Genomic DNA, 57,671 nt, shown 5'->3' with positions numbered 1-57,671 from the left:
TAGAAAGGCAGGGAATACAATATCTGCCAGTCCCATCCCATCAGCATCGGCCGAAACATGTTCAAGCCAATTCGGGATATCTTTCAGGGACCAAAGGTCATTAACAAAGATCATCAACAACATGATGAGCGCCCGAAGCACATCAATGGAATGGAGCCTTAGGGGGGAGTTTTTCATTTCTTGCTACTATAGCAATAAAAATAAACCAACAGAAGGTATAACCACCGTTTGCCAACCGCCTCCATTCAACCTATGGCTATAAATTCAAACCCCTATTCAAAAAGATTGCCGCAGAAGCCGTACCACCTGCCTGATACCAAAAAGCTCATATAGAAAAGGCATAGCCAGGTGCGGCGATTCTGCGGCAATAAACCCGGAGTTGACCTACATTTTACTGATCAGCATATCTTCCCGCAGTTTTACTTCAGTAGTGAAATGACTGATCGTATGGGTATGGCGACCTTTCGGCCCCTTTGTGGATATTTCCCATTTTAACTCCAGGAACTCCCTGGGAACAGCGATCTTTTTGGAGAATTGAATGGTTGTAAAGCTGTTGCTGTACAGTACATTGCCGGACAGCTTATCCCTAACCACCAATTCCTTTCGCTCCAGTTCAGGATTGGCGATCTCCACCTTGAAATAATAATACTCCCTATCGCTTCCAGCGAAACTTATAAAGGGTTCGGAAGCTACAGGTAATTCATTGATCACTGTATAGGGAAACAGGCCTAACATTAGCAGGCAGTCTTTTTGGGAATTTGAAGCATGGGCAATGGAACCTGATAATAAGATTACTGCCAACATGGACAGGGAGAGGAATTGCTTTTTCATACAATAACATTTTAAGGTTGATAAAATTGTTATGTATGGCAATTGTCGTTGAGGGGAATTCCCGGAAATGAAAACCGGTTTTCAGTAGCACTACCTAAATATATTCCAAAAATCTGAAAAAGTAACCCATGCCAGGAGGAATCATGGAAAACCGGCATGAAAAAGCCCCGGTTTCCCGGGGCTTGCTGATCATTTGATATTATACTTCTGCTTGTAACGCTCGTTCAACTGTTTGTGCTTGTCGGTCAGGTCAAGCACCCTTCCCTGGATGAAAGCATGGGTGATAATACTGGTACGCATGTCCAGGATATCACCTTCACTAACCACAAGGTTAGCATCCTTACCTACTTCGATGGAGCCCGTCCTGTCTGCGATACCCAGGATCTTCGCAGCATTCAGGGTGATGGCTTGCAGCGCCTGTTCCTTGGTAAGGCCGTAAGCAACTGCTGTACCGGCATTAAAAGGAAGGTTGCGGCCACGGGTCTGGCCATCTTCATCATTGATGGCGAACAACACACCGGCCTTTTGCAAAGCAGCTGCTGTTTTATAAGGCTGGTCAACATCATCATCGGTCATGGTAGGCAGGCTATGCATTTGGGATAAAATGACCGGGATATTATTTGCCTTCAGCAGGTCCGCTATCTGGAAGCTTTCACTACCACCAACAATAACCACATCCATTCCAAACTCCTTGGCGAAGTCCACCGCCACCAACATCTCCTTGACAATATCGCAATGCACAAAGAGCTTCTGGGTCTTATTGAAAAGCCCCTTTACCGCTTCATACTTCAGGTTAACGGCAGCATGAACAGGTTCCTTGGCATAAGCCTGCGCTTCACGGAAAAAGGCCTTCACCTTTTCCACCTGCTCCAATCCCCTTTTCACTGGATCGCCGGCTGGCTGGGCAATTCCCAGGAATTCTGCAAAGGGGTTAGGACGATTGATAAGGCTGGGCATACGGAACTGGATGGCATTATCCATCTTGTAGGCAGCATCTTCCCAATTCCAGGCATCCAGCTGAACAACTGTGGAAGAACCGGATACCAGGCCTCCCTGGGGAATGATATTCGCCAACAGGATTCCATTGCTCTTCAGGGTATTGATCACTTTGGAGTCCGTATTATAGGCAACGATGGAACGGATCGATGGGTTGATTTCCCCGATTTCCGTATGGTCAACGGTTGCTCTAACACTGTTCACTTCAACCAACCCAAGCAGTGAATTGGAAAGGATCAGGCCTGGATAAACATGCTTACCCTTCACATCGAAAACCTTCACGTCATCCATGGGTATTGCCAGGTCTTTGGCGATCTGTTCGATCTTGCCATTGCTAACTTTAATGGTCATTCCTTCCAGCACTTCACCATTGCCAACATGCACGGTGGCGTTCTTCAGGAACAATAAACCTTTGTACTCTTTTGCGGGATATACATTCTCCTGGGCAAAACCCGGAGCTGCCAACATCAAACCGCAAAGTATCTTGAATAATTGCTTTTTCATTTTTTCGCCGCTTTAGTTGTTACTGTTAATAGTCTCTGCCTCGATCACCAGCAAGCCATGCTTGTGGTTATGTTCGGAACAGGTATGCATGATCTCCATACTTGCTGTTGCCGGAACAGTAGGCATACCAGCTTTCTTTTCGCCTGCCATTTTCTGGATCAGCCTGCTGCGTTCAGCAGTGATCCCGGCACGCAATACCTTATCCTTTTCGCGGTCGAAATAGACAATACCATCAACCATGGTCTTCTCGGCCCTGGCATAGATGCTCAGCGGATGATCACTCCACAGTACCAGGTCAGCATCCTTACCCACTTTAATGCTTCCTACACGGTCATCAACATGCAGCATCCTGGCAGGATTGAGGGTAACCATCTTCAAGGCATCTTCTTCACCCATTCCTCCATACTTCACGCTCTTAGCCGCTTCCTGGTTCAGCCTTCGGGCCATTTCAGCATCATCAGAATTGATAGCCACATTCAATCCAACCTTATTCATGATGGTGGCATTGTAAGGAATAGCGTCTACCACTTCCATCTTGTAATTCCACCAATCACTGAAGGTAGATGCGTTGGCGCCATGTGCCTTCATCTTATCAGCAACCTTGTATCCTTCCAGGATATGGGTGAAAGTATTGAAAGTAAAACCAAACTTCTCCCCTACGCGCATGGCAGCCACGATCTCGCTCTGTACATAAGAGTGGCAGGTAATGAAGCGCTTCTTATTCAGGATCTCTACCAGGGCATCCAGCTCCAGGTCCCTCCTTACTGTAGCCCAGGGATTAACAGTTGCTGCACCCTTCTTCGTTTTTGTATCCCCGGTAACACTGGCAGCCTTGATGGTATTTTCATAATCACGGGCACGGGTAAACGCATCCACCAACACTTCTTCCACACCCATTCTTGAATCGGGAAAGCGATTGTTGGAAGTAGCTGCAGTTCGCTTAACATTCTCACCCAGGGCGAACTTGATAAACGGATCCCAATTGGCGAATTTCAGGTCTTCGGCATTGGCACCCCAGCGCAGCTTGATCAACTGGGTCTGTCCACCAATAGTATTGGCAGAGCCGTGAAGGATATGCGAAGAGGTAACGCCACCACTCAACTGGCGATAGATATTGATATCATCGGGATTCAGGTTATCTGCGATCCTTACCTCTGAAGTAACGGACTGGCCACCCTCGTTAATAGAGGCTGCGGCAATATGGGAATGCTCATCGATCACACCAGCTGTCAGGTGCTTACCTGTACCATCGATCACTTTAGCGCCGGCATCAGTAAGTCCCTTACCTACAGCAGCGATCTTTCCATTCTTTACCAGCACATCGGCACCTTCCAGTTTGCCTTCTGCTTCATTTGTCCAAACAGTAGCATTCCTGATGAGGTAGGTCTCCTGCTTCGGCAATTCTTCCCATCCATATCCATTGAATGGGTAAGTCACCTTTCCAATGGCAGGCACAGGCTTCTTCCTTACAGAATCTGCTTTGGTGTCTGCTGCCCTGGATAGGGTTGCTGTGAAATAACCTTTAGCACCTGATGCATCCTCAGCCATACCCTGCCAGATATCGCCATTGTTCACCCCGCTCAATCGGATGGTATTCTTTGACTGTTTTGACTCCGGGAAACTGATCCTGACCATCTTGCCATCATAGGTAAACTTCGTGGCAATGGTATCCTTATCAAGGATATTGGCACTATTGTTTCCTTTAACATCGAGGTTATAGTTCATCTTACCCTTGGGCAAATTCACCACCAGGTTATACTGGCCACCCACTGCATCCCAGGCTGATTCATTCACTGCATATTTTTCGCCCTGCACCCAGTTCTGGTAGATAACGGTCTTTTCATTGAAGATAGGTCCTGAGGCAACCAGGAAATTGGCCAATTTGCCGGCTTCCAGGCTTCCTACATTATTGTACACACCAAGAACAGTTGCCGGGGTCCTGGTCAATGCATCGAGTGCCCTGGCCTCGCTCAGTCCATACTCAATGGCCTTGCGGAGATTGGCCATGAACTGCTTGGTTTCCTTAAGGTCTGCGGTGGTCAGGCAGAAGGGGATATTGGCCTTCTCAAAGAAAGCGGCATTGGCTGGCGCCATCTCCCAATGCTTCATATCTGACAAGGAAACAAAACGGGCATCATTGGGATCCTCTACATCCATAGCCTGGGGATAGCTCAGGGGCAGGATGAAGGTAGCCCTGGTACCAGCCATTTCATTGATGCGCTGATACTCATTACCGCCGGCCTTGATCACATATTGCACCCCAAACTCATCACCGATCTTATCAGCGCGAAGGGCATTCCACTTATCATTGGCTTCGAAGATCTGGGGAAGTGCCTGCGTTTCATTCCAGGCCTTAAGCGTAAGGTTAACGCCTTCCTTATCGGCATTGGTCTTGTACCATTGCGCGTCCAGGTAGGTCTGCCGCAACAAGGCAATACTACCCATCAAACTGCTGGGATAGCTCTGGGTGGAAGTGCCCTTATTGAATGAAAAATGTGCAGCGGCCTTTTCCTTTATGACCAGCTTATTTTCCTTAGCATTGGCAAGGGTTACCAAGGTACCGGTGCCCCTGGCTATTCCATCCCTTACATGGGTAAGCACTGCACCGAAACCAGCTTCGCGCATCCCTTTGGCCTTTGCTTCATCTGCCGCGAACATTTTCACCGCATCCACATCGGCATGCAGGGCCTGGTTCCAGCCATAAGCACCTTTCTGGTTACTGGTCAACTGGGCAGGTGCCAGGAAGTTGAATCCGCCGCGAGGCCGCTCAACAGCAGGCATGCCGTAATCGGCATAGATATCAATAAAGGAAGGATAGATATACTTTCCTTTGCAATCGATCACCATTGCTTCTTTTGGTACAGCTACATTGGTGCCAACAGCAAGGATCTTTCCGTCCTTTACCACCATGGTAGCGTTGGTCAACGTTGTCTGGCTGTTGCTTACAATATTGGCATTGGTGAAGGCAAAAGTGGCCTGCTTTGGATCAGCAATGTCATTAACTGGGAATGTCGGTTGTGCCTGAACGAAAGAAGCAAAGAGTAAACCGGCAATAATAGCCGGTATCCGGCGCCGGGGAGGCGACAGGAATAGCTTTCTCATATGCGTGTAGGTTTTGTTTAAGTGAAATCCGAATTTATGCAAATGAGCTAACTTAGGCCACCAAATATGACTAACGGCAACTATTTTTTATGAACATAGCAGGGTATATCGACCATACTATTTTGAAGCCTACCACCACCATCGCAGATATTGAGAAATTATGTAATGAGTCGGTGGAATATGGATTTGCTGCTGTTTGCGTTCCTCCTCCCTTTGTAAAAAGGGCCGCTGCCATCCTTGCGCCGACCCATGTCAAAGTGGCTACGGTCGTAGGTTTTCCTTTTGGCTATTCAGCAACAGAGGCAAAAGTGGCGGAGACCATCCTTGCCATTGTTGATGGCGCACATGAGATCGACATGGTCATCAATCTTATCGCATTAAGGCAGCAGGACTGGTCCTACCTGGAGAAGGAAGTTCGGCTACTGGTGGAGGTATGCCACAATAAGGGTAAACTCCTAAAGGTGATCATTGAAAGCGGGATCCTTACAGAAGGAGAGATCATTGCTTGCTGCCAGAAACTCGGCCCCTTAGGTATTGATTTCATGAAAACCTCTACAGGCTATGCAGAAAAAGGCGCCAGTGTAGAAGCGGTAGAACTGATGCGCAAACATCTGCCGGCAGGTGTAAGGATAAAGGCTTCCGGCGGCATTCGCGATTATGCCTTTGCCAGCGCCCTGGTTGCTGCCGGGGCCGAAAGGTTAGGCTGCAGCGCCAGCGTGGCCATTGTTAAGGGAGAACCCGGGCACAACACAACAGGCTATTAATTCTGGCGAGGAATTTGCTAAAGCTAAAGTATGAAACAGATCTTATCCCTTGTATTATTATTGCTCGTCAAGGCTGGATTTGGACAATCCGACAGCCTGGTGGTGTATAAGGACCCAAGGATCGATCAATTGGTCCGCAAACAGGCAGAGATAAATGAATTCACCACCCGTGAAGCCAGGCGGAATGTTTCCGGATTCCGTATCCAGGTGATCAATACCACTGACCGCAATGCAGCCATTTCTGCAAAGACAAGGGTGTATAAACTTTTCCCGGAACTGAAAGCCTACCTGATGTACCAGTCACCTTATTTCAGGTTAAGGGTAGGCAATTTCAAGACCAGGAAAGAAGCGGAAGAATACCAGCGGCAATTAGCAAGGGAGTTTAAGAACAACGTTTACATTGTCAATGATGTGATAGAGGTTGATCCTACCGACTCCCTCATGCAGGAACAATAACCAGGCTGCAACAGGCATTCCAGGACTTTCCCATTCCTATCTTATATCCTGCTGCCCGATTGGAGGCAGATGCCTTATTTTTGGAGCATGAGTATTCACGGAACAATAAGGCAGTTGGCAGCACAATATGCAGAAGAGTACGTGTCAGTCAGAAGACATTTGCACGCCCATCCTGAACTGAGCTACGAGGAATATGAAACCAGTTCCTTCATCCAATCCAAATTAAGGGAATGCGGCATCCCCTTCCAGGTGATGGCCACTACCGGGGTGGTCGGCCTCATTGAAGGACGTAACCCGGGTTCCAGGGTGATCGCCTTGCGTGCCGACATGGACGCATTACCTATTGAAGAAGCCAACGATGTCCCCTACCGTTCCCTGAAAAAAGGTATCATGCACGCCTGTGGTCATGATGTCCATACTACCTGCCTGCTGGGTGCAGCCAGGATCCTCAATGAATTAAGGGACCAATGGGAAGGAACCGTTAAACTGGTCTTCCAGCCGGGAGAAGAAAGGAACCCCGGTGGTGCAAGCCTGATGATAAAAGATGGTGTACTTGAAAATCCCCGTCCGGAAGCCATTGTCGGCCTTCACGTTCATCCGCAGATGCCGGTTGGACAGGTAAGCTTCCGTTCGGGAAAGGTAATGGCCAGTGCAGATGAGATCTACATTTCTGTCAAAAGCAAGGGCGGACATGCGGCCGGCCCCCACCTGACCGTAGATACCATACTGGTAGCATCGCATATTGTGGTGGCCTTGCAGCAGGTAATCAGCCGTAACCGCGACCCATTGCAACCATCGGTGCTGTCCATTACCTCCTTCCAGGGTGGCCATACCACCAATGTGATCCCCGCCGAAGTGAAACTAATGGGAACATTCAGGGCAATGGATGAGCAATGGCGTTTCGAAGCGCATAAACATATCCGTGAGATCGTGGAAGGCGTCGGGAAAAGCATGGGGGCGAGTGTTGACCTCCATATCGACATTGGTTACCCAACCGTGTACAATAACGAACGACTGCATGAAAAGGCCAGTGCCATTGCCAGGGAATACATGGGCGAGGAGAAGGTTGGCGAAACAGAGATCAGGATGGGTGCGGAAGATTTCGGCTATTATTCCCAGCAAATTCCCGGTTGTTTTTTCCGCCTGGGTGTAATGAACAAGGAAAAGGGGATCACTTCAGGAGTACATACCCCAAATTTTGATATTGACGAAACTGCCATCCCCATCGGTATAGGCCTGATGGCCGCCATGGGCGCAGGACTCAGCTATTGAAATATTTACCGGGTTATTGCAGTTTAACGGGCGGCCTTAGCCCGATTATCTTCTCATATGGTCAGTCGTATTGCCCTTCCGGGCGGGCAGCCCCCTATCCCAACAGTCCGGGGCAGCACTTATAAACGCTATAAGGGCCACTAGTCTGGCTCATTTTCGTATTTTGCACCCCTGTTTCTAACCAAACCGACCATCCATTTGGATTCCACAATGGCAATCATGCCGTGGAACGGGGATCAAACCCCTGAACATTAAAAAAACATTATGGCGAAAGAAGCAAGACGATCGCAAGCCCTTGAATACCATGCAAAAGGCAGGCCGGGAAAAATAGAAGTCATTCCAACCAAGGAAGCGAAGACCCAAAGGGACCTGTCATTGGCCTATAGCCCCGGAGTGGCTGAACCCTGCAAGGAAATCGCAGCACATAAGGAAAATGTATATAAGTACACGGCCAAGGGCAACCTGGTGGCCGTGATCAGTAATGGAACGGCAGTGCTTGGCCTGGGCGATATTGGCCCAGAAGCGAGCAAGCCGGTAATGGAAGGAAAAGGCGTATTGTTTAAAATATTCGCTGATATTGACGTATTTGATATTGAGGTAAACGAGAAAGACCCTGTAAAGTTTGTAGAGATCGTAAAGGCACTTGAGCCCACATTCGGCGGGATCAACCTGGAAGACATAAAGGCCCCCGAATGCTTTTACATAGAACAGGAGCTCAAAAAGCAGCTGAAGATCCCTGTTATGCATGATGACCAGCATGGTACTGCTATCATCAGCGCAGCTGCCCTGATCAATGCACTGGAGCTCCAGAAAAAGAAGATCGAAAAGGTACGGTTCGTGGTTAATGGCGCCGGTGCCGCGGCTATGGCCTGCGTGAAGCTTTATGTTTCCCTGGGAGCCAGGCATGAAAACTTCATCATGTTCGACAAGGACGGGGTGCTGCATGCAGGACGTACCGATCTGGGCGAGGACAAGAAACCATTTGCCGTAAAATCACCAGACTGGACATTGGGCAAGGCAATGGAAAATGCCGATGTATTCCTGGGGCTAAGCGTAGGCAATGTAGTAACCACGGAAATGGTGCAGGGCATGGCCAAGAACCCGATCGTTTTCGCGATGGCCAACCCCGACCCGGAGATCACTTATGAAAAAGCCGTGGCTGCCCGAAAGGATATCATCATGGCTACAGGCAGAAGTGATTATCCCAACCAGGTGAACAATGTATTGGGTTTCCCCTTTATTTTCCGTGGTGCCCTTGATGTAAGGGCCACACAGATCAATGAGGAAATGAAACTGGCCGCAGTAAGGGCATTGGCAGAACTGGCCAAGAGCCCGGTCCCCGATATCGTTAACCTGGCCTATAACGAAAAGAGCATGAGCTTTGGTCCGACCTATATCATTCCAAAGCCCCTTGATCCCCGTTTGTTGTCAACCGTTGCCCCTGCAGTGGCGAAAGCCGCGATCGACAGCGGTGTTGCCCAGTCAACCATTACTAACTGGGATGCCTATTCGGTTGAACTGAACAAAAGGCTGGGACTTGACAACCAGTTAATGCGCGTAATCGGCAACAAGGCGAGGAAAGACCCCAAGCGACTGGTATTTGCAGAAGCCGATAACCTCAAGATCCTGAAAGCTGCCCAGATCGTGTTTGAAGAAGGCGTTGCCTACCCCATCCTGCTGGGAGATGAGAAGAAGATCCGGACCATTGCCGACTCCAACAGCATCGACCTCGATGGCATTCCCATCATTGACCCGAGGAGCGATGAGCAGGAAGAGAAACGCAAACTGTATGGCCAGGTATTGTTCCAGAAGCGGCAGCGCAAGGGACTGAACAAGTATGAGGCTTACAAGATCATGAAGGACAGGAACTACTTCGGGTGCATGATGGTGGAGACCGGCGATGCCGATGCCATGATCTCCGGCCTGACCCGCAACTACGATGAAACCATCCGACCAGCCATCCAGGTGATCGGCACTGAAGAAGGTGTGAAGAAGATCGCAGGGATGTACTTGTTGCTCACCAAGAAAGGCCCACTGTTCCTTGCCGATACAACAGTCAACTTCAATCCTACTGCCGAGGAACTCGCAGACATTACCCTGATGGTGGCGAAAGAGGTGAGGAACTTCAACATCACCCCAAGGATCGCCATGCTGAGCTATTCCAACTTCGGCAGCAGCGCTTCGCCGGAAGCCAAGCTGGTAGCGGAAGCCAGGAGAATTGTCAAGGAAAGGAACCCGTCCCTGGTAGTGGATGGCGAAATGCAGGCAAGTATCGCTTTCAATAAAGAGATCCTGAAAGAAAACTATCCCTTTAGTGAACTGGTAGACGAGGATGTAAACACACTGATCTTCCCCAACCTTGCAGCAGGTAACGTAGCATATAATCTCCTGAAAGAAGTAGGTGGCGCGGATGCGATCGGGCCTATCCTTTTGGGCATGAAAAAGCCCGTACATGTACTACAATTGGGCAGTTCTGTAAGGAGCATCTTCAATATGGCCCTTGTTGCGGTCATCGATGCGCAGATCAAGTGCAGTAAAACGGCAACAGCGGAGATCGTTACCAAGTCGAAGTGGTGGAAGAAATTCCAGAATGTCTCCCGGGACATTTGACCATGAACGGGAATAAACCAATTTAAACCAAGCAAGCAAAGCGCATGACTTTTTTTACAGATTTTGGTCGATACCTATTGATGCTGAGGGGAATGTTTTCCAAACCGGAAAACGGCAAAGTGTACTGGAAGGAGTTCATGCATCAATGCTCCGAACTTGGCATCGGGTCGCTGGGGATCGTGGTGATCATCTCCATTTTCATGGGGGCAGTTTCCACCCTGCAAACCGCCTACCAGCTGGTGAGTCCGATCATTCCAAAATCCACCATTGCCCAGATCGTGCGCGATACGGTATTGCTGGAATTCGCCCCCACCCTTGTTTGTATCGTACTGGCCGGAGTGGTAGGCAGTAAGATAGCCAGTGAGTTGGGGAACATGAGGGTGAGCGAACAGATCGATGCATTAGAGATCATGGGCATCAACACCAAGACCTACCTCATATTACCCAAGATCGGTGCGGCCCTCCTGGTGATTCCCATGCTGGTTGTGATCTCCGCGGCTTTGGGTATTTGGGGAGGAAGACTGGCAGGCACTGCTTCTGGGATCTTGTCGGGCACCGATTTCGACAGGGGCTTACTCCAGGCATTCCTTCCTTTCAATGTAACCTTTGCCCTCATCAAGGCTTATGTATTCTCCTTCATTATTTCCAGTATCCCGGCCTTTTACGGTTATTACGTGGAAGGAGGTGCATTGGAAATCGGCAGGGCGAGTACGAAATCGGTGGTGGTGAGTTGCGTTCTCATACTTTTTGCAGACTACATACTGGCTGCCCTTTTGTTGTAAGGACAGGACAGGCAGGGTAACCTTATCCAATAATACAGATCCATTCAAAGCATGATCGAAGTAAAAAATATCCGGAAGAGTTTTGGTGACAAGGTGGTGATCAATGACGTGAGTGCCGTTATGGAGGCAGGCAAATGCAACCTCATTATCGGTTCCAGCGGCAGCGGCAAGACGGTGTTCATGAAGTGCCTGGTCGGCCTGTTCCAGCCGGATAATGGCCATATCCTTTACCAAGGTGAAGACTTCACTTCCATGGACGATGCCAAGCGAAAGGAGATCAGGAAAGAGATCGGGATGCTTTTCCAGGGATCGGCCCTCTTTGATAGCCTGACCGTTGAACAGAATGTGCAGTTTCCGCTGGACATGTTCACCGACTGGAGCCTGGAGGAGAAAAAGAAAAGGGTCAATGAAGTGCTGGACCGGGTGAACCTGAAAGACGCCAACAAAAAGTTCCCAGCCGAGATCAGTGGCGGGATGAAAAAAAGGGTGGGTATTGCAAGGGCCATTGTCCTGAACCCAAAATACCTCTTTTGCGATGAACCCAACTCGGGTCTCGACCCCCAAACCTCCCTGGTGATCGACAAACTGATCAAGGAACTAACCACCGAATTCAATATCACCACGGTGATCAACACCCATGACATGAACAGTGTGATGGAGATCGGGGACCATATCATTTATATGTACCAGGGTAATAAGGAGTGGGAAGGCAATAACCAGGAGATCATCTTCAGTAAGAACCAGCGCCTGAATGACTTCATCTTCGCCTCGGAGTTCCTGCGTGATGCCAAGGACATGCGGATGCTCGAACACAAGGGCAAGATCGACAATAACCGGAATATGGATGAGCTCCTGAAATAATCGGATGCTAAAGCCCCCTGGATTTTTTAACCCTGAGGCTCTAAATTCATCATTCCTCAATTCCTCATTATACCTTAGCTTTGCCCAACTTTAATTGAGCCATATGAGCGTTTTAGTCAATAAAAACTCCAAGATCATTGTACAGGGCTTTACCGGTACAGAAGGAACATTCCATGCAACCCAAATGATTGAATACGGCACCCAGGTAGTAGGTGGTGTAACGCCAGGAAAAGGTGGCTCTACACATCTCGACCGTCCGGTTTTCAATACCGTTGCAGAAGCGGTAAAGGCTACCGGAGCCAATGTGTCCATCATTTTCGTTCCCCCGGCATTTGCTGCTGACGCCATCATGGAGGCAGCTGATGCAGGTATTGAACTGGTTGTTTGTATCACTGAAGGTATTCCTGTTCAGGATATGGTGAAGGCCAGGCATTTCCTGCAGGGTAAGAATACCCGCCTGGTAGGTCCAAACTGTCCTGGTGTGATCACCGCCGGTGAATGTAAAGTAGGCATCATGCCCGGCTTTGTGTTCAAGGCAGGTCGTATCGGTATCGTTTCCAAGAGCGGCACCCTGACCTACGAAGCAGCTGACCAGGTTGCCAAGGCTGGTTTGGGCATTTCAACTGCTATCGGAATTGGCGGCGACCCCATTATCGGAACCCCAACGAAAGATGCTGTTGAGCTGCTGATGAACGACCCTGAGACTGACGCGATCGTTATGATCGGTGAGATCGGAGGAAGCATGGAAGCAGATGCAGCCCGCTGGATCAAGGAGAACGGCACCAAGCCGGTGGTTGGTTTCATTGCCGGCCAGACAGCTCCTCCCGGCCGCCGCATGGGCCATGCCGGAGCCATCATTGGTGGTGCAGATGATACCGCTGCCGCTAAAATGAAGATCATGGCAGAATGTGGCATCCACGTGGTTCAAAGCCCCGCTGACATCGGCAAGAGGATAGCGGAAGTGGTGAAAAAATAAAAGATCATATTGAAAAAATCTGTAAAGCGGCTGGAAATCCAGCCGCTTTCTTATTTTCGCGCCAAGTTAAACTTATCTACTGAAAGCAATTTTTGTCCAGCTATCCTAAGCCAACTAATTCGTAACTATTTTTTTAACGGACAAAACTATTGCATGAAGAAGATCTTTACCACCCTTCTTTTATTCACCTCCACAGGCTCAGTTGTATTTAGCCAAACCAATCTATTAACCGAAAATTTTGGAAATACAGCAGTATCAACCAATGTTATTGCTTCCAATTACACGGGTTACCAAAACTATGCTTTGGGCCGGTTTGTAGGCAGCTCTAATAATGTATTTGTTAGCTCAACCACACCAGCACCTGGAAACGGAGGAAACAATATCCTAATGCAAAGGGGGAATAGTTTCACCATTAATAATATCAACCTCATTGATGCATTAAATTTTCAAGTAACTTTTAGCTTATTTGCATTTAATACTGGTAATGGAAACGCAAGTGCCGCAAGCACAAACTTCAATGTTGAGTATAGCTTAAATGGAGGTAATTTTATATTGCTTAACTCTACTGCGTCATTTGCTTATGGGGCATGGTCAACAATTACAACCCCTCCCTTAACGGGTGTCTTGACAGGGGTAAACAATCCAACACTTGCAATAAGGTTAGTTGCTGTAGGTGGAACTGGCCAAGGTAATGTTGCCAACTGGAGAATTGACAATTTTTCAGTAACAGCCTTAAACATCCTCCCCCTCACCACCCGCAACTTCACCGCCGCCCCCCGCAATGGAAAAGTGCAACTGGATTGGACAGGAGTAGCCACCCATATCAGTGCTTATTTTGAGGTGGAGCGCAGTGATAAAGTGAATGGAAATTATTCAACTATCGCCAAAATACCGGTAAGCAGTGTTGGCGAAGCAGCCTATCGATTCATGGACAACAGTCCCCTGGAAGTTGACAACTACTACCGCATCAGGATCGTGGATGAGAACCAAAAGGTGACCTATACAAGGATACTGCAGGTACGCCTTACCGGTAGCCACCTGGCTCTCAACAACCTGTTTCCCACCCTTGTACAGGGCAACCTTAACCTGGTAGTGAGCAATGGCAACAAAGGTGATGCCCAGATAGAAGTGATCGATATGGCAGGCAGGATCGTGTTAAAGCAATCCCTGTCGTTGAATACCGGCAGCCAGACCATCCAACTCAACGTAAGCAGGCTGACCCGCGGTTCCTATACCGTATTGCTCAGGAAAGGTGACCAGACCGTTCAATCAAGGTTTATCAAACAGTAAACACCTTACAACTCTTTTGAAAAGCGGCATTATGCCGCTTTTTTTGTTTACCACCCTTCTCCCCAAAACCTCACCATCCCCAAAAAAAAGTTAAGTTCTGTTGCTGCAACCATATTCCTGCAGATATGGTCATAAACTGCATCACTTAATGTATGTATTTGACAGGCAGTTGCATCTATTGTCTGTAGCCTTTTTGATAACTTGTAATAAATTATGTCCTATGACCCGACTAGGTCTGTTTTTTTGGTGTTTCCTGACAACCTTATTCTCAACCATTAGCCTTGCCCAAAAAATGCCTGTAACCGATTACAACCAATGGTGGCAAAGGATCGATACCCTGATCCTGGCCAAAGGACAGTCCAAGACTGCCCTAACGGAAGTAAACAAACTATACAGTAAAGCAAAGGCCGAAAAAGCCACTGCACAGAGCATCAAGGCCCTTGTCTACCGGATGAGCCTATCCGAAAACCTGCAAGAGTACAGCGATACGATCAACCTTCGCGACCTCCAGGCTGAGATCAATAAAAGTTCCGGGGTCCAGAAGGCCCTTCTCCAGAACCTGAAGGGCAGTGCACTGGAACAGCACTTTAACCAGAACAGGTGGAAGATCTATGGCCAGCCCCCTACCACCACCCAATACAAAAAAGAAAATATCCGGACCTGGGGTATCGAAGATTACCACCGCGAGATCAGCGCCAGCTACCTGGCCTCTATTAGCAATAGAACCCTTTTAGAAGGCACAAGCCTGGCGGTTTATGAACCGATCATTACCAAGGGCAATAGCCGGAAACTAAGGCCTACCCTTTACGACCTCCTGGCCTGGAGGGCGCTGGACTATTTCAGTAACGAGGAAAGGGGCCTTAACAAGCCGGCCGATGCCTATAAATTGGATAACCCAAAGCTCTTCCTTGATGCAGAAGGCTTTGCCAAACTCAAGTTGGAAAGCAGGGACAGCACTGCGCACCATTTCCAGGCCCTTAAGGTCTACCAACAGTTGCTGGCATCCCATATGACCGACAAGGACAAAGCGGCAATGGTAAACGCCGATATTGCCCGTTTGCAGTTTGTGCACCGTCACAGCGTGATGGAAGAAAAGGATAGCCTTTATGTAAAAGCCCTTCAGCACCTGGCAGCCAGCCACAAGGACCTGCCAGAGGCAGACCAGGCAAAATTCTTAATAGCCCAATACTGGAAGGGATTAGGGGATAGCTACCAACCCCATGGACCTGCATCTCCCCGCCAGACGAAGTCTGCCAATGCCTATAAGGAAGCAATGGCCATCTGCCAGGCAGTGTTGGTAAAAGGCATCAGGTCAGAAGGTTCAGAAAATTGCAGTCAACTCCTGCAGGAAATTTCAAGCCCCTTTATCCAGATGCAGGTGGAAAAGGTGAATGTTCCCGGCAAGCCCTTCCGCAGCCTGGTTTCCTGGAAGAATACCGGTAAAGTTTACCTGCGACTGTTCAGGATCAGTGAGAACCAGAAAGCCAAATTTGAATTCAATGGCAATGAGGAATGGTGGGAAAGCATTGCACGCTTGAAAGAAGATAGAATGTGGTCACAGGAACTACCTGCTACTTCTGACTACCACCAACACAGTGCAGAGATCAGGATCGATGCCCTTCCCGTTGGCGAGTATGCGATCCTGGCCAGCCATGACCAGGCCTTCTCTTCAAAGACCAGTAAGCTTGCCTTTATCAGGTTCCACGTTTCGAACATTGCCTATGTGAATAATGGCGACTACTATTTTGTAATGAACCGCGAAACAGGGCAGCCCCTTCAAAATGCCTCTATCCAAACCTGGTTCAATGATTACGACTACCAGACCAGGAAATATATCAAGACAAAGGACCAGCAGCTATCCAGCAATAAGGATGGTTATTTCCAGTTGAAAGCGAAGACAGGCAGGTCAGGCGTCCAATTGGAGATCAATCATGGCAATGATCACTTGTTCCTCGACGACCAGGAATATATCAGCAGGTCCATCACCAATGGTGATGCTTCAAAGGACCCCGAGGCTTATGAAAAGGCACAAGCCAGGGTATTCTTCTTCACCGACAGGAGCATTTACCGTCCGGGACAGCCCCTTTATTTTAAGGGCATCTTGGTTACAAGGGATAAGGAAAGCCGGAGGAGCAAGATCCTGCCCAACCGGAAAACAACAGTTGCACTATTGGACGCCAATGGAGACATGGTCGATTCCCTTGACCTTACGACCAATGATTTCGGTTCCATTTCAGGAACCTTTACCCTCCCTGCCGGTGGCCTGACCGGGGAATTCCAACTTATTGAAAAGAACTATACCGGCGAAGTAACCTTTAGTGTAGAAGAATATAAAAGGCCGAGGTTTGACGTTGAGATTGCCCAGCCAAAGGGCACCTATCGTGTAGACGACACGATCACTGTTAAGGGAACTGCCAGGGCCTATGCAGGGAATGCCATTGATAGGGCCATGGTGAAATACAGGGTAGTTCGGACAACCCGAATCCCCTATTTCTGGAGCATGTGGAAAGGTCTCCCCACCCGCTCTGCATCCATGGAGATCACCAATGGCCAGGCAACAACAGACAAGGATGGCAATTTTTCCATATCCTTCAAAGCCATCCCTGATCTTTCAATCGAAAAGGAAGGCAACCCCGTATTTGATTATGAAGTAAGCGCCGAGGTGACCGACCTCAATGGCGAAACCCGTACAGGCGAGACCATGGTCCATGCAGGTTACTCAGCCCTGGTCATCAGCATCCAGGAAAATCCAGGACTTGTCCCTATCCAGGAATGGAAGTCTATCTTACTGAAGGCCACCAATACCAACGGGGAACCGGTCAGCACAAAAGCGAGTATCCGTATCAGTCCCATCCAATCTCCCGACAAACTGATCAGGAAAAGGTACTGGTCAAAGCCGGACATGTATGTAATGGGCAAGGAAGAGTTTGCCGCTAATTTCCCTTACGACGAATACCAGGATGAAAGCGATATCCTGGGTTGGCCTGTTGCTTCCCCAATACAGGAACAACCAATTGTTACCAGGGATAGTGCAAGCACTGTAGTCCCCATCAACCCGGCCAATAGCAAATCTCTGCAGCCGGGCTGGTACCAGGTTATGGTCACTGCAACCGATCCTTATGGTGTAACGGTTACGGATAAACAAAACGTATTCCTTTTCAATCCCGGCCAAAAGCAATTACCAGTACAGGAATACCTGTTTTCAAACTCAACCAGCCAGCCCCTTGAACCAGGGCAGGTAGCCAACCTGCAAGCGGGAAGCAGCGCGGGGGACAGCTACCTGTTTTCAGTTAGGACAGTAGGCCAATCAGAGGAAGAGGAAAATGAAGAACAATTATCCTATTCCTTAACCAGGCTGGATAATAGTATCCACTCCTACCAGTTACCTATAACCGAAAAAGACAAGGGAGGATTCACCATCACGCATTGGATGGTCAAGCATAACCGCTTCTTCGAAAAAAGCGAATTCATTCAAGTACCCTGGCTGGAAAAGGAGCTTGAAGTAAAGACCAGTAGTTTCCGCGATAAGACCCTACCCGGCTCAGAGGAAAAATGGTCGGTGCAGGTCAGCGGGAGGAAAGGGGAAAAGAAAGCAGCAGAACTGTTGACCAGCATGTATGATGCATCACTTGACCAGTTCCAGCCCCATCAATGGGAAAGACCCGGACTATGGCCGACAAACAGGAGATACACTTACTGGAACAGCAACAGGAATTTTGGCGCGTCAGCTTCCCTGGAGCGGCAAAGCTATGAGCCATTCCCCTATAAATACAGGATCAGCTATGATCAGTTGCTATGGGGCTCCGGGGAATCAAACACTCCTATAATGAAAGGTATGGGGTACGCAGTACGAGGCAAGGCAACTGTTGCACAGATGCATATGGCGCCGGAAAATACCAAGCAGGAAAGAGTTGCCGACATGGCACCTAACCAAAAAGAGACTGCAGATGCTGTAGCAATAGAGGCCCATTCTACTCTTGATGAAGCTGCAGAGAACACTACCTCATCAGGAGCAGACCAACAGGTACAGGTAAGAAAGAATTTTGCAGAAACTGCCTTCTTCTTCCCCCAATTACAGGCAGATGCCAATGGCACTTATTCGTTCACTTTCACCATGCCGGAGGCTGTCACCCGCTGGAAATGGCAAATGCTGGCCCATACCAGGGACCTGGCCATGGGATATGCCCAACGGGAAATAGTTACCCGGAAAGACCTGATGGTCCAACCCAACCTGCCCAGGTTCCTGAGGGAGGGCGACAGGATGGAGATCGTTACCAAGGTGGTGAATGTTACCGACAAGGAAATGACCGGGCAGGTAGAACTCCAGCTCATTGATGCCACCACTAACCAACCGGTTGACGGCTGGTTCAGGAACTTCTTCCCCAACCAGTATTTTACCGTGGCCGCCAATAGCAGTGAAGCGGTGAAATTCCCCATTGAAGTACCTTACCAATTCGACAAGGCCCTGACCTGGAGGATCATTGCGAGGGCGGGCAATGTAAGCGATGGGGAAAGTGCCACACTACCGGTGCTGAGTAACCGACAATTGGTTACGGAGACCCAGCCCTTCTTCCTGACAGGTAATGAAAGCAGGACCATCGATTGGAAAAAGCTTAGGGAAAGCGGGGAAAGTGAGACCCTGAGCCACAAGAACCTGACCGTGGAGTTCAGCTCCAATCCGGCCTGGTATGCCGTTCAGGCGCTGCCTTACCTGACGGATTACCCTTACGATTGTTCAGAACAGACTTTCAACAGGCTATATGCCAACCTTCTGGCAGCACTGATCGTGGACAAAGCACCAAGGATCAGGGGCATCATGCAACAGTGGCAGGGCAAAGACACGGCAGCCCTGATGAGCAACCTTCAAAAAAACCAGGAACTCAAACAGGTGTTGCTGGAAGAAACCCCATGGGTATTGGAAGCCAGGAATGAAGCGGAGCAGAAGCGACGCATTGCCACCTTGTTCAACCTGGTTCAATTATCCAGGGACAAGAAGTCATTGGTGGACCACCTGATTCAACTGCAAACGCCCAATGGTGGCTTCAGTTGGTTCAGTGGCGGACCGGACAACCGATTCATTACGCAATACATCATCACCGGGATTGGCCACCTCAGGAAACTGGGTGCAGGTAAAGACGTTCCTGAACTAGATGAAATTGTCAGGAAAGCATTGCCTTACCTGGACGCCAGGATGCAGGAAGATTACGAAAAGGATAAGAAGGGAAAGGCAAGCGTCCATTACCCCAATTCCTATGCAGCCCAGTACCTGTACATGAGGAGCTTCTTTATGGACAAGGGCATTCCGGGCCAATACCTTACAGCGGTCAACCATTACCGTAAGGAGTTACAGCAAAACTGGGTTAAGGGCGGCAGGATGCTCCAGGCCATGGTGGCCTTGTCATTGCATCGTACCGGCGATAAGCAAACGGCACTCAACATCCTGAGGTCATTGGAAGAGAATGCCATTCGCAGTAAGGATTTGGGTATGTACTGGAAAGATAATATTGCAGGTTTTTATTGGCATGAAGCCCCGATCGAAACCCAAGCACTGTTGATCGAAGCTTTTAGCGAGATCAGCAATAAGCCTAAACTGGTGGGTGAAATGAAGGCATGGTTACTGAAGAACAAACAAACCAACCGCTGGTCATCTACCAAAGCGACTGCAGATGCCTGTTATGCATTGCTGATGCAGGGGAATGATTGGCTGGCTGCTGAACCGAAGGTTAGCATCAACCTCGGGGGAGTGACCACTGTTACGGCAACAAAAGAAGAAGCAGGAACAGGCTATTACCAGAAGATCATTCCAGGCACCGGTGTATTCCCTGAGATGGGCAAGATCACCATCAATGCACAGCAAGCTGTGGGTACTAGTAATGACCAACCCGTATGGGGAGCCATTTACTGGCAATATTTTGAAAACCTCGACAAGATCAGTCCGGCAGCCGGCCCGCTTCGTTTACGCAAGCAGGTTATGGTGGAGCGCGCCACTGACCGCGGCCCGGTATTGGAGCCAGTGACGGAAGGCATGCAATTGAACGTGGGCGACAAGGTTTCCATCAGGCTGGAGATCACCACAGACCGGGACATGGAATTTGTGCACCTGAAGGACATGAGGGCTTCAGCACTGGAACCCACCAATGTCTTAAGTGGCTATAAATGGCAGGGAAGGCTGGGCTATTATGAGAGCACGCGTGATGCCAGCACCAACTTCTTCATTGACTACCTGCCAAAGGGTACACATGTATTGAATTACACTATGTTCGTCTCCCATGCCGGGGTATTCAGCAATGGCATCAGCACCATCCAGTGCATGTATGCCCCTGAGTTCACCAGCCATAGTGAAGGGGTGAAAATCAGCGTGGAATAGGTCATTAGGCCCCATCACTAGCAGCTAATCCAAAAGGGTCTTCTTCATCGCGAAGGAGACCCTTTTCTTATCGACATAACCATCAACCAGGTACTCTTGCAAGTACTAGAGCTCCCCACATCTCCACATCTTCTCATCTCCACATCTCCACATCCTATCTTTGCAACATGCAAAAGGATTTTCTGATCGTTGGCCAGGGCCTATGCGGCACATGGATCAGCTGGTGGCTGATGCAGGAAGGCAAGAGTGTAATGGTGATCGATGAAGGTAAACCGGTCAGTTCCTCCCGCATCGCTTCCGGCGTGATCAATCCCGTTACAGGAAGGGTACTGGCCAAGACCTGGATGGCTGAAACCTTATTACCATTTGCCCTGGAAGCCTATTCCTCCATCGGCAGGGCATTGGGCATCCACTGCATCCAGACCGTAGATATCCTGCATGCCTTTCCTACAGAACAAATGCAACAGGCTTTCCAAAACCGAAGCCAGGAGGTCACTGAATACCTGAGCATCCCCGGCGACACCCAGCGTTGGGAGCAACTAATGACCGCCCCTTTCGGATTTGGGGTGATCAACCCGGCATTGCTCATTGACCTCAACCTTTTACTGAATCAATGGCAACATCACCTGGTCCGGCAGCACAGCATCAGGCTGGAACCATTCAATGAAGATGAACTGGAAATCTATCCGGACCATGTACAATACAGGGATATTGAGGCCGGCACGATCATCTATTGTGGAGGCGTGGAAACAATGGGTTCCGCTTATTTCAACCGGCTCCCTTTCTCGCCCAACAAGGGTGAGGCATTATTACTGGAAGTGAGGGGGCTGCCCCAGACCCATATTTATAAAAAGGGGTTATCGCTTGTCCCTTTTCCACATTTTGGCTACCAGAGCAATGCTGGTTTTTTCTGGGCTGGCTCAACCTATGAGAACCGTTTCACTCATGATGAACCTACAGCAGGTTTCCGGGAGAGGACGACCAGGCAATTATCGGAATGGCTGAAACTCCCCTTTACGGTAGTGGACCATTGGTCTGCGATCCGCCCGGCAACTGTAGAAAGGAGGCCATTCGTCGGGGTTCACCCTTTACATCCCCGTGTGGCCATATTAAATGGTACGGGCACCAAGGGCTGTTCCCTTGCCCCCTACTTTGCCAGGGAACTGGCCCAATACCTGATCCACGGTCAACCTATCACGAAAGAGGCTGATATTCAGCGCTTCAGCAGGATACTATCGGCCTAGGAATTAGTTTGCCAATTGTTTCCCCCATTGGTTATTTTTGCAACGCTAAGGCTCTCCCTCGGGAAGCATATGGTCTAAAATTTCTTTTATGCTGTAGATGACAAACACCCGAATGTATTCTATTCCGGAGCGGTTCCGGAAAGTGGAGAATCTCCACATCGTATTTTGGCTGATCAAGGACATGTGTTGGGCAATGCTCTGGAAACCGCTGGGAATAGCTATGATCTTCCCCACCCTTACCGTCGCCATCCTGATCACCTGGCAAACCCGCAAGTTGAAATCCGAACTCTTCCACAACCTTGCCGTCTTATTCTGGATCATTGCGAACTGTTACTGGATGACAGTGGAGTTCATGGAAAGGGATGAAGTTCTACGGTACTATGCAGCCATACCATTTTCCATAGGAATATTATTTATTGTTTCCTACTATGCTTATGTCCTGCCCAGGGAAAAGCGCCAGCAAAAAATGGTGCACGTGGACGTTGAAGTTCCGGAAACCACTATGGAAGTTGCACAAGCACAATAAACATCTTGCATAAAAAAAGCTGCCTTAATGGGCAGCTTTTTTATTCGAGTATTTTTCAGTTCATGCGACCAGGCTTTTAGTGATGACAAGATAGGGGTCCTGCCTGAGCAAGCGCACCATTGCTGCATACAGATCCGGCAACTCCCGCTGGAAACGAATAGGGTTCTCAAAGAAAACCTCCACCGCCACGGCCCAGAATTCATGGTAATTCGTGGCAGCATAATCCCCCAGCAAAGTCTTCACGCCTCTTTGCATATCCTGGAATACGGGACGGGCAACGGCTGAGAAGTTCCTGAATTCCTTCTTGAAATGTTTATCCTCATCGGTCCTGGTTACAAAATTCACATAGGCCAAAGCATGGGCCATTTCATGCAAGCCGACATTACTGCTGTCATGGGGAGTCCTCAACCCCTGCAGGAAATTATCCCAGGACAAATAGATCCCGCTATGGTCAACATGTCCCATAAAAGGCAATGAATAATACCCATAGTGATAGTCATGCTCCAGCACATAGATATCACGGAAATAGTTAAGCGAAAAATTCTCAAGCCCCAGTGTCAACTGCGCGGCGGTGGCCGATATCAGTATTGGCATTTCATCGGACTTCGAGACCCCGACATAATGGAATTTCTTGGCCCGGTAGAAAAGGTAGGCCCTGAACAACCATTTCTGTTGGGTCTCCAGGTCAACACGATTGAAATACCTGATGTTCTGGGAAATGATACTCCGGAAATAAGTCTCATGCTGTTCAAAACCTTTTCGGCGCCGGAACAGGAGATACCGGTGAAAGCGGTGATGCAAGGCATCGAATACATAGATGGTACAGAATACCAGCAAACAAATGAACACGATTTCCATAAGGAACTTCTTTGATGTTAAGAAAATCGACTTGTTTAAGCTGGTTCAACACAGTAATGGATAACACTTCGGATCTTTCAGAGGAGGAAATAATAGTACGGGTTAGGGTTATCCGGCTGATTTCTATACTAATTTAGTAACAACATTCCACAGAAAAAAGAGTTTTACCCGATTTTGGGAAAGGAATAAGCAAACATCGTAAAAATACGAAGGAACCTTTCTATCCTGGAATAACAGAATGCTGCGGTAAGGCCGTTCCTTGCCATTCCCGCAGCATCCATCATCCAATTCCTCTTGCCGGTCAGTCAGCTATCCCTGCAGGTTTCAACTCTTTTAACATTTGTTCGACCTGTTGCCTCGAATACTTGCGGTCATTCCGAATAGCGCCAAAGACCAAGCTCCTTTGCTTGTAAGGTCTACCCTCATATTCAAATGGCGCAAACCAAAACTGGACCTTGGCCAACTTCATCCCATTCCATTTTTCCATGGTAGGAGATATGGTAAAGGGGAAATCCTCAAGATTCCTGGAGAACCAATATTTTATCGTATCGGGATAATCAGGGCCTGGTTTATTAACAAGTATATATTGTTTGAACAAGGTACCCTTATCCTTATTATATATGCTATCCTTTAGCAAATAACGTGTTGGCAAGAACAAAGAATCCTGTGCAACACCTTGTGAAAGCAACATAGAATCCACATCTAGCGGTTGCTGGAAAACCTTATAGCCCGAGTCTGTATAATAACCCTTTCGCTGCCCCAATTGGGCGTATACGAACCGAAACTTAGGTATAAGCCTTACCGAATCCCAGGTCTCCTCCCCATTTTTGAAGTAATCAACCAGTATATGCTGATTTGTATAAGGAAATCTATAAATCATATCCCTATCCATGTTAATAATATCTATTGAATCAATAAAATACTGGATATCATCTTCCTCTTTGGGGACAAGGGGAATCTCCATGTAATAGGTAATGACTTTTACTGGTTTTACCTCTATGCAAGAGAAAAAGGCAATCAACGTGAAGACCGGTAACAGGAATGAATTAATCATTGACATGAAAATTTTTAACGGCTGAGAAATTTCTTGACCCACTATACTTTAACTCTTTACAAGAAAATGTTGTGGTGTAAGTACAGTTTAACTCCATAATGGCATTATACAACCCTACATGCGAAACCGCTGTATTTAAAGTCACATCAGCTGTTCCTATTGGAATGAACCCTTCTTTACTAATAGTCTGGTGTACCAGCGACTCAAACCTCCAAACCCCATTTACCCGCCTATGGGTAGCTATTTCATGGCTATAAAAGGCGAACATGCCCAGGCTCTGCTTATAGATCATCCATTTGTAACTCTTCTTCCGGATATCGGTCTGATTTAAGATAAAAGCACTCTTTACGGCACCACTCTGGGCTGTACCACCCAATTTACTTTCAACATCTGAACAATCCTCCGGAACAGATGTACCCGTTCCGCCGCCTCCACCGCCACTTCCGCAGTCCAGCATATAATCCCCGCAGGTACCTGATGTTTCGCAGGTATAGGACAATAATTGTGTTGCTACGAGGTCACCACCTGAATACACCAGCAGGAAATAATAGGTACAATCGGATGACCAGGCCGAGCCGGAGCCTGCCTGCATGGGTCCCTGCTTCCTTTCCTGGGGCACCGCATAGGTTTCGATGTCACCATTCCGGAAGGAATAGCGGCCCAGCAAGGCCCCACCCAGACTATAACTGGTGAGCGTTCCATCCACTTCCAAGCGCCCTTTCACCAGGTACTGCTTCAGGGACTCCCCCTCCAGTTTCCCACCTCCTGGCAAAGGATCGAATTCAATGATATTACCGGTGGTGAATTTCCCCGCTTTGCTTCTCAATACTACCATCCTTTGCTTATCCGGGGAGAACCTCGAAAGGCCAAACTGGAGTTTTACCGCTGTGTTCATGGGGAACACCCATATCCTTTCCCCTTCAGCTACTTCAATTGTTTGCAACCCTGGTTTATCCAGGCTATTGATCGCCTCAGTGATCACCATGCGGGCCGAATCACCCGCCTTTAATCCCAACTGCTGGAGAAAGGTCCGCCCTTCTTCTCGTCCATCCCTTTGATCTGTTACCGGTCCCCGCGCATCCGGTTCCTGGTTCTTCTGACAGGCCACCATAAAAAGTGAACCAACAAAGATTAATAACCCTACACCTCTACAAAAAGCACTCTGCCTCATAAATCTTTGGTTTAAAAAATGAATAAATATTAAATGAAAGAACTAACTGATGGATGGGGACGAATTGGGGAAATAGCAACAGCGGATAAACGGAAACTTATGCCTACGAAATAAGCAAGTAGTGGGGATTGAAACAACCCGTGTTTTAACGGTATTTCATATCCTGCCCCTAAAGGCAAGTCAATTAAAAGTCAATGGGAATAGGTATTCAGGATTTGCCACCCAGTCCATATACCTCAATGGGATCCTGGTTCAGCAGTATACAGAGTTGCTGGTAGAGTTCAGGCTCTGCAGCCCTGAACTGTAGTGGCTTCCCAAAAAACACCTCTGCAGCAACAGCCCAGAACTCGTGGAAATCTGTGGTCGCGTAATCCCCGAATATGGAAGACTGGCCGTGCCTGAGTTTTTGGTAAACCGGGGCAGCCGCGCGGGAAAAAGCCTTGAACTTATCCCTGAAAACTTTATTTACCCCTGCCCCTTCCTTATGGTTCATATAGGCCAGGGCATGTGCCATCTCATGGATGCCTACATTACCCACTTCGCTATGGTCTGCGTAAGCTTTGTAGATATGCTCCCAACTCAGGTAAATACCCGTTTGGTTAACATGGCCTTCCAAGGCCTGGGGCCTCCCGTGCATCCGATATGCGGTTCGAACAACATAGATCTTCTCAAATTGATCCAGCCTGAATTCCTCCAGTCCGAAGGTCAATTGGATAGCGGCAGCGCTGATCAGCAAAGGCATCAGGGGAATAGGTTCCAGGTCAACGTATTCAAATTCCTTGTTGTGCATGAAGTGCAGTACCCTCCTTAGGAACCTGGTCTTATTGATCTCACTCAGCGACCTGTAATAGGCGTGGTGTTCATTCAGCCATTGGTGATAATGCTCCCATTCCGGGTTTTCCATTGCATAATCCGCCTGGTCTCCCTGCTGGTGCGCCTCAGCTTTCAGGACCATGGCACGCCCATAACGCAAGCGCTCATAGCCCCAGAGGGCTAAAACCAGGACAAAGCAGGTTCCGAATACGGCCAGGATCAGGGTCATACCTTAAATCTAATCATTTCAGCCGATTTCCCCCTTTTGCCAGACAAAGCCTAAGCTTTACCTTTGCACCTCATTGAAAAAGACCGAAAAACAACAGCATTATGTATAGATCGCATACCTGTGGTGAATTGCGCATCAGCCACGTGAACCAGGAAGTGACCCTTGCCGGTTGGGTTCAAACGGTAAGAAAATTCGGAAGCATCACTTTTGTGGACCTGCGCGACCGGTATGGCATTACCCAACTCCTTTTCGGGGAAGGACTCAACGCCCAGCTCGATAGCCAGCCATTGGGCAGGGAGTTTGTACTGCAAGTGAAAGGCAAGGTCGTGGAAAGGAGTAATAAGAACCCCAATATCCCTACGGGCGACATAGAACTTGAAGTAATCAGCTTTAGCATTCTCAATAAGGCTGCCACCCCACCCTTTACTATCCAGGATGATACGGACGGCGGTGATGACCTGAGGATGAAATTCCGTTACCTTGACCTTCGCCGTAATGCGGTGAAGCGCAACCTGGAGTTGCGTTACGCAGTGAACAGGTCCGCAAGGAACTACCTCCATGAAAATCATTTCATGGATATTGAAACACCCTTCCTGATCAAGTCGACCCCGGAAGGTGCCCGCGACTTCGTGGTTCCTTCACGCATGAACCCCGGACAATTCTACGCCCTTCCCCAGAGCCCGCAGACCTTCAAGCAATTGCTGATGGTAAGTGGTTATGACCGTTACTACCAGGTAGTAAAGTGTTTCAGGGATGAAGACCTGCGCGCAGACCGCCAGCCGGAATTTACCCAGATCGACTGCGAAATGAGCTTTGTGGAACAGGAGGATATCCTGAACATGTTCGAAGGCCTGATCAAGCGCATTTTCAAGGATGTGAAGAACATCGATTATACCGATAAGGTGGAGCGCATGACCTGGAACGATGCCATGCTGCGTTTCGGTAACGACAAGCCCGATATCCGCTTTGGCATGGAGTTGACCAACTTCAAGACCGCATTCGAAGGCCAATCCGGCCATCCTGAAGCCTTGAAGATCTTTGAAGAAAGTGGCTTCAAGGTGTTCAATGAAGCAGAGACCGTCCTGGCCATTGCAGTGCCCGGATGCAGCGAATATACCCGGAAGCAACTGGATGAACTGACAGAGTGGGTGAAGCGTCCCCAGATCGGCATGAACGGCCTGGTGTACATCAAGTGCAATACAGATGGCAGCTACAAGAGCAGTGTTGACAAGTTCTTCCCTGAGGACAAACTGAAGGCCTTAGCGGATATCTGTGGAGCCCAAACCGGCGACCTGATCCTAATCCTGGCAGGAAGGGAGGAACGTACCAGGAAAGCCACCAGCGAACTGCGTTTGGAAATGGGCGAAAAACTTGGCCTGAGGAAGAAGGATGAGTTCAAACTGCTTTGGGTATTGGACTTCCCACTCTTCGAATATGCAGAGGAAGAGAACCGTTGGGTTGCCCGCCACCATCCCTTCACTTCTCCCAAACCTGCACATATCGATATCATGATCAATAACAACCCGGTGATCGACAATCCGGCCGAATACCTCAAGCATCCCTATGCGAACATCAAGGCCAATGCCTACGACATGGTATTGAACGGGAATGAGATCGGCGGCGGCTCGATCAGGATCTTCCAGCGTGAATTGCAGGAAAAGATGTTTGATGCCCTGGGCATGAGCAAGGAAGAAGCCAACCATAAATTCGGGTTCCTGCTGGGAGCCTTCGAATATGGTGCCCCGCCACATGGAGGCATAGCTTTTGGCTTCGACCGCCTTTGTGCCATTCTGGGTGGCAGCGAAAGCATCCGTGATTTCATCGCTTTCCCCAAGAACAATAGCGGCCGCGATGTAATGCTGGATGCCCCCTCAGCCATTGACGCAAAACAGTTCGATGAACTGCAGATCAAACTAGACCTCAAATAAGGATCTTTGAATACAATCTTCATTGACCTACCGGGCCTTTACCCGGTAGGTTTTTCATTTTATGAAGGCCGTCCTTCGTACATTTGGCAGTGAAGGTTAATTCTTCCCTAAGCACCTTTTGACCATTATGAACAATCTTACTATCTACCGTATTCTGACCTATATTATTTTCCTGATCGGCGCATTCATGGCCATGTTATTGCTCACCTTCCTGATGGCAGCACTGGCCAACCCGGTTTTGCTCCTTCCTACTTTCATGGTGGCCTGCGTGGTGATCTATAGCTATTGCAGCTGGCGCTTCCTCACCCGCGGTATTGATGCACATATGTATTGCAAAACCTCACTGCGTGACCTGACAAGGGTCAACGGCTATGGGGCCCTCGCCTTTGCCTCCCTTACTGCTATCCAATGCATATCGCTGATCATGAATCCCGCACTGCTGAATGATATCCTTGAACAGGCCATGTCCATGCAGAAATCCAGCGTAGAAGGCATGGAAGAAATGATGACCAAATTCATGGGATTCCTGTTGAAGTTCATGCTGGTTTATAGTGTGCTGTTGCTTGTCCATATCTTCAGCACCTTCAGGTTATTGAAAATCCATGCAGACGCATTTGACCTGCCAGGAACTACCAATAACCCCTGAGTTTTGTTTTCGGTATAGAAAAAAATACTATATTACAACTAACGGATTGCTTGTCTGACAATAGGCAGCAGTCCTTTTTTTATACCTATACCATATGCAGGATAACCCGATATTTTCCAATTACCAGCCCACCCAGCAATGCTGGGATGAAATGTATACAACAAATGGCATCAGGCCACAGTACCAGCATTTATTTAATGCCCTGCAACAAATGACAGCCGGGGCATTATCTGAAAAGGACGAAATGGCCAGTCAACTGTTCCTGAATCAGGGCATCACCTTTACCGTATACAGCGAGAATGAAGGAATAGAAAGGATTTTCCCATTTGACATCATACCCAGGATTATTACCGCGTCTGAATGGACAAATATAGAATCGGGTATAAAGCAAAGACTAAAAGCACTCAACCTGTTTCTTAAGGACATTTATTCTGATCAGCTTATCCTGAAGGACAATATTGTACCTGCTGAATTGATTGCCTCCTGCCCACAATACACCAGGGAGGTATTTGGCATCAGGGTTCCTTATGATATCTATGTCCACATTTCCGGCATTGACCTGATACGCGGAGAAGATGGCCACTTTTATGTACTGGAAGATAACCTGAGGACCCCATCAGGCGTTTCCTACATGTTGGAGAACCGGGAAGTCACCAAGCGGCTCTTCCCTGACCTGCTATCCTCCAATGGTGTCAGGATGGTCAACAATTACCCCATTGAATTATACAACATATTGGTGTCCCTCGCTCCCAGGCAGTTGGCCCATCCAACAGTGGTGCTGTTGACACCCGGCGTATATAATTCGGCCTATTATGAACATAGTTTCCTGGCACGACAAATGGGCATACCACTGGTGGAAGGCAGGGACCTCCTTGTGAACAACCATAAGGTCTATATGAAAACCACCATGGGATTAAAGCAGGTAGACGTCATCTACAGGAGGATAGATGATGAATATATGGACCCGCTTGTTTTCAGGCCGGATAGTGCACTGGGTATACCGGGTATTTTGAGCGCCTACAGGAAGGGAACCGTTGCCATTGTAAATGCATTTGGAAATGGTGTTGCCGATGACAAGGCCATATATGCCTATGTCCCGGCTATGATCAGGTATTACCTGAATGAGGAACCTATCCTTAAAAATGTGCCGACCTATCAAATGGCGGAACAGGAAGCCCGTGAATACACTTTCCAGAATATGGAAAAAATGGTAATCAAGCGCACCAACCAATCAGGGGGATATGGAATGCTGATCGGGAATAAGGCAACAGAACAGGAAATGAAAGACATGCGGGAGGCTGTAGAAAAGGATCCCAGGAACTTCATTGCGCAACCGATCATCAACCTCTCCTCGGTACCCTGTTTCTTCCAAAACCGATTTGAACCCAGGCATGTGGACCTTCGCCCCTTCGCACTATACGGCCCGAACGGCATAAAGATAGTTCCCGGTGGCCTGACCAGGGTTGCCTTAAAAAAAGGCTCCCTTGTAGTGAATTCATCCCAGGGAGGCGGAAGCAAGGATACCTGGGTATTGAATCACGGTTAATCATTCTTACCATCAATCAAAACTATGCTAAGCAGAATTGCAGATGCCCTTTTTTGGCAAAGCAGATATCTTGAAAGAACAGATGCATTATTGAGGATCATGTATACCAATTATGCATTTTCCCTGGACAAAGGAGAGTTCAGCCATCGGCAGTGGCAACATATAGCCCAGATGTTCAGTGCTGCAAACGAACAAATGATCGCTTCCCTTGAGCAGGAACCGGCAGCCCTGGTTCAGCACCTGGTCTATGATGTGATCAACACAAATGCTATAAGGGTAATGGTGACTAGGGCAAGGGAAAATGCCCGTGGCGCTCAAGACCATATCACCAAGGAGGTTTGGGAGCAAATCAACCATATCTATCATCTCATCAACAACCCGCTCCTCCAGCAAAGGATGGCAAGAAATGAAACACTCCAGGCATTGCAACAGCTAACCACACAACTAACCTTATACAATGGGGTAACTGACAGTACCATGCCCAGAAATGCAGGCTGGAATTTCATGACACTGGGTAAATTCATTGAACGTGCCATTATCACCATTGATCTTTCAGACCGGCATTTCGGGGAACAAGGCTATGAACTTCAGGAATCAACGGATATCCTTTACTGGAGAAGCCTCCTGTTCTCCCTTTCCGGGTATGAACTCCATCTTAAAACCTATCGCAGCACCAGCTACAATGCCAATATAGCCGACCAAATCATATTCAATAAACAATTCACCCGGTCAGTGATTTACTGCCTTGACAGGATCGGATTTTACTTATTGAAAGTGATTTCTACCAATGAAACTGAAGAAGCCAATAAACTAAAAAGATCATTTGGAAAGTTGCACAGCGCGGTTGAGTATGCAGACCTGGACACAATCCGTTCAATCGGGCTAGACCGGTACTTAAAGCAATTAAAGGATGACCTCCTGCAATTCAACAACCAACTTAGCCAGCTTTTCTTTTCATACTCCTAACTTTCAGCTATGCCAACCTTCAAGATCCACCATATAACCAGCTATGAATATAGCCGACCTGTCATTGAAAGCGTGAATGAGATCAGGATATTCCCATTCAATTGCGAAGACCAGGAGGTATTGTCACATGAACTAACCATTACAGGAGATCCCGAAGTCCATCTTTTTTCTGATTACTGGGGAAATAAGACAGGCATTTTTAACATCTTGGCACCACATTCAGGACTTTCCATTGAAAGCCGCCTGATTGTGAGAACGCTTCAAGGCAACGACAAGCACCTAAATTTCAATACCGGATTTGAAACCCTGGAGCTGGAAGTGAACAACAACCTTCAACTGCTGGAGTTAACCAAAGCTGACCAGATAACCAACCAACAGGCAATCACGGAAATCCTGCAACAGATCTACCAACCATGGAAAAGTGTTGCAGCTACGGTGCAGGATTGTTCAAGATTCATTTACCACCATTTCAATTATATAAAAGGAATCACTGATGTAGAAACCACGGTTGACGAAATCATTGCCCACCGCTCTGGCGTTTGCCAGGACTTTGCCCATGTAATGTTACAAGTTCTGCGCAGCCTTAAGATCCCGAGCAGGTATGTCAGCGGGTATATATGTCCAAACAAGAACGGCTTGAGGGGGGAAGGAGCCACACATGCATGGGTAGAAACATGGATACCGGGATTTGGATGGGCGGGAATAGACCCCACCAATAATATCTGGGCAACCAACAATCATGTAAAATTAGCTGTAGGAAGGAATTTTACAGATTGCTCCCCGGTTAAAGGGACCTTCAAAGGCTCATCTGAGCAATCCCTATATGTTTATGTTGCTGTTGGTTACGAAGATGGGCACAAGTTTGAAGAAAAAAACCAGGTATTCCATCCAATCAACACCAGCTACTCCCAGGCAACAATTTCCCCTGATGAAATCTCCCACCAGCAATAACTTAAAACACTAGTGCAGCATTCATTAGCTTTGTCCTGATAAAGATCCAGGAAATGGCATCACCACTTGCAGAAAGATTAAGGCCAAGAACCCTCGACGAGCTTACCGGTCAGGACCACCTTACCGGTAAGGGAAGTATTTTGCGCAATGCCATTGAGAAAGGAATGGTACCCTCCATGATCCTTTGGGGTCCTCCCGGGGTAGGTAAGACTACCATCGCGAATATCATTGCCCATACCCTGAATGTTCCCTTTTACACCCTGAGCGCCATTTCATCTGGAGTAAAAGAAGTGAGGGAGGTGATAGAAACTGCCAGGAACCAGGATAAGGCCATTCTCTTCATTGATGAGATCCATCGGTTCAATAAGGCCCAGCAGGATGCCTTACTGGGAGCAGTTGAAAAAGGCACCATCACCCTTATCGGCGCTACTACTGAGAACCCCTCCTTTGAGGTTAACAGCGCCCTCCTGAGCAGGTGCCAGGTTTATGTACTGAAAGCCCTTGATGAATCCAGTCTTGTGGGACTACTAAGGCAGGCAATGGAGCAAGACAGCTGGCTGCATGAAAAAAATATTGAGCTGAAGGAATACGGTGCCCTGATCAGGATCTCGGGTGGGGATGCCCGTAAGTTGCTGAACTTGTTTGAACTGGTCGTACAGGCTGTACCTGCCAACCAACCAGTTGTCATAACCGATGATTGGGTAATGAAGGTTGCCCAGCAAAAGATAGCCCTCTATGACAAGCAGGGTGAACAGCATTATGATATCATCTCCGCCTTTATCAAATCGATCAGGGGCAGTGACCCCAATGCCGCTGTTTATTGGCTGGCAAGGATGATCGAAGGCGGGGAAGACATTAAGTTTATTGCGAGGCGGCTGGTGATCCTTGCAAGCGAAGATATTGGCAATGCCAATCCCAATGCATTACTATTGGCAAATGCCAGCTTTGATGCAGTAAGCAAGATCGGCAATCCCGAAGCCAGGATCATCCTCTCCCAATGCACCATTTACCTCGCTACCAGTCCAAAGAGCAACGCATCTTACCTTGCCATTGACAAAGCGCTTGCCATGGTAAGGTCAACAGGCGACCTGCCCGTTCCCTTGCATATCAGGAATGCCCCTACCAAACTGATGAAAGAAATGGGGTATAGCCAGGGCTATAAATATTCCCATGATTATGCCAACAATTTCGCGGAACAGGAATTCCTTCCTGATTCCCTTAGCGGCCATGTGTTCTACGATCCAGGCAAAAATGCAAGGGAAGAGGAAATGCGGAAATTCCTGAGGGAAAGATGGCAACAGAAATACCGGTATTGAAACAAAATAGCCTTAGCTATACAAACAAATTATTCCAAGCCCGCAATCAAAAGACCTGACAATCGAAGCAACCATGAAGACCAACTGGCAACTTAAGCAATTCGGGGAGTTGACCCCGGAAGAGTTATACCAAATTTTAAGACTGAGGAGCGAAGTATTTGTGGTGGAGCAAAATTGCGTCTTCCTCGACATGGACAACAAGGACCAGTCCAGCTGGCATCTCATGGGCTGGCAGGATGGATTACTGGCCGCTTATACCAGGCTGCTTCCCCCAGGGCTTTCTTACGAAGAGATGTCCATTGGAAGGGTGGTCAGCTCACCTGCAGTGCGGGGAACAGGAATAGGCAGGGAACTCATGCTGGAATCCATTAGCGCCTGCAGGAAATTATTTGGGAACGGTCCCATCAGGATAGGCGCACAACTCTACCTGAAAAAGTTTTACGCTTCCCTTGGTTTTATCGCAGAAGGGGATATTTACCTGGAAGATGGCATCGAACACGTAGAGATGCGAATGCCAGGCACGTAGTTTCATCAGGTAGTTTTACGAACGGCAAAAAAACTTTTCCCATTCCATACGACACCCATATTTCATGTCGTTAATATGGATAGAATGCTCACCATGGCATTTCCACAATCCAGGTAACCGTTCGAAAACTAAATCTGATATTCATGAAACACCATTTACCTATCCTTTTGCGTAAATGTGCCTTATCCTTCCTTGCCTTGGCATTCACACAGGTCTCATTCAGCCAGATCAGGTTATTCAATAACACGGAAGCCGGTATTACCTTCGGCCCATCCAATTTTCTGGGCGACCTTGGAGGCAATAAAGGAAGAGGCACCACATTCCTTAAAGACAATAATATTCCGCTTACCACATTCATGTTGGGCGGTCACATTACCACCAATCCAACCCAATGGCTGGGTATAAGGCTTGCCATGAACATCGGCAAACTGCAGGGAGAAGATGAGATCATCAAGGGGCAGGGTGGATTGGAAGAAGCCAGGAAATTCAGGAACTCTGATTTCAGGAGCAGGCTTTTTGAAGCATTCGTTGCAGCTGAAGTTTATCCCACAGTATTCATGGAATATGACAGGGAAGACACTTACAAAAAGTGGCGCCCCTATGGTTTGATCGGTGTGGGCGTATTCAATTTCAATCCACAGGGAACCGATCCGTTAACAGGCGAATGGGTTAACCTGAAAGACCTGAGTACAGAGGGACAAGGCTTCGAGGAGTACCCTGACCGCAAGCCCTATAAACTAACGCAGATCAATATCCCAATGGGCCTGGGTGTTAAATACTTCATGAGTGATAACTTTTCTATTGCCTTGGAAGTGATCCACAGGAAGACCTTTACAGATTACATTGATGATGTCAGTACAACTTACATAGACCCTAACCTATTCGACAAATATTTTGGAATGGGTTCACAAAAAGCCCAATTGGCCAGGAGGATGGCCAACAAAACCGACCAGAGCAGTAGTGCAAGTGCAGGTTTTGGTCCTGGTGACAAAAGGGGAACCTCGACCAATATGGACGCCTATTATTCCTTCGGTTTTAAGTTGAGTTTCAGGCTTGGAAGAGGCAACGATTGGTATAACTCAACAAGGTGCCCAACCTTACGTTTCTAAACCCTAAACCTATAAAAAATCCGTACCCGTTTCTTTCCTCCTAACCAATCCTAAGGAAATGAAAACCCGAACCCTAAACAAGGCTTATTGCCTTCTCCTGATCGCAGGACTGACATTGACCAATGTCTCACCCGTCCTTGCTAATCTGGATAATGGAAGCAAGCCCGCGAAAACCAACAAAGACAGTATCACCATTAAGAAAAATTCATGCAGTAGTAAATACAAGGTCAATATCTATCCAAATGCTTCCCATAAAGTGATCTTCTTTAGCGCCAGTGGTGCAGAAGGAAGGGTCTACCAACTATTGCTCTTTAATTGTGATGGGCGCCTGATCAAACAAAGCCAGGTAAGGAACAGGGAAACCACTGTCCTGTCCCAACTGGAAAAAGGATCCTACCAGTTCTCCGTAATGAGCAATGATGAGAAGATTGAAGATGGATTAATTACTGTGCATTAATGAATGAAGACATAACCAATAAGCGGCAGGGAGATTAATAGAATCTATATATCCGGTTTGTCAAAACCTGATCCGTTCCCTATCATCAGTTACCCTTTAAAAAAGGTTTTATTGATTGAACTGCCACTGCTTATTGGAAAAAGACTGACTATCCAGTATCCTCAACCGCCGGCGATGAGCAATTGCCGGCGGTTTGTTTTTTAGCCTTATCCTACCTGAGTTCCTCTTTCAGGAAACGGGCAGTATGGCTCTCCTTCACTTTTACCATCGCTTCAGGGGTTCCCTCAAACAATATCCTTCCGCCACCATCGCCCCCTTCAGGCCCCAGGTCAATGACATGGTCGGCAACCTTGATCACATCCAGGTTGTGCTCAATGACCAAAACCGTATTCCCCCTTTCCACCAATTTGTTCAAAACATCCAGCAGGTTCTGGATATCCTGGAAATGAAGCCCGGTAGTAGGTTCATCAAGGATGTAGAAGGTCTTCCCGGTATCCCTTTTCGACAACTCGGTCGCCAACTTCACGCGTTGCGCTTCACCACCGCTGAGGGTAACCGCTGATTGTCCGAGTGTGATATAACCTAATCCCACTTCCTGCAGCACTTTGATCTTACGGTACAGATAAGGAACAGCCTGGAAAAACTCAACGGCTTCATCAACTGTCATATCGAGCACATCGCTGATCGACTTCCCCTTGTACCTTATCTCCAGGGTTTCGCGGTTGTACCGCTTGCCATTACATTTTTCACAATGCACATAAACATCGGGGAGGAAGTTCATCTCGATCACGCGCATACCACCACCCTCGCAGAGATCGCAGCGTCCGCCCTTGACATTAAAGGAAAAACGCCCGGCACTATAGCCGCGGATCTTTGCTTCGGGAACCGCTGCAAAGAGTTGGCGGATCTCTGTAAAGAATCCACAGTAGGTAGCCGGATTACTCCGGGGTGTCCTGCCAATGGGCGACTGGTCAATCTCGATCACTTTATCAATATGTTCAAGGCCTTTGACAGAAGCATAGTCCATCGGCTTCTGTTTAGAGTCGTAGCAATGCCTGCTCAGGATCGGGTAAAGCGTCTCATTGATGAGGGTGGACTTACCACTCCCACTTACCCCAGTTACCAGTATCAATTTTCCCAGGGGAAATTTCACACTAACATTCTTGAGGTTATTTCCTTTGGCACCCTTCAGTTCAAGGAATTTTCCCGTGCCCTTTCTTCGTTCTTCGGGAACAGCTATCCTTTTTTCCCCACTCAGGTATTTGGCCGTATCGGACCCAAATGCCAATACATCCTGCGGTGTTCCCTGGGCAACGATCTCACCCCCATGCTTACCCGCTCGAGGACCAATATCCACCAGGTGATCAGCTGCCATCATGATATCCTTGTCATGCTCCACCACCAGTACACTGTTGCCGATATCCCTAAGGTTTTGAAGGGCCGTGATCAACCTGTGGTTATCGCGCTGGTGAAGACCGATACTGGGCTCATCCAACACATAGGTGATGCCCTGCAACTGGGAACCGATCTGGGTAGCCAGCCTGATGCGTTGGGATTCACCACCACTCAGGGTTTTGGAAGAACGGTTCAGCGTAAGGTAGGTCAGGCCAACATCCAGCAGGAATTGAAGGCGTTCCCTTATCTCCTTCAGGATATCCTTACTGATCACATTCTGGCGATCGGACAGCCGCTTTTCGATTCCAGTGAACCAGGTCATCAACTGATCGAGGTTCAACTCGCTCAACTCAGAAATATTTCGCCCATCTATCCTGAACCACAAGCTCTCCTTTCTCAACCTCGCCCCATTACAGGTGGAACAGGTGGTCAATTCCATAAAGCCTTCCGCCCATTCGCGTATGGCCTCGGAAGTGCTGCTGCCGGCAAACCACCTTCTCAGTTGGGGGATCACTCCTTCAAATTCTTCCGCATATACCCTTGCACCGGAATCGAACTCGTCAAAATCGATGATCTCTTCGTTATTGCCTGCTTCATTTCCATAGAGAATTACATTCAACGCAGCAGTCGACAATTCCTTGACCGGCTTCTTCAAATCGATTTTATACTTTTTGGCAACCTGCTGCACTTGCCGGAACACATATGCATCCCTTTCTTCACCCAAAGGAGCAATGGCACCTTCCTTGATACTTAGCGACCAATCAGGTATCACCTGTTCCATGCTTACCTGGTACACTGTGCCAAGGCCCTTACAGGTTGGGCAGGCACCATAGGGAGAGTTAAAGGAGAAGCTATTGGGCGAAGGCTCTTCATAACTGATGCCCGTATCCTCACACATCAACTGCTTACTGTATTGTACCACCTTATCCGTATCCTGTAGATGCAGGAACATCAGGTCCTTCCCTACCTGCAGGGACTTTTGCACACTCTGGCTTAACCTGAGGCGCATGTCTTCCGAAACAGCCATCCTGTCCACCACTACTTCAATATCGTGGATCTTGTATCGGTCCACCTGCATCTTTGGTACCAGGTCCTTGATCTCACCATCCACACGTACCTTCAGGTATCCTTTCTTGCGGACATCTTCAAACAATTCGCGGTAATGGCCCTTACGTCCCCTTATCAAAGGGGCCAGGATACTTATCTTTTTCCCTTTGTATTTATGGTAGATATTCTCTACGATCTCTTCCTCACTGAACTTGGTCATCTTCTTACCGGTATTGTAGCTATAGGCTTCCCCTGCCCTTGCAAAAAGCAGCCGGAGGAAATCATATACTTCGGTAATGGTACCAACAGTTGAACGGGGGTTCTTATTTGTCGTCTTTTGTTCAATGGAAATAACAGGGGACAGCCCGGTGATCTTGTCTACATCAGGCCGTTCCATATCACCGATGAATTGCCGGGCATAGGCACTAAAACTCTCCATGTACCGACGCTGGCCTTCGTTATATATGGTATCGAAAGCAAGGGAGGATTTACCGCTGCCACTTACGCCCGTAAATACCACTAATTTATTCTTGGGAATATGGATATCAATATTCTTCAGGTTGTGTTCACGCGCACCAAAAACATTGATGCTTTCTTCGCTTAGTTCCTGATCTTTGGGTCTTCTTTTCATAATTGCCGTTCAAAGATAAAACAAGCCCGTCCGCCTTTGGTTGAAAATGATGCCGGGATAGTAGATTTTGACGGCATTATTGAATTAAATATTTTTGTAATGTCTATTGAATTCTATTACCATTAATCAATAAATCCTTAGAAATGAAAAGTATCAGCAGACCCGTATTTGGATTGGCAGCAGCGGCATTGTTACTGGCCGGATGTGAATCGATGAATAAAACACAGAAAGGAGCCGCAGTAGGAACCGCGGGCGGTGCAGCAGTCGGTCTAGCTATTGGTTCCCTTTTCGGTAAAGCCGGCCTGGGCGCCCTGATTGGTGCAGCCGTTGGGGGAACTGCCGGAACCCTGATCGGCAAGAAGATGGACCAACAGGCAAAAGAGATTGAGCAAACCATTCCCGGCGCAAAAGTGGAAAGGCATGAAGAGGGGATAGAAGTGGAATTCAACAACGCCATCCTTTTTGGCTTTGATAAATCAGCACTCTCTAAAGAAGCCAAGGACGAGTTGAACAAACTGGCCACTATTTTGGTGAAATACCCGGACACGAATATTGAAGTGCAGGGCCATACCGACTCCAAAGGAGACTCTGCCTATAACATGAAATTATCGGCAAGAAGGGCCCAGGCCGTGGTAGACCAGTTGAAGACGCAGAATGTAGCCCCGGAAAGGTTAAAGCTGGTGGCACACGGGGAAAACCTGCCCAAATACCCCAATGATACAGAAGAAAATATGGCCAAGAACCGGAGGGTAGAATTCCTGATCTATGCCAACGAAAAAATGAAGGCCGAGGCCAAGAAAGAAGCCGGGGAACAATAGCCATAGCGGTTTGGCTAACAACAGTTAGGAAAAAAAATTAGCTCATTTAATTCCCTGCTGTTATCTTTGCACCAGTTCTTTAACGCATCGCTTATCAAGAAAGGCTGAGGGAAATGGCCCGATGACGCCTTGACAACCTGTTTCTTACCATGGTAAGAAGTAAGGTGCCAAATCCATCCCCTAAAGGGGAAGATAAGTCTGATGAATAGCTTCTGAATATCAAAAATTTTCATAGAGCTCTTCTGATGATTTATCGGAAGAGCTTTTTTTATGCCCTTCCGATCCTGATCCTTGGTAAGTGGTGTCGCTGACAACCTGTTTTTCAACGAACAAAACTGTTTAACATGCAAGCGACAACACAACTCTTACACAGCATCCCAGTTGATGCACAAACCGGCGCCATTGCAGTGCCCATTTACCAGACCAGCACTTTTGTGCAGGAAGCCCCAGGCGTGAACAAGGGGTATGATTACAGCAGGACAAACAACCCCACCAGGGCAACCCTTGAACAGATCGTTGCCGAACTGGAAAATGGCGCAACCGGCGCGGCATTCTCCAGCGGGCTGGCAGCCATTGATGCAGTGATCAAGCTATTGGAAAGCGGTGATCACATCATTGCGGTTGACGATATCTATGGTGGTGCTTTCCGCTTATTTGACAAGGTGTACAAAAAGTTCGGGATCAGTGTTTCATATGTGGATACCAGTGATCTCGATGCCATTGCAGCTGCAATACAGGATTCCACCCGTCTTATTTGGCTGGAAACCCCAACCAACCCCACCCTGAAGATCAGCGACATCAAGGCTATAGCCGCACTGGCAAAGGAAAATAACATCCTGCTTTGCGTGGACAATACTTTTGCTTCCCCGGCCTTACAAAAACCGCTCGACCTGGGTGCGGACATCGTCGTGCATAGCGGAACCAAATACATTGGCGGGCATTCGGATGTGATAGCAGGACTGGTGGTCACCAAAACAAAGGAACTGGGCAGCCAGGTCAAGTTCTACCAGAATGCCTGTGGCGCAGTCCTTTCCCCTTTCGACAGCTTCCTGCTGATCAGGGGATTGGAGACCTTACACCTCCGCATCAAACAACATTGCAGGAATGCAGCGTCAATTGCCGGTTTCCTTGCGCAACACCCGCTGGTTGACAAAGTTTATTACCCCGGTTTATCCAGCCATCCGAATCATGCAACCGCAAAGGCACAGCAGGAAGACTTTGGCGGTGTGGTTTCCTTTTCATTGAAGACAGATACTATTGAAGCCGCGACGGCCTTTGTTACTGCCACCCGTTTCTTCCACCTGGCAGAAAGTCTTGGCGGAGTGAAAAGCCTGGTAAGCCATCCGGCCAGCATGACCCATAAATCCATCGATGAATGGAGAAGGAAAGCAGCCGGGGTGTCCGACAGCCTGATCCGACTCAGTGTTGGTCTGGAAGACGCCAGCGACCTGATCAGCGACATCGATACCGCACTAGCTCTTGTGGCCGCAACCCATTCCTCATCAGTAACCATTTAAGATCGTTTAACCACCACAACAAAGCAACAATGAGCCATCACAAACAATTAACCATCGGATTATTCGGATTTGGCGTAGTAGGCGAAGGATTGTACAAGGTCCTGCAACAAACACCCTCGCTGAATGCCTCCATCAAAAAGATATGCATCAAGAATCCCGGCAAGAAAAGGAATGCACCGGATGCCTTATTCACTACTGATAAGGACGAATTGCTGAATGACGAAAGCATCAATGTGATCGTTGAAGTAATCAATGAAGCAGATGCCGCATTCGAGATCGCCACTACCGCCCTTCGCAACGGAAAATCAGTTGTCAGCGCCAGCAAGAAAATGATTGCCGAGCACCTGCCTGAACTACTTGCCCTGCAACAGGAAACCGAACAAAGCTTTTTGTATGAAGCAGCGGCCTGCGCCTCCATTCCCGTGATCAGGAACCTTGAAGAATACTACGATAATGACCTCTTGCATGGCATCAAGGCCATCATCAATGGCTCAACCAATTTCATCCTCACCAAAATGTTTGAGGACAAACTGGACTTCCAACAGGCACTCCTGCTGGCCCAACAACTCGGATTCGCCGAGTCGGATCCCACATTGGATGTAGAAGGATATGACGCCATCAACAAATGGACCTTCCTGCTCACCCACGCCTACGGCATCATAGAACACCCGGACAACCTGCTGTTCACCGGCATCCAGAATATCCATGCTATGGATGCAGCTGTAGCAGCAGAGAAAGGTCAGCAGATCAAACTGGTAGCACAGGCACAAAAGCTAAGCAATGGCAAAGTGGCCAGCTTTGTACTGCCCCAGTTTGTACCACAGGATGACCATCTCGCATTTGTGAAGAATGAATACAATGGTGTAGTGATAGAAAGCGGTTTCGCAGATAAACAATTCTTTTATGGAAAGGGTGCCGGAAGCTTTCCCACTGCTTCTGCAGTACTGAGTGATATCTCAGCCTTACGCTATGACTACAAGTACGAATACAAGAAACTTTATCACCACCAACCCAATGAACTCACCAAGGATTTCTACTTGCGGGTCTATGTAAGTTTTACCGACTGGAAATACATACCCAGGGATAAGTTTGAATGGATCGAGGAATGGCATGCAAGGGAGGAAAGAAAATACCTTGTTGGGGTATTGCCGGTGGCAGAGTTGTTTGAGAAAAACTGGTGGAAAGAGAACAGCACCTCACTGATCCTGGCAGCACAACCCATTATTGAAGATACCAGTATCCAGAAGCTGAAGAAGAAAAGCCTGGAATTAGCTGGTGTTCTTGATTAAAGCGTCTCCTTTGTTGTGGTTAATATGCAATATCCCTCTGCATGGCAGGGGGATATTCTTTACCTGACTTCGAGGTGACTACCGATCCGCCTGATCAATTCATGACAGGCCCTTGTGTGGTGGTAGGGACATTTCCAAAAACCCAAGCGGTCCTGGTTGACCAGGGGACGCAATGAAGCATCCACTCCCCAAAGCCAATCCAGTTTATCATTATCCATAAGGTAGTTGCTTACAAAATTCCAAAGCTGAAAAACACGATCCAGGTAACCCTGTTCTCCAGTTAGAGACCAGGCATTGAAGTACCCAACCATTGCTTCTACTTGCGGCCACCAATGCCGTTCAGCATTCCAATTGCTATATGTCCAGTCTGATTCATACAGCAAGCCCCCTTCAGGACTCATTGCCATTGTTGTGGCTTGAGTAATCTTAACAGAAAGTTTCCTGAACTTCTCCACCAAAACCGGGTCCCCTATGGCTTCAGCAGCATCCAGCAAAAGCCAGGAGGCTTCTATATCGTGACCATATGAAATGTCCGAAGGAACCCGGTTCCAGTCATGGCTAAAAAAAAGATGCTGGTGACTGTTAGCGGGATCAATAATATATTTCGGGAACAGCTCTAGCAGCTCAACCAGCCTTTCCTGCAGCAGGTCGGAATCCCAGACCTCATTTAAATTGGCAAACGCCTCCAGCAGGTGGAGGTGGGTATTCATGGTTTTCGGCACATTCACTTCCTTCTCACTCAAACGCATATCCGAAGGCATTCGCCATTCCCGGTCAAACGCTTCCAAATAGCCTCCAAATTGCTTGTCATGACCATGTTGTTCCAGGAGCCAAAACAGGTCCTTTGCCAATGTTAGCGATCGGGGATCCCCTGAAGCCTTATAATATTCAGCAAGGCCGTAGATGCCAAAGGCCTGCCCATATACCTGTTTTCTCGTTTGCTTTACTGCACCATCAAAGTTTACCGACCAATAGAGTCCACCATTTTGTTTATCCAGGAAAAACTGATGCAGGAACTCAAATGAACGTTGCGCAAGCCCCAGGTACATGGAACCGCCACCGGCATTATAGGCTTTCGAGAAGGCCCACAGGACGCGACTATTCAGGATCAGGCTTTTCTCTGCAAAAGGATCAACCTTACCATCATAACTAATCCTGCCCAGGAATCCTCCATACTGCTGATCTATGGTCGACTCCGCCCAAAACCCAAGTATCCTATCCAGCTCCGACTGCAATCCAGATCTGAACCTGAAAAGCTTCGAAGCCACAGGATCACTGACCGTATTCAGAATTAGCTGCTCTCTCAATCTCCGGAGTATTTTACCAAGTAACTAGACAAGATCGGGAACTTACTGCTGCATTGGGCAAGCAAAAATTTCTCACCATTCTTCCAATTTATTCCACCAGGTAAACTTCAGGATCACCACCGCAAGCAGTAAAATGAAAACCGTTAAAAGTAAAGGGAACTCCATCCAAAGGACCAGGTACATGGGCAGGAGGGTAAGGCAGGTCTGGCCTATGATCCCGATTAGGACGTTGAACAGGTCAAGCCCCATTCGCTTATTACCGACAAAACCCGGGTCTTCCGCCACCACCTGTTCATGGATGGGCTTCCACCATCCCCATGGCCTAACCGTTTTATAGAAATGCTTCAATACTTCTTGTTGAACAGGAGGCGCCTTGAAGGTTCCTGCAATGCTTCCAGCAAGGGATAACAGGAACAACCATGGCCAATAAAAAAGGGGAAGGCCTTTTGTAAAATAGGGAAAGACAAGCGAAGCAAGGATACCGGTCAACATACCCCAATAAAACCCACTGGCATTAAAACGCCACCAGTACCATTTGAGCAGGTTGGCAGCGATATAACCACCATACAATGCAGCAACGATCCATTGTACAACTGAATTGACATCCCTGGCGAACACCCCGAGTATGATGCCAATAACCACCATAGTCGTACCACCCATGTAATTCACCAGCAGGGCGCTGCGGTCAGAGGCACGAGGGTTGATATACTTCAGGTAAATATCATTGGTAATATAGGCCTGTGCAGCATTAAGGGTGCCGGAAAATGTCCCCATGAAAGCACCCAGTAATCCAGTCAGCACCAGCCCCAGCAAACCTGCCGGAAGGTATTGGTTAATAACAGCCGGCAAAAGCCTTTCAAAGTCCTTCCCACCCGGAGCAGCTATATCCAGGTCCTTATAGTGCAAAAGGGCAAGCACGGTTATTCCCATGATCATAGCATAGCGTACAGGCAGCAGGATGACAGAAATGATCCCACTCATCTTCGCAGCATCGCCCGGCGACCTGGTGGACAGGATTTTCTGCATATCGTAATTAGGGGCTGGTCCCGCTAAACTGGCAAAGACACCCTTGAAAACCATCATCATGAAAAACACCCCAAACAAGCCAAAGCCGTCATCTTGTATTTTTTGTTGCGCTTCTTGCAGTGTAGGAGACCAATTCAAGCCCAGTTCCCAGCCGAAAAAGGGATCGGTCCAGCCATCGGGCACCACCAGTTTTCCACCCTGCAATTCCTTCATGGCAATAAAGGCAATGGCAAAACTTCCAATACTCAGCAGGACATATTTGATCGCATCACCCAGCACAATACTGTGCAAACCACCCATGATGGTGTATAGCATGGCCACCAGGGTGCAAATGATACCATACAGGTGGGGAACATGTTCAGGCGCTACCTGAAAGGGTAAATAGGGCTGAACCAGCTCCCATGGAATAAAGATCTCCATGAACTTGCCGAGGCCAATGAATCCATAGGCCAGGAAACCCAGGCAGCTCAGCAAGGCAAATACCACAATGATGATATGGGAACCTTTTACCCGGGGTCCGGTCTTTCCGAACCTCGACGCCAACCATTCCGCACCGGTATTCGCATTGGAACGCCTCAACCACTGGGAGAGAAACATCATCATGAAAACCTGGTTGAATACCGGCCATAACCAGGGTATCCAGGCACTCTTGAAACCGTATACAAAACAAAGCGTAACCATCCACATGGTCCCGCTGATATCGAACATATCAGAGGCATTACTTAAACCCAGCCAATACCAGGGCATGGATTTCCCGCCCATCAGGTAAGACTCCACATTCTGGCCCGCCTTCTTCCGGTACAGCCAGCCAACGAGGAGCATGGCCACCAGGTAAGCCATCATTATGAAAACATCGAGCAGGGATAGTCTCATAGCGTTAGTCCAATAGCTTCACAATATACCGCAAGCCCTCCGACTGGAAAGGAATAAGTGGATTCCTGTACTTTTTTATCAGTAAAACACTTTATTATCCGATACTAATCAATTTCTTACATTTATAGACGGATTATCAATGCTATTAGTAGACCAGTAAATGGTACTTTTTTAGCCGATCCAACCCTTTGCACACCATAAATGCTTGCCGGAATGAACGATAAACTACTGAAAGAGATCACCCCCCTCACCCAGAGCGATTGCTTTACGCTTTTCTCTAGGGTGAAAGATAAGTTTGACTTCCCATTGCATTACCATGAAGAGTATGAGCTCAATTTTATCATGAATGGACAGGGCGCCAGAAGGGTAATAGGTGACCATATGGAAGAGATCGAAGAACTGGAACTGGTGCTGGTTGGCCCTAACCTTCAGCACGCCTGGTTCACCCATAAATGCACATCCAGGGAGATCAAGGAAGTCACTATCCAATTCCATAAGGACCTGTTTGATGAGAAGCTACTCAAGCGCAACCAGCTCAGCTTCCTGAGGTCAATGCTGGAACGGTCCTCAAGGGGGATCCTTTTCTCCAAGGAAACCACCAGGCAATTGGCCAATCGCCTACTTAACCTGAACCAAAAACATGGCTTTGATTCTGTACTTGAGCTATTCTCGATCCTCCATGACCTCTCTACGTCAAGGGAAATAAGGCTCCTTTCCGACCCCAGCTTCCATGCACCGGAAACCTTATCCTTCAACAGCAGGCGCATTGAATTGACCTACGAATACATCAACCAGAATTTCCATAAGCCCATCACTTTGGGCGAGGTTGCCAAACTTGCCAATATGACCGAAGTATCCTTCAGCCGTTTCTTTAAACAGCGAACAGGCATCACCTTTATTGACAGCCTTACTGATATCAGGCTGGGGCATGCCTCCAGGATGTTGATCGACACCACGCATTCCATTTCGGAAATAGCCTACCAATGCGGCTTTAACAATATTTCCAATTTCAACCGCATCTTCAAGAAGAAAAAAGGCTGCACCCCTAAAGAGTTCAGGGAAACATTTTCAGGCAAGAGAATCTTTATTTAGGAAAGAAAACAGTTATTGTTTTGAGAGGTTAGTTATTTGCAAATGATCAGTGACCTCCAGGGACAGCCAATGGAATTTCCCTTCTTTCAACAACCAGGAAACCTGGCACACTGCCGGCAACCTCAACCCATTGAACTCACGGTAACCATCAGGTGAAACCTCAACCAGCCAGTCTTCCAGTGTCGCCCCATTATCCCTGCTGTAATAGCGCTTGCCCCTGAACGAAAGAAAGTCCCCTTCCCTGCTGAACTGAAAATCACCGGTAACGGTGTGACCATCTGTTGTTAGGATGGCCCTTGCAGTTGTATCATTCACAGCTTCCCATTTTATGTAAGGCAGGATGGCTGATTGTGGAATCCAAACCATTTCGGCCAGATACCTCATAAGTGAACCCTGGTCCGTTTCAGCGCCATGGGCATCAGCGACCTTCTGTATGGACAATGCCTTGATCAGCATTTCCCCCTTCCCTTCCTTCAGCATGTCCCTCCCCTGCAACCATAGACCCCACGGAGCATTCACCCAAACAGACCAGACAAAACCAGGTTGATCAACCCTGAATACCTGGCTGGCCTTGAAATCCATCCATTTTCCATCAGGCTTCGTCCGCATCCTGCCTACCTGTTCAATACTAACGGCAAAGCTTAACCGCTTACCCATAATACCGGAACGAATAAGCCAGGCACCGACAATGGGCGGAAGGGAATCCAGGTCGCTTTGCTGAACCATCATTGATCCCTTATGGACATTCCCAACCAATGCATTCTTATCCTTCTCCACCATGGTATCAAAACGACTACGGCCATATCCCAGGACCAACACCAGTAGCAAGGAACTATTGAGCAGGCTACCAAATTTGGCCGATGGCCAATAGCGAAAGACCAGGAATTGCGACAACAGTATGGCTATGGCCAACAGGGGCAGCCAATAGGCTTTATGCAAAATCAGGGAGATACCGGCGCCAATCAGCAGTAGGGCTGCAACCAACCAAAGCAAGCCCATCGGCTTGCTGATCGGCTGTTGGATGTTCCCGGAGGTCCCAGGGAAAAATGCCTGTACAAATCCGAGGAGATGGATCAATCCATGAATAAAAAGCAGGCCAAGCGCCACTACTTTCAACATACAATCCTGGAATTATTATTGATCAAACAAAATATTGGTCAACCATTCTGTTATGCCCACAACACAGCAACCTCTTCCCTGTACCAGCTTTCAAAACGTTCAGCAAATTCCTTTTCGATCATATTCCGCTTCACCTTCAATGTCGGCGTGAGTTTTCCATTCTCGATGGACCACCCTTCCTGCATCACCACAACTTTCTGCACCCTTTCATAAGGTTTCAGTACAGGGTTGACCACTTCAATGGTAGCCTGCAGGCTTTGCTGTACTTCCACCTGACCCATTTTCCTCCCGATATCAGATAAAACAACCAGGGCCATGGGCTGTGGCAATCCATCCCCCACTACACAAACCTGTTCTATACATTGGTTACCGGATAGCTTCAGTTCGATCTGGGCTGGAGCAATGTATTCGCCTTTGGAAGTCTTATACATTTCCTTCACCCTTCCAGTGATCTTCAGGAACCCATCTTCATCGAACTCCCCTACATCACCGGTATGCAGCCAACCTTCTGCATCAATTGTCGCGCAGGTCATTTCCGGTTCCTTATAATACCCCAGCATATTCCAGGGTGTCCTGACAAGGATCTCCCCGGTGCCTTCTGCAAACTTCAATTCCACACCCTCATGTATCCTTCCCACCGTTCCCTGCTTCACCTCCGTTGCAGGCATGATGCTCACCGCACCAGTGTTCTCAGACATCCCATAGGCCTCCCTGATCACTACCCCTAACCTGCTGAACCAATTCAATAAAGGGATCGGCATGGGAGCTGCTCCCACCACGATCAGTTTCGCCGCTTCGATCCCAAGTGCCTTCCTGATCTTTGCTTTAACCAGGTTATTGACCAATGGAATGCGTAATAGCAGGTCTAGTTTCTGCTGCGGCATTTTTGACAGGATTCCTTGCTGGAATTTTGTCCAGATCCTGGGTACCGTACCGAAATGGGTTGGCCTTGCATTCACCATATCCCTGTTGAAACTATCCAGGCTCTCCACAAAATGGAAAGTTCCTCCGATGATCAGCCCCCCATTCTGGAGGTAGGCCCGCTCGGCGATATGGCAAAGCGGTAAATAGGAGATGAATCTTGCATTGGCAATATCATTACCAAAATGTGGCAGAATTGCTTTGATCATCCTGGCCATATGACCAAAGGTCAACATCACTCCTTTCGGATTCCCGGTGGTACCTGATGTATACACAACCGTCATTAGTTGGTCCAGGTCAGGAAGCGGGGATTCTTCGATGGGCGAATGACTGGCAAGGATATCATTCCATTGAACATGTTCCGGATCCGGATTATAAGTAGGGAAACTGATACATTTCACTCCCTCCGGAACCCCAGGCTTCATTTGCTCCCAGCCATCGAGCTTACCTACGAATAACAGCTTGCATTCGCTATGGACCATCACCTGCCTTAACTGGTCCGCTGTGAGGGTAGGAAAGAAGGGGACGGAAATATAGCCTGCCATCATAATGGCAAGGTCAGTGATCAGCCACTCCGAGCAATTCTTGGACACTATCCCAATATGGGAACCGGGGGGCAAGCCGGTGGACTTCAGCCAGGCAGCAAGGGTCCTTACTTCAAGGGCGAACTGTCGCCAGCTATGGTCACGGTAAACGCCATTCAAGGGTTGGCGCAGGGCAATCTTTTCTGGACTGGAGCGCTCCCACTTATAGAGGGCGCCCAGCATGGTGTAATCCTGGGAAATCGACATTCAGCAGTTTTTACAATCGTTAAGTAAACAGGTGGCCGGTTGGTCGCCCAACCGGTTTTAATTTACTGAATCCTGACCGATTTACCAGCCCTTATTTATTCCTTACCAAAACCCACCATCAACGCTTTCATCACTTTGGCTTTAATGGTTTCCGGCGCAAAGGCATGCCTGATAGCTTCCCTATTACAATGGTAGAACTCTTCTATCCCCCACCCGAATACCTTTTCCACCAGTGTATACTCAGACGATAAGCTGCAATTGGAAATGGTCCTGGCATCGGTATTCACACTCAGGGATACGCCCTGCCTGTATATCCTATCGATGGGATGCGCTGCAATGGACCCACATACATTGGTCTGCACATTGCTCGTTGGACATACCTCCAGGTGGATATCATGGGACCGAAGCCAATCCAGCAGGGAGGGGTCCTCTACACTGCGCACCCCATGCCCTATCCTTTTGGGGTGAAAATGCTTCAGGGTTTCCCAAACACTATCCGCCCCCCTGGCCTCACCGGCATGGGCAGTACAAGGAATGCCATGTTCCCTGGCATACCCAAAAGCGCTGATGTGTTCCGCTATCGGGAAACCGGCCTCATCAGCCGCAATATCAAATCCATATACCCTTGTACCCCTGAACCGCTCTACCAGTTGAACAGTCTGCATACTTTGCTCCTCACGGTAATGCCTAAGCGTACATAATAGAATACCTGCTTCAATACCCGTCAGGGCAATGCCTTCCTCTGTTGCATCCACAACTGCCTGGACCACTTCCTCCGGCTGCAATCCACCGTAAATATGCTGCAGTGGTGCAAAGCGCATTTCAGCATACACCACATTCTCCTGCTTCCACTGCCGGAAAAGGTCAAGGGTGACCAATCGCAGGGCCTCCCTGCTCTGCATCAGCTCAAACCCATTGACCGCCCTGGTGATATAATCTGCCAGGTCACAGCATTTCGGGGGCGCCACGAAGGATTCCCTGTACACCTCGTAGGTAAGGGAGGGACTCAACAGTTTGGCCACCTCAAAGCTCAGGCAGCAATCCAGGTGCACATGCAGTTCAACTTTAGGGAGGCTTGCATATTCCATAATGGGTTATTTAGTCTTGTATTCCATAGTGAAAACCGGCAATAAAATATGACTATGCCGATCCAGGCAATCATGATGCTGGCTTTCCTTATTTTTAGCGCAAAATAGCACAGGCACCAAAACCAGGACGGGACATATGTCCCGGCATTATGCTCCGAACCAACACGATATTATTACAGCAGGTGGAAGTATTGGCCAAAACCCGGGGAGTTGACCATATCCGGGAGAAAACCTATCAACCAGGCGAGCAGGTATTCAGCCAGGACCAGGCATTGCACCATGTATTGATCATCCGCTCGGGCATTGCCAAATGCTTTATCAGGGAAGATAATGGCCGGGATTATATCCTCGAATTCCAGGGACCCGGTGAAGTGGTGGGGGAACTGGAACAGATCGACAGGAAGAAAGCCGGCACCAACCTGGTGGCCCTTACCAAATTGGAAGTATTCCGGATAGACGGCAAATATTTCAATCATTTATTGACTACTGACCAGGCTTTCAACCAGCTGATCCTGCAGGAACTGGCCATGAAGATCAGGCACACTTCCATCCGTTCTGCCTACCAGCAAAGCTATCCTGTAGCATCCAGCCTCTTACAATTGGTTACCCTGATCGATGAACAGGAACTTCCACTGACCAAGCAAGACCTTGCGGATTACCTGGGCATCACCAAAAGGTCACTGAACCGGACCATACAGGCGATCACTAGTGGAAAGGAAAAAGACAATCCTGAACTATTTGAAGAAGGAAGAAAGACAGTTTTGAAATTATTCGGAGGGGAACAATAGATAGTTATTTCCTTTGCTCCCAATCAGACCTGGACATTTCAAAATAGACCTCACCGTTCTTTCTCAGGCCAAGGTCCTTCCATCCGGCCCTGGCATAAAAAGCAGCTGCGCGCGTACCGGGCTCAGTTCCCAACCAAATGACCTGATCCGTTTGCCGGAAATACCAATCCATCATCTGGTCATGGAGCAACCGTCCCAGTCCCATCCCTTCAAAAGCAGGATCCACGAACAACGCCCAAACATTATGCTCAAGAAGGTCCACAATAGCAAAGCCCGCAACATTACCATCAATTTCGGCCACCCATCCCTTGCCCCTGCTAAAAAGGAATTCCTCATAATCCGATTGGGGTACCAAGGCAGGATTGGACAGGACATTCTCCTTCACGGCTAAACGGATCTCCATGAGTCGGGGGATATCGGTCCTTATGGCTTCGCGGATGGTCATGTAAAAAATTGGTTTTATGAACTAACTTAGGAAAGGTAAAGAAAGGAAATATTACCCTTCCTCAATAACCCTTAATACCTCTCTATATGCCAACCAGCCAAATGTTGCAATTATGGGAAGAAGGCAGAACCAGGTTCTCCAATCTCCTGAGCAAGTTAACAGAAGATGACCTGAAAAAGAAGCTAGTACCTTCCCCTAATTCAGCGGGCTTCCTGCTTCGCCATATTGCCGATGTTGAATTGCTCTTTGCCAAAAATGTATTCGGGGTAAAGGATGTGGAAGTTCACGCCAAAACAGTGATCGCGCAAAAGGATACGGGTGAATGGACAGAACTTGCTGCACTCATAGACTATCAATCAACAGCATTTAATGCTTTAAGAGCGGCAATTCTTTCACAAACAGCTAGTGATTGGGAAGAAATGGTTACGACAAAGGAATGGGGAACAAAAACCAAGGCGGAAGCATTGGGTCGTATCATCTCGCATACTACTTATCATGCTGGGCAATTGGCGATGATCATTAAATATGGAGAAAGCTGATATTATTATGTGAGCAGCAGGAAGGCGCTGATGATTTCCCCAGATGGTGGTATCCTTTTCGTCAATTAATAACGAAAAGTCCGTAAAGGGCCCGCAAATGGCGAAAAGTGCCTTCACATCTTCTTCGCGAAATTTGCATTACCCTCCTGATGGCTTGTACTATTTTCCAGGATCGAACACAAAGCATTACATCCACTCTTGGTGCAACCACCAACCATTCATTAAAGTGATAAGAGTGTATATAAAAAAAATCCGCCATCGCGTAAGCAATGGCGGATGATGTCGGGAAGACAGGATTCGAACCTGCGACCCCCTGGTCCCAAACCAGGTGCGCTACCGGCCTGCGCTACTTCCCGCCCTTTTGCGAAGGGTGGTTCGCATAAGAGGTTGCAAAGGTAGGGGTTCAATGCATTAATTCAAACTAATTCCGGCATTTTTTCTGCCGGCCTTTATTCGGCAGCTATCTCAATTGTTTTCCGCTCACGGAAGAAAAGCAGGAAATACACCAGCACCGCAGCAGCAATGGCGGCAGGCACCATCCATACCCCAAACCAATTGTGCCCTCCTTCTGTAGAATAATGTTCTGCAATGAAACCGGAGAACCAGGTCCCGATGAACATTCCCAAGCCATAGGTAGCAAAAGTGAAAAGTCCCTGTGCGGCATTCTTGTTTTGCTCACCTGCCTTTTTTTCTGAATACATATAACCGGTCACAAAGAAGAAGTCATAACATACCCCGTGCAAGATGATACCGGCATAGAGCATCCAGCTTTCAGGATTCCCGTAACCGGTGGCAAAAAGGATATAGCGCAGGATCCAGGCCAGGATGCCGATGAGCAACATGTTCTTTACCCCGATCCGGTTAAACAACATCGGGATGGCCAGGATAAAGATCCCTTCCGATACCTGCCCCAGGATCATCTTCCCTGCCGCATTGCTCATTCCCACTTCATTCAGGAATGGATTCGCAAAGCCGTAGTAAAAGGCCAGGGGTATGCAAACCAGGATGGCCGCGATGAAGAAAACCAGGTAGGGTTTGTCCTTCAGCAAAGCAAATGACCCTTCCCCAAATATGGAGGTGGACTCCCCCTCTGCAGCCGCCTTGGGAGGTGTATTGGGAAGCAGGAAACTAAACAGTCCCAAACCTGCAGATACGGCTGCTGCCAGGTAAAAGGTGGAAGGCGATTTCTCGATCCCTAAATTCCCCACGAGGGTACCCGCCAGGATCCAGCCAAGGGTGCCGAATACCCTGATCCAGGGAAATTGCTTACCGGGATCGGTCATCTGCGCGAAGGCCACACTGTTCGACAAGGCAATGGTGGGCATGTACAATAAGGAATAGAAAAGGATGACCCAGTAGAATACAGTGTTATTCGTCACCTTGGTAGCGAGGAACAACAAGGCCGCGCCAACAATATGCAATACTCCCATGATCTTCTGTGCTGCAAAGAATTTGTCAGCAACCAGCCCCACAAATACCGGGGAGATCATGGTTGCGATGGCCAGGGCACTGAAGGCCGCGCCTACCTGTACATCGGAAGAGGCCAGGTTGGCTTTCATATATGTTCCCATGGTTACATACCAGGCGCTCCAGATAAAATACTGGAGGAACATCATCAGGGACAGGGATACCCGTGTTGTAGTTTTCATGATTGAGCTGTATAGTGTTGGTTTACCTTACAAGATAAGCAAAGCCGGGTTATGCAGGAGCAGTGCCGGCACCCAAAGCCTTTGCCAGTTGAGCTTCATCCAGGTGTTTATCCCACTTCGCCACAACGATGGTAGCCACGGCGTTCCCGGCCAGGTTGGTCAGGGCCCTGGCTTCGGACATGAAGCGGTCCACACCCAGGATAAGTGTCATGCCAGCTACCGGTACTTCAGGTACCACTGCGAGGGTGGCTGCAAGGGTAATGAAACCCGCGCCCGTTACACCGGCCGCCCCCTTGGAACTCAGCATGGCCACCAGCAATAGTACTACCTGGCTTTCCAGCGACAGATCGATATTACAAGCCTGCGCAATAAACAGTGCAGCCATGGTCATGTAAATATTGGTACCATCCAGGTTGAAGGAATACCCGGTAGGGATCACCAGTCCCACTACCTGCCTGGCACAACCAGCCTGCTCCATTTTCCGCATCAGCGAAGGCAATGCCGCTTCTGAAGAACTTGTCCCGAGCACCAGCAGCAGTTCATCCTTGATATAGCGCAGCAGTTTCAAAATGGAGAATCCATTGTACCAGGCTACTGCACCCAATACCACCAAAACAAATAATAATGAAGTGGTATAAAAGGTAATGACCAGGAAGGCAAGGTTCACGATCGAATCAATGCCATACTTCCCGATCGTAAAGGCCATGGCGCCGAAGGCACCGATTGGCGCCAGTCGCATCAATATCTCTACGATCTTGAATACCGGGAAACTCAGGGCATGGAGGAAATCAATCACCATCTTACTTTTTTCTGAAGTCAGTGAAAGTCCCACGCCAAAAAGGATGGCGGCCAGCAAGACCTGCAGGATATTGCTGCCGGTCAGCGGGCTCATCAATGTTTGCGGAATGATGTTCAGTACAAAATTCACCAGGGAGGAATCATGTGCGGCAGCAATATACTTTTTGACCTCGCTGGTATCGAGACTGGCCGGGTCGATATTCAGTCCCTTGCCCGGTTGCAGGAGATTACTCACCACCAGGCCAACGATCAGAGCCAGTGTTGAAAAGACCAGGAAGTAGATCATGGATTTCCCTGCCACCCTTCCCACTTTATTCAGGTCATTCATGGAGGCAATGCCAACAGATACGGTCAGGAAGATCACTGGTGCAATGATCATCTTGATCAGGGCAATAAATCCATCGCCCAGGGGCTTCATCTGCTCACCCAGTGAAGGGTAAAAATAGCCCAGTGCCACCCCTATGGCAATAGCCACCAAAACCTGTACATAGAGAACCCTGTAGAAAGGGAGTCTTTTCCCGGCAACAGAATTGGAAATAGAAGGATCCGGCATCATAAGCAGAAAATTTCAATATGAACCCAGCAGGAATATTCCGGATCTAACATTCTCAGAACCTTACCCGGAAGAAACGAATATAAAACCAAAAAGCTGATCAAACCAGAAGGGAATGGTGGCGAATGGACTTGGGGTAAATAAAAAACCGCCGAAGGATCACTTCGGCGGTTGATGCGGTGAGGGCGGGATTCGAACCCGCGGTACAAGTTTGAGCTCGTACGACGGTTTAGCAAACCGCTCCTTTCGGCCTCTCAGGCACCTCACCTACCCAGCCTTGCCTGCATTTCTGCATTTAAGGGGACGCAAAAATAGGGATTTATGCATTTATCTTCCAAAAAAATAAGGCTCCAAACCGGGAATATTTTTTTCCGATATGGAGCCTTAAAGAGGTGTATTATCAAAGCGCTGCAAGCTGCACCTTCTGCTGCAGTTCCATTACATTTTCACGGAATACGGTATCTGTATCCATCAGATCCTTCACGGTCTGGCAAGAGTGGATCACCGTGGTATGGTCGCGTCCACCGAAGTGTTCACCAATGGTTTTCAGTGAATTCTTGGTGAAGGACTTTGCCAGGTACATGGTGATCTGCCTGGCCTGCACGATCTCCCGCTTGCGGGTTTTCTGCAACAGTTTTTCGTAAGGAACATCGAAATAATCGCAAACCATTTTCTGGATGGCTTCGATGGTGATTTCCTTCGATGAAGTTTTCACGAAGTTACGGAGTACTTTCTTGGCCAAATCGAGGTCAATTTCCCTACGATTAAGCGAAGACTGTGCCAAAAGTGAGATCAAGGCACCCTCCAGTTCCCTTACATTACTATTGATATTATAAGCCAGGTATTTTACCACTTCCTTCGGCATTTCCAGGCCATCATTCTTCATCTTGCGCTCCAGGATCTCGATCCGGGTTTCGTAATCCGGAACCTGGAGGTCGGCACTCAAACCCCAACGAAACCTGCTGAGCAAACGCTCCTGTACCCCTTCAAGGTCCTTGGGGGCCTTGTCGGAGGTCAGCACCAGCTGCTTGCCTGATTGGTGCAGGTGGTTAAAGATCGCGAAGAAGGCATCCTGGGATTTCTCTGCCCTGTTGAAGAACTGCACGTCATCAATGATGAGTACATCGATCAACTGGTAAAAATGGATGAAATCGTTGATGGCATTATTGCGGCTATGGTCCACAAACTGGTTGATGAACTTTTCGGAGCTCACATACAAAACCACTTTATTGGGATGCATGCGCTTTACTTCATTACCGATCGCCTGGGCCAGGTGGGTCTTACCCAAACCAACCCCACCATAAATCACCAGCGGATTGAAGGAATTGGCCCCGGGCTTCTCGGCAACGGTCTTGCCTGCACGCCTGGCCACCCTGTTACAATCGCCTTCAATATTGGAATCAAAAGTGTAGATAGGATTCAGCTGCGGATCGATCTGCATCTTCTTCAGACCGGGGATCACAAAAGGATTCTTCACCGGGTTATTAATAACCAGTGGAAAATCCATCTCATTGTTGGAATATGTTTTGTACCCATGTGCAGGCACATCCATAGTCAATGGCTTATTCTTGTGATTGCCGCTATCTACCATGATGCGATATTCCAGTTGGGCATCCTTGCCCAACACCCTTCTCAAAGTTTTTGCCAGCAGGTTTACATAATGCTCTTCAAGATATTCATAGAAGAACTGGCTCGGCACCTGTATTACTAATACATTGCCTTTGAGTTCTACGGGTTTAATGGGTTCGAACCAGGTTTTGAAATGCTGCCACTCCACAATATCCTTGATTATCTCCAGACAACTATTCCAGACTGTATCTAAGGTTTTGGTCAT

General features: G+C 48.2%; 44 protein-coding genes, 2 tRNA genes and 1 riboswitch (1 of these 47 running past the window's edge). Of the genes, 26 read left to right on the top strand and 20 right to left on the bottom strand.

Going from position 1 to position 57,671, the window contains the following annotated elements; genetic code table 11:
- The 4 genes from KJS94_RS00230 to KJS94_RS00215 form a co-directional block, all read right to left on the bottom strand.
- Positions 1 to 177, bottom strand: partial view of a heparan-alpha-glucosaminide N-acetyltransferase domain-containing protein gene (locus tag KJS94_RS00230; protein ID WP_214446759.1) — the beginning only. Its footprint begins 1,020 nt before the window's first position; 177 of the gene's 1,197 nt are visible here — the first part of the coding sequence; it begins with the start codon at positions 175 to 177; its stop codon lies beyond the left edge, outside the window.
- 207 nt (positions 178 to 384) lie between these two features.
- On the bottom strand, positions 385 to 831 hold the full coding sequence (locus KJS94_RS00225) for a hypothetical protein (protein ID WP_214446758.1): 447 nt from the start codon (positions 829 to 831) through the stop codon (positions 385 to 387).
- Between the two features lie 189 nt (positions 832 to 1,020).
- Positions 1,021 to 2,331, bottom strand: a complete 1,311-nt coding sequence (locus KJS94_RS00220) for an amidohydrolase family protein (protein ID WP_214446757.1) — start codon at positions 2,329 to 2,331, stop codon at positions 1,021 to 1,023.
- A 12-nt stretch (positions 2,332 to 2,343) separates the two neighbouring features.
- Positions 2,344 to 5,433, bottom strand: coding sequence for an amidohydrolase family protein (locus KJS94_RS00215; protein ID WP_214446756.1), 3,090 nt, complete (start codon positions 5,431 to 5,433; stop codon positions 2,344 to 2,346).
- 89 nt (positions 5,434 to 5,522) lie between these two features.
- Here KJS94_RS00215 and deoC point away from each other — a divergent pair, with 89 nt between their 5' ends.
- The 11 genes from deoC (at position 5,523) to KJS94_RS00160 (ending at position 22,581) form a co-directional block, all read left to right on the top strand.
- The gene (gene deoC, locus KJS94_RS00210; protein ID WP_214446755.1) at positions 5,523 to 6,197 is read left to right on the top strand and encodes a deoxyribose-phosphate aldolase; all 675 of its coding nucleotides are present in this window, start codon (positions 5,523 to 5,525) and stop codon (positions 6,195 to 6,197) included.
- Positions 6,198 to 6,227: 30 nt separating this feature from the next.
- Positions 6,228 to 6,653 (top strand): SPOR domain-containing protein, encoded by a 426-nt coding sequence (locus KJS94_RS00205; protein WP_214446754.1) that lies wholly within the window; start codon positions 6,228 to 6,230, stop codon positions 6,651 to 6,653.
- A gap of 87 nt (positions 6,654 to 6,740) precedes the next feature.
- Positions 6,741 to 7,925 (top strand): M20 metallopeptidase family protein, encoded by a 1,185-nt coding sequence (locus KJS94_RS00200; protein ID WP_214446753.1) that lies wholly within the window; start codon positions 6,741 to 6,743, stop codon positions 7,923 to 7,925.
- Between the two features lie 264 nt (positions 7,926 to 8,189).
- Positions 8,190 to 10,535, top strand: coding sequence for an NADP-dependent malic enzyme (locus KJS94_RS00195; RefSeq protein ID WP_214446752.1), 2,346 nt, complete (start codon positions 8,190 to 8,192; stop codon positions 10,533 to 10,535).
- Between the two features lie 44 nt (positions 10,536 to 10,579).
- A complete protein-coding gene (locus KJS94_RS00190) occupies positions 10,580 to 11,317 on the top strand; it encodes an MlaE family ABC transporter permease (RefSeq protein ID WP_214446751.1) in 738 nt (245 codons plus the stop codon).
- Between the two features lie 51 nt (positions 11,318 to 11,368).
- Positions 11,369 to 12,178, top strand: a complete 810-nt coding sequence (locus tag KJS94_RS00185; RefSeq protein WP_214446750.1) for an ABC transporter ATP-binding protein — start codon at positions 11,369 to 11,371, stop codon at positions 12,176 to 12,178.
- 103 nt (positions 12,179 to 12,281) lie between these two features.
- Positions 12,282 to 13,154, top strand: a complete 873-nt coding sequence (gene sucD, locus KJS94_RS00180) for a succinate--CoA ligase subunit alpha (protein WP_214446749.1) — start codon at positions 12,282 to 12,284, stop codon at positions 13,152 to 13,154.
- 624 nt (positions 13,155 to 13,778) lie between these two features.
- A complete protein-coding gene (locus KJS94_RS00175) occupies positions 13,779 to 14,444 on the top strand; it encodes a T9SS type A sorting domain-containing protein (RefSeq protein WP_214446748.1) in 666 nt (221 codons plus the stop codon).
- Positions 14,445 to 14,664: 220 nt separating this feature from the next.
- Positions 14,665 to 20,811, top strand: coding sequence for an alpha-2-macroglobulin family protein (locus KJS94_RS00170; protein WP_214446747.1), 6,147 nt, complete (start codon positions 14,665 to 14,667; stop codon positions 20,809 to 20,811).
- Positions 20,812 to 20,978: 167 nt separating this feature from the next.
- Complete coding sequence (locus KJS94_RS00165) at positions 20,979 to 22,055, top strand: NAD(P)/FAD-dependent oxidoreductase (protein ID WP_214446746.1); 1,077 nt, start codon at positions 20,979 to 20,981, stop codon at positions 22,053 to 22,055.
- 112 nt (positions 22,056 to 22,167) lie between these two features.
- A complete protein-coding gene (locus KJS94_RS00160; protein WP_239804227.1) occupies positions 22,168 to 22,581 on the top strand; it encodes a hypothetical protein in 414 nt (137 codons plus the stop codon).
- A 60-nt stretch (positions 22,582 to 22,641) separates the two neighbouring features.
- Here the strand turns inward: KJS94_RS00160 and KJS94_RS00155 are convergent, their stop codons facing one another.
- The 4 genes from KJS94_RS00155 to KJS94_RS00140 all read right to left on the bottom strand — a co-directional run bounded on the left by KJS94_RS00155 (position 22,642) and on the right by KJS94_RS00140 (position 26,706).
- On the bottom strand, positions 22,642 to 23,439 hold the full coding sequence (locus tag KJS94_RS00155; RefSeq protein ID WP_214446744.1) for a zinc-dependent peptidase: 798 nt from the start codon (positions 23,437 to 23,439) through the stop codon (positions 22,642 to 22,644).
- Positions 23,440 to 23,740: 301 nt separating this feature from the next.
- A complete protein-coding gene (locus KJS94_RS00150; RefSeq protein WP_214446743.1) occupies positions 23,741 to 24,493 on the bottom strand; it encodes a hypothetical protein in 753 nt (250 codons plus the stop codon).
- Positions 24,486 to 25,664 (bottom strand): hypothetical protein, encoded by a 1,179-nt coding sequence (locus tag KJS94_RS00145; RefSeq protein ID WP_214446742.1) that lies wholly within the window; start codon positions 25,662 to 25,664, stop codon positions 24,486 to 24,488. Before KJS94_RS00145 ends, KJS94_RS00150 begins: the two co-directional genes overlap by 8 nt.
- Positions 25,665 to 25,872: 208 nt before the next feature.
- Positions 25,873 to 26,706 carry a zinc-dependent peptidase gene (locus KJS94_RS00140; protein ID WP_214446741.1) on the bottom strand — a complete coding sequence of 278 codons (834 nt, stop codon included), beginning with the start codon at positions 26,704 to 26,706 and terminating at the stop codon, positions 25,873 to 25,875.
- A 101-nt stretch (positions 26,707 to 26,807) separates the two neighbouring features.
- Here KJS94_RS00140 and aspS point away from each other — a divergent pair, with 101 nt between their 5' ends.
- From aspS to KJS94_RS00095, 9 genes are all read left to right on the top strand, one after another.
- Complete coding sequence (aspS, locus tag KJS94_RS00135; RefSeq protein ID WP_214446740.1) at positions 26,808 to 28,634, top strand: aspartate--tRNA ligase; 1,827 nt, start codon at positions 26,808 to 26,810, stop codon at positions 28,632 to 28,634.
- Between the two features lie 127 nt (positions 28,635 to 28,761).
- Entirely contained in the window at positions 28,762 to 29,280 is a 519-nt protein-coding gene (locus tag KJS94_RS00130) for a hypothetical protein (RefSeq protein WP_214446739.1), read from the top strand.
- A gap of 94 nt (positions 29,281 to 29,374) precedes the next feature.
- Entirely contained in the window at positions 29,375 to 30,826 is a 1,452-nt protein-coding gene (locus KJS94_RS00125; protein ID WP_214446738.1) for a circularly permuted type 2 ATP-grasp protein, read from the top strand.
- A gap of 24 nt (positions 30,827 to 30,850) precedes the next feature.
- Entirely contained in the window at positions 30,851 to 31,792 is a 942-nt protein-coding gene (locus KJS94_RS00120; RefSeq protein ID WP_214446737.1) for an alpha-E domain-containing protein, read from the top strand.
- A 9-nt stretch (positions 31,793 to 31,801) separates the two neighbouring features.
- Entirely contained in the window at positions 31,802 to 32,743 is a 942-nt protein-coding gene (locus KJS94_RS00115; RefSeq protein WP_214446736.1) for a transglutaminase family protein, read from the top strand.
- Between the two features lie 53 nt (positions 32,744 to 32,796).
- The gene (locus tag KJS94_RS00110; RefSeq protein ID WP_214446735.1) at positions 32,797 to 34,059 is read left to right on the top strand and encodes a replication-associated recombination protein A; all 1,263 of its coding nucleotides are present in this window, start codon (positions 32,797 to 32,799) and stop codon (positions 34,057 to 34,059) included.
- Between the two features lie 73 nt (positions 34,060 to 34,132).
- Positions 34,133 to 34,585 carry a GNAT family N-acetyltransferase gene (locus tag KJS94_RS00105; protein WP_214446734.1) on the top strand — a complete coding sequence of 151 codons (453 nt, stop codon included), beginning with the start codon at positions 34,133 to 34,135 and terminating at the stop codon, positions 34,583 to 34,585.
- Positions 34,586 to 34,728: 143 nt separating this feature from the next.
- Positions 34,729 to 35,694, top strand: coding sequence for a hypothetical protein (locus KJS94_RS00100; protein ID WP_214446733.1), 966 nt, complete (start codon positions 34,729 to 34,731; stop codon positions 35,692 to 35,694).
- A 58-nt stretch (positions 35,695 to 35,752) separates the two neighbouring features.
- Positions 35,753 to 36,151, top strand: a complete 399-nt coding sequence (locus KJS94_RS00095; RefSeq protein ID WP_214446732.1) for a T9SS type A sorting domain-containing protein — start codon at positions 35,753 to 35,755, stop codon at positions 36,149 to 36,151.
- A gap of 211 nt (positions 36,152 to 36,362) precedes the next feature.
- Here the strand turns inward: KJS94_RS00095 and uvrA are convergent, their stop codons facing one another.
- Positions 36,363 to 39,224 (bottom strand): excinuclease ABC subunit UvrA, encoded by a 2,862-nt coding sequence (uvrA, locus tag KJS94_RS00090; protein WP_214446731.1) that lies wholly within the window; start codon positions 39,222 to 39,224, stop codon positions 36,363 to 36,365.
- A 143-nt stretch (positions 39,225 to 39,367) separates the two neighbouring features.
- Here uvrA and KJS94_RS00085 point away from each other — a divergent pair, with 143 nt between their 5' ends.
- From KJS94_RS00085 to KJS94_RS00075, 3 genes are all read left to right on the top strand, one after another.
- Complete coding sequence (locus tag KJS94_RS00085) at positions 39,368 to 40,042, top strand: YiaD family glycine zipper/OmpA-like lipoprotein (protein ID WP_214446730.1); 675 nt, start codon at positions 39,368 to 39,370, stop codon at positions 40,040 to 40,042.
- 88 nt (positions 40,043 to 40,130) lie between these two features.
- Positions 40,131 to 40,241, top strand: a riboswitch (SAM riboswitch).
- Between the two features lie 145 nt (positions 40,242 to 40,386).
- Positions 40,387 to 41,559 carry a trans-sulfuration enzyme family protein gene (locus tag KJS94_RS00080; RefSeq protein ID WP_214446729.1) on the top strand — a complete coding sequence of 391 codons (1,173 nt, stop codon included), beginning with the start codon at positions 40,387 to 40,389 and terminating at the stop codon, positions 41,557 to 41,559.
- A 29-nt stretch (positions 41,560 to 41,588) separates the two neighbouring features.
- Positions 41,589 to 42,848, top strand: a complete 1,260-nt coding sequence (locus KJS94_RS00075; RefSeq protein ID WP_214446728.1) for a homoserine dehydrogenase — start codon at positions 41,589 to 41,591, stop codon at positions 42,846 to 42,848.
- Positions 42,849 to 42,907: 59 nt separating this feature from the next.
- Here the strand turns inward: KJS94_RS00075 and KJS94_RS00070 are convergent, their stop codons facing one another.
- Positions 42,908 to 44,155, bottom strand: a complete 1,248-nt coding sequence (locus tag KJS94_RS00070) for an AGE family epimerase/isomerase (RefSeq protein ID WP_214446727.1) — start codon at positions 44,153 to 44,155, stop codon at positions 42,908 to 42,910.
- Between the two features lie 72 nt (positions 44,156 to 44,227).
- The gene (locus KJS94_RS00065; protein WP_214446726.1) at positions 44,228 to 46,054 is read right to left on the bottom strand and encodes a sodium:solute symporter family protein; all 1,827 of its coding nucleotides are present in this window, start codon (positions 46,052 to 46,054) and stop codon (positions 44,228 to 44,230) included.
- Between the two features lie 213 nt (positions 46,055 to 46,267).
- Between KJS94_RS00065 and KJS94_RS00060 the strand changes: the two genes are divergently transcribed.
- Complete coding sequence (locus KJS94_RS00060; protein WP_214446725.1) at positions 46,268 to 47,146, top strand: AraC family transcriptional regulator; 879 nt, start codon at positions 46,268 to 46,270, stop codon at positions 47,144 to 47,146.
- 12 nt (positions 47,147 to 47,158) lie between these two features.
- Here KJS94_RS00060 and KJS94_RS00055 read toward each other — a convergent pair whose 3' ends face one another.
- The 3 genes from KJS94_RS00055 to add all read right to left on the bottom strand — a co-directional run bounded on the left by KJS94_RS00055 (position 47,159) and on the right by add (position 51,065).
- The gene (locus KJS94_RS00055; protein ID WP_214446724.1) at positions 47,159 to 48,265 is read right to left on the bottom strand and encodes a DUF6544 family protein; all 1,107 of its coding nucleotides are present in this window, start codon (positions 48,263 to 48,265) and stop codon (positions 47,159 to 47,161) included.
- 50 nt (positions 48,266 to 48,315) lie between these two features.
- Entirely contained in the window at positions 48,316 to 49,977 is a 1,662-nt protein-coding gene (locus KJS94_RS00050) for an AMP-binding protein (protein ID WP_214446723.1), read from the bottom strand.
- A gap of 95 nt (positions 49,978 to 50,072) precedes the next feature.
- A complete protein-coding gene (add, locus tag KJS94_RS00045; protein ID WP_214446722.1) occupies positions 50,073 to 51,065 on the bottom strand; it encodes an adenosine deaminase in 993 nt (330 codons plus the stop codon).
- Positions 51,066 to 51,214: 149 nt separating this feature from the next.
- On the opposite strand from add, the gene KJS94_RS00040 reads away from it, so the two are divergent.
- Positions 51,215 to 51,853, top strand: coding sequence for a Crp/Fnr family transcriptional regulator (locus KJS94_RS00040; RefSeq protein ID WP_214446721.1), 639 nt, complete (start codon positions 51,215 to 51,217; stop codon positions 51,851 to 51,853).
- A gap of 4 nt (positions 51,854 to 51,857) precedes the next feature.
- On the opposite strand, the gene KJS94_RS00035 is transcribed toward KJS94_RS00040, so the two are convergent.
- A complete protein-coding gene (locus KJS94_RS00035) occupies positions 51,858 to 52,298 on the bottom strand; it encodes a GNAT family N-acetyltransferase (protein WP_214446720.1) in 441 nt (146 codons plus the stop codon).
- Between the two features lie 86 nt (positions 52,299 to 52,384).
- Here KJS94_RS00035 and KJS94_RS00030 point away from each other — a divergent pair, with 86 nt between their 5' ends.
- Entirely contained in the window at positions 52,385 to 52,837 is a 453-nt protein-coding gene (locus KJS94_RS00030) for a DinB family protein (protein WP_214446719.1), read from the top strand.
- A 282-nt stretch (positions 52,838 to 53,119) separates the two neighbouring features.
- Here KJS94_RS00030 and KJS94_RS00025 read toward each other — a convergent pair.
- From KJS94_RS00025 to dnaA, 5 genes are all read right to left on the bottom strand, one after another.
- A tRNA-Pro gene (locus KJS94_RS00025) sits at positions 53,120 to 53,193 on the bottom strand.
- 93 nt (positions 53,194 to 53,286) lie between these two features.
- On the bottom strand, positions 53,287 to 54,486 hold the full coding sequence (locus KJS94_RS00020; RefSeq protein ID WP_214446718.1) for a nucleoside permease: 1,200 nt from the start codon (positions 54,484 to 54,486) through the stop codon (positions 53,287 to 53,289).
- 49 nt (positions 54,487 to 54,535) lie between these two features.
- The gene (locus KJS94_RS00015; protein ID WP_305856336.1) at positions 54,536 to 55,840 is read right to left on the bottom strand and encodes a dicarboxylate/amino acid:cation symporter; all 1,305 of its coding nucleotides are present in this window, start codon (positions 55,838 to 55,840) and stop codon (positions 54,536 to 54,538) included.
- A 174-nt stretch (positions 55,841 to 56,014) separates the two neighbouring features.
- Positions 56,015 to 56,105 (bottom strand) — tRNA-Ser (locus tag KJS94_RS00010).
- A gap of 132 nt (positions 56,106 to 56,237) precedes the next feature.
- Positions 56,238 to 57,671, bottom strand: a complete 1,434-nt coding sequence (gene dnaA, locus KJS94_RS00005) for a chromosomal replication initiator protein DnaA (protein WP_214446717.1) — start codon at positions 57,669 to 57,671, stop codon at positions 56,238 to 56,240.

Source organism: Flavihumibacter rivuli, assembly GCF_018595685.2.
Taxonomy (GTDB): Bacteria; Bacteroidota; Bacteroidia; order Chitinophagales; family Chitinophagaceae; genus Flavihumibacter; species Flavihumibacter rivuli.
The sequence above is the reverse complement of the archived record's forward strand: the minus strand, read 5'-3'. Positions and strand labels throughout refer to the sequence as shown.

Excerpts from the sequence above, each read along its gene's own strand:
- KJS94_RS00100 (WP_214446733.1), top strand. The coding sequence starts at position 34,729 with ATGAAACACCATTTACCTATCCTTTTGCGTAAATGTGCCTTATCCTTC.
- deoC (WP_214446755.1), top strand. The coding sequence starts at position 5,523 with ATGAACATAGCAGGGTATATCGACCATACTATTTTGAAGCCTACCACC.
- KJS94_RS00130 (WP_214446739.1), top strand. The coding sequence starts at position 28,762 with ATGAACAATCTTACTATCTACCGTATTCTGACCTATATTATTTTCCTG.
- KJS94_RS00020 (WP_214446718.1), bottom strand. The coding sequence starts at position 54,486 with ATGAAAACTACAACACGGGTATCCCTGTCCCTGATGATGTTCCTCCAG.
- KJS94_RS00035 (WP_214446720.1), bottom strand. The coding sequence starts at position 52,298 with ATGACCATCCGCGAAGCCATAAGGACCGATATCCCCCGACTCATGGAG.
- KJS94_RS00080 (WP_214446729.1), top strand. The coding sequence starts at position 40,387 with ATGCAAGCGACAACACAACTCTTACACAGCATCCCAGTTGATGCACAA.
- KJS94_RS00200 (WP_214446753.1), top strand. The coding sequence starts at position 6,741 with ATGAGTATTCACGGAACAATAAGGCAGTTGGCAGCACAATATGCAGAA.
- KJS94_RS00150 (WP_214446743.1), bottom strand. The coding sequence starts at position 24,493 with ATGATTAATTCATTCCTGTTACCGGTCTTCACGTTGATTGCCTTTTTC.
- KJS94_RS00225 (WP_214446758.1), bottom strand. The coding sequence starts at position 831 with ATGAAAAAGCAATTCCTCTCCCTGTCCATGTTGGCAGTAATCTTATTA.
- KJS94_RS00120 (WP_214446737.1), top strand. The coding sequence starts at position 30,851 with ATGCTAAGCAGAATTGCAGATGCCCTTTTTTGGCAAAGCAGATATCTT.
- KJS94_RS00065 (WP_214446726.1), bottom strand. The coding sequence starts at position 46,054 with ATGAGACTATCCCTGCTCGATGTTTTCATAATGATGGCTTACCTGGTG.
- KJS94_RS00145 (WP_214446742.1), bottom strand. The coding sequence starts at position 25,664 with ATGAGGCAGAGTGCTTTTTGTAGAGGTGTAGGGTTATTAATCTTTGTT.
- KJS94_RS00075 (WP_214446728.1), top strand. The coding sequence starts at position 41,589 with ATGAGCCATCACAAACAATTAACCATCGGATTATTCGGATTTGGCGTA.
- KJS94_RS00220 (WP_214446757.1), bottom strand. The coding sequence starts at position 2,331 with ATGAAAAAGCAATTATTCAAGATACTTTGCGGTTTGATGTTGGCAGCT.
- KJS94_RS00040 (WP_214446721.1), top strand. The coding sequence starts at position 51,215 with ATGCTCCGAACCAACACGATATTATTACAGCAGGTGGAAGTATTGGCC.
- KJS94_RS00185 (WP_214446750.1), top strand. The coding sequence starts at position 11,369 with ATGATCGAAGTAAAAAATATCCGGAAGAGTTTTGGTGACAAGGTGGTG.
- add (WP_214446722.1), bottom strand. The coding sequence starts at position 51,065 with ATGGAATATGCAAGCCTCCCTAAAGTTGAACTGCATGTGCACCTGGAT.
- KJS94_RS00015 (WP_305856336.1), bottom strand. The coding sequence starts at position 55,840 with ATGATGCCGGATCCTTCTATTTCCAATTCTGTTGCCGGGAAAAGACTC.
- KJS94_RS00190 (WP_214446751.1), top strand. The coding sequence starts at position 10,580 with ATGACTTTTTTTACAGATTTTGGTCGATACCTATTGATGCTGAGGGGA.
- KJS94_RS00215 (WP_214446756.1), bottom strand. The coding sequence starts at position 5,433 with ATGAGAAAGCTATTCCTGTCGCCTCCCCGGCGCCGGATACCGGCTATT.
- KJS94_RS00060 (WP_214446725.1), top strand. The coding sequence starts at position 46,268 with ATGAACGATAAACTACTGAAAGAGATCACCCCCCTCACCCAGAGCGAT.
- KJS94_RS00165 (WP_214446746.1), top strand. The coding sequence starts at position 20,979 with ATGCAAAAGGATTTTCTGATCGTTGGCCAGGGCCTATGCGGCACATGG.
- KJS94_RS00170 (WP_214446747.1), top strand. The coding sequence starts at position 14,665 with ATGACCCGACTAGGTCTGTTTTTTTGGTGTTTCCTGACAACCTTATTC.
- sucD (WP_214446749.1), top strand. The coding sequence starts at position 12,282 with ATGAGCGTTTTAGTCAATAAAAACTCCAAGATCATTGTACAGGGCTTT.
- KJS94_RS00055 (WP_214446724.1), bottom strand. The coding sequence starts at position 48,265 with ATGTTGAAAGTAGTGGCGCTTGGCCTGCTTTTTATTCATGGATTGATC.
- KJS94_RS00030 (WP_214446719.1), top strand. The coding sequence starts at position 52,385 with ATGCCAACCAGCCAAATGTTGCAATTATGGGAAGAAGGCAGAACCAGG.
- uvrA (WP_214446731.1), bottom strand. The coding sequence starts at position 39,224 with ATGAAAAGAAGACCCAAAGATCAGGAACTAAGCGAAGAAAGCATCAAT.
- KJS94_RS00155 (WP_214446744.1), bottom strand. The coding sequence starts at position 23,439 with ATGGAAATCGTGTTCATTTGTTTGCTGGTATTCTGTACCATCTATGTA.
- KJS94_RS00125 (WP_214446738.1), top strand. The coding sequence starts at position 29,375 with ATGCAGGATAACCCGATATTTTCCAATTACCAGCCCACCCAGCAATGC.
- KJS94_RS00160 (WP_239804227.1), top strand. The coding sequence starts at position 22,168 with ATGTATTCTATTCCGGAGCGGTTCCGGAAAGTGGAGAATCTCCACATC.
- KJS94_RS00085 (WP_214446730.1), top strand. The coding sequence starts at position 39,368 with ATGAAAAGTATCAGCAGACCCGTATTTGGATTGGCAGCAGCGGCATTG.
- KJS94_RS00110 (WP_214446735.1), top strand. The coding sequence starts at position 32,797 with ATGGCATCACCACTTGCAGAAAGATTAAGGCCAAGAACCCTCGACGAG.
- KJS94_RS00050 (WP_214446723.1), bottom strand. The coding sequence starts at position 49,977 with ATGTCGATTTCCCAGGATTACACCATGCTGGGCGCCCTCTATAAGTGG.
- aspS (WP_214446740.1), top strand. The coding sequence starts at position 26,808 with ATGTATAGATCGCATACCTGTGGTGAATTGCGCATCAGCCACGTGAAC.
- KJS94_RS00140 (WP_214446741.1), bottom strand. The coding sequence starts at position 26,706 with ATGACCCTGATCCTGGCCGTATTCGGAACCTGCTTTGTCCTGGTTTTA.
- KJS94_RS00205 (WP_214446754.1), top strand. The coding sequence starts at position 6,228 with ATGAAACAGATCTTATCCCTTGTATTATTATTGCTCGTCAAGGCTGGA.
- dnaA (WP_214446717.1), bottom strand. The coding sequence starts at position 57,671 with ATGACCAAAACCTTAGATACAGTCTGGAATAGTTGTCTGGAGATAATC.
- KJS94_RS00115 (WP_214446736.1), top strand. The coding sequence starts at position 31,802 with ATGCCAACCTTCAAGATCCACCATATAACCAGCTATGAATATAGCCGA.
- KJS94_RS00195 (WP_214446752.1), top strand. The coding sequence starts at position 8,190 with ATGGCGAAAGAAGCAAGACGATCGCAAGCCCTTGAATACCATGCAAAA.
- KJS94_RS00095 (WP_214446732.1), top strand. The coding sequence starts at position 35,753 with ATGAAAACCCGAACCCTAAACAAGGCTTATTGCCTTCTCCTGATCGCA.
- KJS94_RS00105 (WP_214446734.1), top strand. The coding sequence starts at position 34,133 with ATGAAGACCAACTGGCAACTTAAGCAATTCGGGGAGTTGACCCCGGAA.